The sequence below is a fragment of the Candidatus Neomarinimicrobiota bacterium genome, from assembly GCA_017656425.1.
Classification (GTDB): Bacteria; Fidelibacterota; UBA2242; order UBA2242; family B5-G15; genus JACDNV01.
On the sequence record JACDNV010000016.1, the window covers coordinates 1 to 46,568 of the forward strand.

The following is a 46,568-nucleotide window of genomic DNA, read 5'->3' on the forward strand; positions in this document are numbered from 1 at the left end:
ACAGGGGTACCTTTATCTATGTTTGCTAATTTCAACAGAATTCTATTGCATTGCCCCCATCTTATGCTATTCTTGTAATTAAATATTAATTATTTTAAATTTCCCTGCTTTTTAAAGATGGGGAGTCGTCCAACGGCAGGACACGTGACTCTGGATCACGGTATCGGGGTTCGAATCCCTGCTCCCCAGCTATCGATCTCTGATTTAAATTTTTTATAACGAAAATTACTCGGTTCTTTGACTTTAGCACTTTAAAAAATTTTTTTACCGGTAATGGCGCATTCGTCCAGCGGCCCAGGACGCCGGCCTCTCACGCCGGAAACAGGGGTTCGAGTCCCCTATGCGCTACAAATTTTATATAGAAATAAAAAATAGTGTCCTAAAGTATAAATTTCCTTCGGAAAGTTTTAATAACTTTTTTTGTCACTTTATTATCAAATTGGCCTATACCTGTGAGAGTATATTTCTGTAAGCTTGGGATTTATTTAATTACTTTCTAAAAATTCTTATAATAGCATAATCCATTTAAATGAACTTTCCAGCGCAAAGGATAAAAAATTATTGACATAATATCATCCTGCATTTATTTTTCAAAAAATGGCCGGGAATTGATTGAAAAAATTTTTAAGAAACCTATTTCCACTGGCGTAAGCGAGCTAAATGGGTTTCTTTCCAGACAACTTCTTCTCTTCTATCCCGTCGTGCACGATATCGCTAGCTCAGGAAAGAGGTTGATGGCATAAAGAGGATAATTACAAACTATTCCATCCTTTCTCAGATTGAGCAATGTTGTTCTGGAGAGGAAATTTGGCTTATATCTCTCATAGTAGGATCTCAAGCTTTTGCCTTTTGGGTTAATACCTGCTTTTACTTCTAATGGAAAAATCTGACTTTTATATTCGATTACAAAGTCTACCTCCGCCTTACCGGTTGGACTCTTCCAGTAAAACAAATCAACCTCTTTTAATGCTTTTAACTGCTGGGCAACATAGTTTTCGATGAAAGCTCCTTTAAACTCAGTGAAAAGTTTATCCCCTCTCAGGAAAAGCTCAGGTGAGAGGCGGGACATGGTGCCAAGCAATCCCACATCCAGTGTAAAAACCTTAAAGGAATTGTGCTCTTTATAACCATGAAGCGGCAACCTCGGCGCAGTTATGTTATAGGCTCTGAGAATCAATCCTGCATTCTCCAGCCACTGAAGGGCTGATTCATATTCTCTGGCTCTGGCGCTTTTTCGAATTGCTGTAAATATGAACTTTTTATTTTCTCTGGCAAGTTGTCCGGGAATTGAATTCCAGATAAGATTTAGTTTCTGTACCTCTGCGGGAGAGGCGTGTTTTGCAAAATCAAGTATATAGGAATCTATTATGTCCCTGTGAACTTTTCTTGCTTCCTGAAAGTCTCCGGTATATATGTATCGCTGGACTGCTTCCGGCATTCCCCCTATGAAAAGATAAGTTTTGAGAGTCTCTATAAGTTCGTTGTGGAATGGAAGAGGAAGAGGTGAAAAATCGACAATATTCTCAAGATAATCCCGTAATTCATGCTTCCCTACAGCGTCCAGAAACTCAAGAAATGTCATGGGGTATAGATTAAGGAAATTTACTTTACCAACGGGGAATGATTGAGGCGTTGACAGCATGATGCCTATCAGAGAGCCTGCCGCCGCGATATGGTATTCCTTTGATTCCTCGGAAAAATACTTCAATGAATTCAATGCACGATTGGATTCCTGAATCTCATCAAAAATAATCAAAGTGGTATCGGGTTTTATTTCCTTTTTGAAATAAATTGAGAGATTGCGAATTATTCTCTCGGGCTCAATCTTTCCCTGGAAGAAATCCGCAAGGTCAGGATTTTCTTCAAAATTCAGATAAACAAAATCTTTATACTCCCTGCGCCCAAATTCCTTCAGGATGAACGTTTTTCCGACCTGCCTTGCCCCCTTTAGAATCAGAGACTTGCGGTATTTCGAGCTCTTCCATTCCAGCAATTTTGGATAGATATCTCTTTTCATGATGGCAATATAATAAAATAAAAACGGTTATGCAAGCTTTTCCTTTTGATATTGTGATATTATTCACATTATAGAACCGAATAATGTGATGTTAATTGCAATTTAGAATAACCTTATAAAAAACCGTTTCCGCGAACGCAAGCGAGCTAAACGTCCCTGAAAAGAGCATGTTTCGTTGCAGGTCTATGACCTTAAAGGAAAGCTCGTCGAAACTCTTGTTGAACAAGTTCAAAGACCAGGAACCTACAAAGTTGATTTTGATGCAAACAGCTATTCCTCTGGAATTTACATTTATACAATTCGCGTCGGAAACAAAATCCGAAGCAGAAAAATGGCAATTGTGAAGTAATTTGTCTATATTAAGTTTTATACTTGCATTATTTTATAAAATTAGTAAATTTTTCTAACATTTTGATAACCTTTAATCATAAAAATGGGGATTATATGAAAAGAATAGCTGTTATTATATCAATGTTTTTAGTTGTTTTTGCTTTTCCTAAGGACAAAAAGAATATAAAAGATTGGTGGAATTCAGGGATTCCGACAATTGAAGTTTATAAAGAAAGTACTGATAAACTTCCTATTATAAAGGTTAAAGGTGCAAGATTTGTTAATTGCGATGGAGATACTATTTTGTTTAGAGGTGTTAATATAGCTGATCCTGATAAACTTGATGATCTTGGTCTCTGGAATAAGGATTTCTTTTTATCTATAAAAAAATTAGGAGCAAATATAATCAGAATACCAGTTCATCCATATGCTTGGCGACAGAGAGGAAAAGATGAATATTTAAGGCTACTTGATAAAGCTGTAAAATATTGTTCAGAATATGATATATATATCATCATAGAGTGGCATTCGATTGGGAACCTTGTGCTTGAGATTTTTCAGGATTATTATCACAAAACGACAAAGGCTGAGACGTTTGATTTCTGGCGAACAATAGCAATTAGATATAATGGGCATAGTACTATTGCTTTTTATGAATTATTTAACGAGCCAGCAGTGAAAGGTGGTCAATTCGGTCCAATGTCCTGGCATGAATGGAAAGAACTTGTTGAAAAAATGATTATTTTGATACGTGCGTATGATCCTGAAACAGTAATCTTAGTGGGTGGTTTGGACTGGGCTTATGATTTGACTCATGTAAAATATGATCCTGTAAATGCAGAAAATATTGGATATGTGACACACCCATATCCATTTAAAAGAAAAGAACCATGGGAACCAAAGTGGGAGGAAAATTTTGGTTTCCTTGCTAGAAAGTATCCCGTTCTTGCTACTGAAATTGGTTTCTGGTTAGGACCTAGTGAGGAAATCACAAAAAATCACTATGCTTATCGCATAATTAAATACTTAGAGAAAAGAGGTATCGGTTGGTTGGCTTGGATTTATGATGATAAATGGATGCCAGCATTATTGAAGTCATACGATGGATATAAATTGAATAAAGTAGGGGAGTTTTTTAAAAAAGCTTTAAAAGGAGAAATTCAAAAAGAATTTAGTGAATAAAATTTCTTGATTAATTATATTTTCATCAGTTAATTGATACTTCAGGAGGTGAAATGGGAAAAGGAGACAGGAGAACCCGTCGTGGTAAAATATTCAGGGGGACTTTTAATAAGAAAAAATTCAAAAAGAAAAAACTGAAAAAAAGACTGGCAAAGCAGAAAAACTCGGGTATGACCTCTTGATTAACAATAAAGTTATTATTATAATAACAACATCTGACAATAAAGATGAATTAATAAAGTTATCGGACTATGTGCTTGATAAAAAATTAGCAGGATGTACACAAATAGTTGGTCCTATAATAAGTAAATACTGGTGGGAAGGTAAAATAGAAAAGTCTGATGAGTATTTACTTTTAATAAAAACACTAACAGAGAGGTTTGAAGATATCAGAAAAATTATAACTGATATGCATTCCTATTCGACTCCTGAAATAATTGGAATAGAAATAGATAATATAAGCGAACAATATTATAAATGGTTAATTTCAATAGTAAAAGGATAATTGCCAAATAAAATTAATTAGTTAATAGGGGAGAAAAAATCTTGTGTGGAATTTTCGGTTTTATAGGGAGTGATAATGTAGCGGGTATTTTAATAGATGGATTGAGGAAACTGGAATATAGAGGATATGACAGTGCAGGTATTTGTGTAAAAGAAGAAAATCAACTGAAAATAGTAAAGAAAAAAGGTAAAGTTGATGATTTAGCACGTGAAGTAAAAAAAACTGATATAAACGGAGTTGTTGGAATTGCTCATACCAGATGGGCGACTCATGGAGAACCTAATTCATTAAATGCTCATCCACATTTTGACTGCAAAGGCGAAATTGCGATTGTACATAATGGTATAATAGAAAATTATGAGGCGTTAAAAGAGGTATTGATAGATGAGGGGCACATATTTCGATCAGATACAGATACAGAGATTTTAGTACACCTTATTGAAAAATTTTATAGTGGTAATCTTGAACAAGCAGTGATTGAAGCTTTAAAACTAATCGATGGTACATATGGTATTGCAGCAATATCAAAAAATGAAGATAAAATTGTCGTAGCAAGAAAAAGCTCACCTATAATACTTGGTATTTCCAGTGAGTGCAAAATTGTATCTTCAGACGCAGTGGCAATTTTAGAGCACACTAAAAACGTTATTTTTCTCCACGATAAGGAAATAGCCGTTTTAACAAAGGATAATATCAAGACTTACGATTTAAACGGACAGGCAATTGACAAAAAGGTCGAGGAAATAAAATGGAGTATAGAACAGATCGAAAAAAAGGGTTATAAGCACTTCATGCTCAAAGAAATTTTTGAGCAACCCGAATCAATTCAAAATGTAACAAGGGGAAGATTTAAAGAAGGTAAAATAAAATTTAGTTTTGAATTAGAACCCAATGATATATCCAGAATAATTATTATAGGCTGTGGCACCAGCTGGCATGCTGCTTTGATAGGAAAATATATTTTAGAAAAATATGTATCAATTCCCGTTGAAGTTGATTATGCCTCAGAGTTTAGATACAGAGATATAGTGTTAAATGGAAAGGAACTTGTAATTTTTATTTCACAATCAGGAGAAACGGCGGATACATTGGCAGCTCTTCGAGAGGTAAGAAAATATAAATCAATTACGACTTTTGGAATCGTCAATGTAGTAGGTTCATCGATTGCCCGTGAAGTGGATATGGGTATTTATCTGCATGCTGGACCTGAAATTGGTGTTGCAAGTACAAAAGCGTTTACCTCACAGATAATGGCGCTCTTTCTGCTTGGCTTATACTTAAAATCAAAAAAGGGAAATGAAATTGAAAAATTTATCATTGAAGAAATAAATAATATTCATAAAAAGATAGAACAGGCTTTAAATAACCATGAACTCGTACATTCAATTGCGTTGAAGTATAAGAATGCAAGAAATTTTTTATACCTTGGCCGTGGTATCAATTTCCCAGTAGCCCTTGAGGGAGCATTAAAATTAAAAGAAATATCTTACATTCACGCGGAAGGATATCCAGCAGCAGAAATGAAGCACGGACCTATCGCATTAATAGACAGAAACATGCCTGTTGTATTTATTGCAACACAGGGAAGACTCTTTGAAAAAGTCCTAAGCAATATGGAAGAAGTAAAAGCCAGACAGGGCAAAATAATAACAATAACAGATTATGAATGTAGACAGTTAAAAAATTTGAGTGATGAAATAATATTAATCCCAGATACAATCGAGGAGATATCACCCATTATAAATATTATACCATTACAACTTCTTGCATATCATATTGCCGATGAAAAAGGATTAAATGTTGATAAACCTCGCAATTTAGCTAAATCTGTGACTGTTGAATAAAATCCACTTTGATAAAATACCGATATATTTTACATTTCTGGCGTTTTTATAAATCATTAGCAACAATATCTGCTGGAGGGAATCAGATGGTAGAAAAAGCAAAAAAAGATGGTGTGCAATTCGTGAGTCTACAATTTTCGGACCTGCTTGGTATTCCGAAGGAAATAATAATACCAGTAGATGAGCTTGATAAAGCATTAAGCGAGGGTATATGGTTCGATGGCTCCTCAATAGAAGGATTTGCAAGAATTCAGGAAAGTGACCAGTTTTTAAGACCTGATGAATCTACTTACGCGATTATTCCATGGCTTGAAGAAGGTGGCAGGACTGCAAGATTTATTTGCGATATATTCAAACCTGACGGTACTCCTTCAAATCTCGATCCGAGAAGAATACTCAAAAGAGCTTTAAAGGAAGCAAAAGATATGGGTTTTGAATTTAATGTAGGACCTGAATTGGAATTTTATCTTGTGGTTCCCGATGAAAATGGTAATATCAAACCGTTGGATAGTTATGGATATTTTGACTTCTCACCACATCTTGGTTATAAAATTCTAAAGGAAATAAATCAGGCTCTGAAACAATTTGGAATAACAGTCGAAGCATCGCATCATGAAGTAGCCTCTGGTCAATATGAAATTGATTTTAGATATGGTGACGCATTAAGTATTGCTGATAAAGTCCTTACTCTAAAGTATACTGTTAAAAAAATTGCTCAGATGCATGGATTAAAAGCCACCTTTATGCCGAAACCCTTCTTTGGAATGAATGGCTCCGGTATGCATACCCATTTAAGCCTTTGGGACGAGAAAAATAAAAGAAACGCTTTCTATGATTATGATGAGAAAGATAAATATAAGCTATCGGATGTGGCATACCATTTCCTGAGTGGAGTGATAAAACATATAAAAGCAATGTCTGCTATACTTAGTCCAACGGTTAATTCTTATAAAAGACTTGTGGCTGGCTACGAGGCACCTGTTTACATCTCATGGGCATGTATGAATAGGTCAGCATTAATTAGGGTACCGCAGTGGTTCAAAACCAAGCCGTCTTCATCAAGGATTGAGTTAAGAAATCCTGATCCATCATGTAATCCTTATCTCGCATTTGCCACTGTATTAAAAGCCGGCCTTGATGGTATTAAAAACAAATTAACTCCACCTGAACCTGTTGAAGAAAACATCTACGAAATGGATGATATAGAAAGACATGAAAGAAAACTTGACTCATTACCATTTTCACTCTACGATGCCATATTAGAGATGAGTAAAGATGAATTAATCAGAGATACTCTTGGAGATGAAATGTTTGAAAGATATATACAGATAAAAAATAAGGAATATGACGATTTTAGAATACGAGTTACAAACTGGGAAGTTGAGAAATATGTAGACCTTTATTAATTAAATTGAAGCACACAATCGGCATAGACTCATGTAAATATGGTTGGATTGTCACTGCTTTTCCAATTAAAGGTAATGAATTACTCTGGCTGAGAATAGTAAAAAATTTATCTGAATTACACACTCTGATAAAGAATTCAGTTGCTACCTTTATAGATATACCAATAGCTTTATCTGACTCATCAGAAGATAGACAATGTGATGTAATAGCACGAAAGTTGTTAAAAAAGAGAGCTTCGTCTGTTTTTAAAGCTCCACATATAGGCAGTTTATCATGTAAAAATTATTTTGAAGCCAAAAAATGTAATCTATCAGCTACAGATAAATCAATGCCAATTCAGACGTGGAATATTATTCCTAAAATCATAGAAACCAGAAATCTAATTTTAAAGGATGCTACTTTAAAGGAAGTTATTAAAGAGTCTCATCCCGAATTGGCCTTTATGCATTTAAATAGTATGGTAAATCTAAGCTACAGTAAACATTCAAAGAAGGGAATAGCTGAAAGGATTAATATTTTGAATAAACATACAGAAAAAAGCAAATTATACAGTCTAATTGAAAATTTGAATTCGAAAAGACTTTTACCTGACTTACTGGATTCTTTATCACTTTCTATTGTAAGCTCTAAATTTTACAATAACTATATCACAATTCCTGAAGATTCGATATTTGATATAACAGGATTATTAATGCAGATTACTTTTTAGGAGAAGTATGTTATATATTGTTATAGTTATTGCTTTCGGTCTTGCGATGGATGCTGTCGCTGTAAGTATAGTCTATGGTTTTTATTCAAAAGGAAAAAATATCTTACTTGGTCTAAAAATATCAACAAGTTTTTCTATCTTTCAGATGGGAATGCCAGTAATCGGATATTTTTTAGGTTTGTCTTTTATAAATATTGTTAAAGAATATGACCACTGGATTGCATTTATTCTACTATCTATGATAGGTTTACATATGATATATGAGTCATTTAAAAAAGAAGAAGATAGAATTTTTAACATACATAGTAATAAAGCTCTATTTGTTTTAAGCATATCTACGAGTATTGATGCATTAATATTTGGTATTTCACTGATTTATCTGAAGCTCGAACCCATTAAAACTATATTAATTGTTGGAATAATTACCTTTGTTTTATCATTTATTTCCTATTTAATTGGGAAAATTTTATACAAAATTTTTGGAAGAAAGATAGAGATTCTAGGTGGTATAATTTTGATATCCATTGGAATTAAAACGCTCTTTGAGCATTTATTTTCAAAATGACATGATAATAGAAAGAAAGTATTTTTACACAGGCGAATTTAAAGAGTATCTATGTCAGAGTGTTCTATATGATTCAGAAGAAGGATTATTTATCATTAAGTATATTATGAAAAATGACTTATACTTCCATGGTATCGATTTAAAGAAAGGAGATATATCTTATGGTTTTTTCTGGATTGATAAGCCATATGTAATATACGAGTGGTTCGATAGCAATGGTAATTTGCTTTGTATCTATATCAACGTTGCAAATGATATAACTTTTCTTATAGATAAAATTTGCTGGAAAGACCTTATTATTGATATTTTATTGTATCCAGATGGAAAGTTTATAGTTCTGGATGAAGATGAATTATTAGCAACAAACAATCCGGAATTAATTGATAAAGTAATTGAAATTAAGGAAGATATATTATCAAATTTGAATGTTATTTTATCCAAAATTAAAGACTGGAATTACAAAATAAAGGAGTGGAATTATAAATAACTTGAAATCTGATAAAAAATTAATAATTGTTATTATAATTAACTTTGCAATTTCAGTTTTACAGGTAATCGGTGGTTTTATTTCTGGAAGCCTTGCTCTAATTTCAGATTCTGTACATAATTTTGGTGATACCTTAAGCTTAGCGATAAGTCTTGTTGCTGTAACCATCGGTAAAAAGAAAAGAGATCTAAGCTATACTTATGGTTATAAAAGGGCAGAGATATTGGGTGCTACAGTAAATTCTGCGATCATTATAATGGTGGCTTTTTATATAGGGAAAGAGGCAGTTATTAAACTTTTAAATCCAAAACCTGTTCAAGGTATTCTAATGCTATCCTTTGGTCTTATTGGAATCATCGCAAATGCATTTTCAGCTTTATTGCTATACCGTGATTCGAAAGATAAGCTCATTATTAAAAGTGCCTTTTTACATCTCTTAACTGATTCTCTTACATCAGTCTCAGTTGTAATAGGCTCAATCTTTATAATAGCATTTAAAATTTACATTTTTGATTCTATTATAACTTTATTTGTTTGTATATTTATTTTCAGAGAAAGCATAAAACTTTTGATTGAATCTGTTGAAATACTTATGCAAAAGGCACCGCCAATTATTAAAATCAATGATTTGAAAAATGCGCTGAATAAAGTAGAAGGAGTTGACGATATTCATCATATCCATATGTGGAAAATGAATGATAGTGATATATACTTTGAATGCCATGCAAAAATAAAGGATAATTTTGATCTAAAAAAAATAGATTTCATAAGGGAAAAAATGGAAGATATATTAATAAATAAATTCAGCATTAAACATACAACCATACAATTTGAAATATCATGCTGTAAAAGAAAATAAATTAAATTTCCCAAAACATTGTTTTATATTATATGATACATATATTAAATTCCTTTTGATTTATAAATTTTGAATTGTATATGAATTATTATATCTTTGATTTTGACAGTACATTCATAAAAGTCGAAGCTTTAGAAGAGCTATCAAAAATAGTTTTAAAAAATAATCCAAATAGAAGCAAACTAATACGAAAAGTTAAAAAGATAACCAGCGATTTGAATAATGGTGAGATCAATATTGAAACTGCCCTTATCGAGAGATTAAAAATAATTCATTCAATCTATAGAGAACATATCGAAGAGCTTATCAGCAGATTAAAATCCAAAATATCCTCTTCATTTTTGAGAAATAAACAATTTTTTAAAAGATATTCAGAATCTGTATATATAATAAGTACTGGTTTTAAGGATTATATAATACCTGTCCTAGAAGATTTTGGAATACCTGAAAATAATATTTATGCGAATGAATTTATTTATGATGAAAAGGGCATGGTTATAGGTGTAGATAAATCTAACGCATTATGCTATTCCGATGGGAAAATAAAAATATTACAAAAATTGAACTTAAAAAATAAAGGTAAGGTATATGTAATCGGAGATGGTTATTCTGATTATTTGATCAAAGAAAAAGGACTTGCAGATAGGTTTTACGTATTTACCGAAAATGTAAAGAATGAAAATGTAATTGAGAAAGCAGATCATATCATTCCTTCTCTCGATGAATTTTTATACATAAATAGGTTACCAATGAGTATTTCATATCCAAAAAATCGAATCAAAGTTCTTCTCCTGGAGAATATACATCCAAGTGCCTATGAATTATTTAGAAAAGAAGGTTATAGTGTGGAGGCTATTCCTGGAAGTCTTGATGAGGATGAATTAGGTAAAGTAATCAAAGATGTTTCCATCCTGGGTATAAGATCAAGAACGAATATAACTCCTAAAGTACTAAATTATGCCAATAAGTTAATTGCAATAGGTGCATTCTGCATTGGTACTAATCAGATAGACCTTTTAAGTTGTACAAATAAAGGTATTGTAGTTTTTAATGCTCCCTTTAGTAATACAAGAAGTGTAGTTGAGCTCGTTATTTGTGAGATTATAATGTTAATGAGGCAGCTATATAAAAAATGTAAACAAATGCATAATGGTATCTGGGAAAAGACGTCAAAGGGTTGTAAGGAAATTAGAGGTAAAAAGCTGGGTATTCTTGGTTATGGTAATATTGGATCACAGCTTTCTGTAATAGCTGAAGCTCTCGGAATGGATGTAATATTTTACGATATTGCTGACAAACTACCACTTGGAAACGCCGTCAAAGTAAAATCTATGGAAGAACTACTGAGAAAATCAGACATTTTATCAATACATGTTGATGGAAGACCAGAAAACCGTAATTTAATTTCATCAAGAGAAATAGATATGATGAAAAAAGGTGCAATATTAATCAATACTAGTAGAGGATTTGTAGTAGATTTAAACTCTCTAAAAGATGCTATAGTAAATGGTAAACTTGCAGGAGCAGCAATAGATGTATTCCCTGAGGAACCTAAAAACAATATAACTGAGGGCTTTATCAACGAATTGCAGGGTTTTGATAATGTAATCCTTACACCTCATATTGGTGGTAGCACTGAAGAAGCACAGAGAAGTATCGCAGAGTTTGTTCCAGAAAAGATAATAAGTTATGTCAACACAGGAAGCACCTACAGTAGCGTAAATTTTCCAAATATAGCTCTTCCAGAGCTCAAAGATGCTCATCGTTTTATACATATTCATAAAAATGTTCCAGGTGTTCTAGCTAAGATTAATTCAATTTTTAGTAAATACAATATAAATATCGTAGGGCAATATCTTAAAACAAACGAATATATAGGATATGTTATTACCGATGTTTCAACGAAATATGATAAAAATGCAATAAATGAGATTAAAAAAATACCAGAAACTATAAAATTTAGAGTATTATATTAACAACAATGTAAGAATACATATGAAATATTTTACAGTTGGACCGACAGAACTTTTTCCAGTAACAAAAAAATTCATTGCTGAAGCTATAGAATATGATGTCCTATCAATTTCACATAGAAGTAATATATTTAAGGATTTTTATAATACTGCAGAAGATGGTTTAAGAAAACTATTAAATATTCCTGATAGTCATTTAATTTTTTTCTATAGTTCTGCAACAGAAATCATGGAGAGAATAATTGAAAATTGTGTATTGAAAACAAGTTACCATATTATTAATGGTGCGTTTTCCGAAAGATTTTATGAAATCGCAAATGAACTGAATAAAGAAACATACTTGATCAAAATCGACTGGGGTAGAGGATTTTATGGTGAAGATATTAAAGGATTAGATAAAGCTGAGGTGATTTGCATTACACAAAACGAAACCAGCACTGGTGTTTTTATTCCGTTAGAAGAAATCTATAAGATAAAAGAAAAATACCCAGACAAAATTATAGCCATAGATATAGTTTCATCAGCTCCTTATATTGAAATTGATTTTAGTAAGATCGATATAGCATTTTTTTCGGTTCAGAAAGGATTTGGTCTACCTGCCGGGCTTGGAGTATGTATTTTGAGTAGAAATTGTATTGATAAGGCAGAATTAATTAAAAATCAAGGTGTTAGCATTGGTTCATATCATAATTTTTTAAATGTATATAATAAATCCTTAGACAAACAAACAGTAGAAACACCAAATGTCTTTTGTATATATTTACTCAGTAGGGTAGTAAATTACCTTATTCAAGAAAGGCTAGACAATATTACAAGAAGAGTAAAAAGTAATGCCAGAAAAATTTATGAATTCTTAGATCAATCAGAATATTTTAAACCCTTTGTTAAAGAGGACTACTTTAAATCATATACAACAATTGTAATTGAGTGCAAGATAAAGAGTAATGTAGTTCTTGATTATTTATACAAAAACGGTTTAGTTCTATCAAATGGATATGGAAAATTCGAAGGAAAACACATAAGAATAGGTAACTTTGGGATGCATGATAATAGCGATGTTAATAATTTATTAGACTTATTGAAGAATTTTGAGGAAAATAGCCTGAAATCTTAATAAATTTAGCAGTAAAAATTGCTATTATTGAATCCTAACCAAATTATAGTGGAAGGTGGAGATGGCGAAAAAATATCCTTTTAAAGAGATAGAGAAAAAATGGCAGAAATATTGGGAAGAAAATAAAACTTTTAAAGCTATCGATTTTTCACCAAAACCAAAATTTTATGTTTTAGATATGTTCCCATATCCATCAGGCGCCGGTTTACATGTTGGGCATTTAGAGGGATATACCGCAACTGATATTGTTGCGAGGTATAAGTGGAAAAAAGGATTTAATGTATTACACCCGATGGGTTGGGATGCATTTGGATTACCAGCGGAAAATTACGCATTACAAACAGGCATACACCCAAAAATAGTTACACAAAGAAATATTGAAAATTTCAAAAGGCAGATTAAAGCAATGGGATTTGCTTATGATTGGGATAGAGAAATAAATACAACAGATCCAAAATATTATAAGTGGACACAATGGATTTTTAAGCAGATTTATAAATCCGGGCTAGTATATCAAGCAGAAGTTCCAGTAAATTGGTGTCCAGCATTGAAGACAGTACTTGCTAATGAAGAAGTAGTAGATGGAAAATCAGTGCGAGGTGGATATCCTGTAATAAGAAAACCGATGAAGCAATGGATGATGAAAATCACTGCATATGCTAATAGATTACTTGAAGATTTGAATTTGGTAGATTTTCCAGAGCCCATAAAAGAAATGCAAAGAAATTGGATAGGGAAGTCTGAGGGAGCTTATATAATTTTTCCTTTATATGGATACGATGATGTACTGAAAGTTTTTACAACAAGACCTGATACGATTTTTGGAGCTACCTATATAGTAGTCGCTCCTGAGCATCCATTACTTGGTAAGATAGTGTCTCCAGATCATAAAAAAGAAGTAGAGGATTATAAACAACAGGCTTTAATGAAAAGTGAACTTGCCAGAGTTAATTTATCAAAAGAGAAAACAGGAGTTTTTACCGGAGCCTATGCAATTAATCCCGTTACAAAAGAAAAAATACCAATATGGGTTGCAGATTATGTATTGATGACCTATGGCACCGGTGCGATAATGGCTGTGCCTGCTCATGATCAAAGGGACTGGGAATTCGCAAAAAAGTATAATCTTGAAATAAGGGAAGTCATTTCTGGAGGTGACATATCAAAAGGCGCTCATGAGGGAGATGGCATTTTAGTTAATTCAGATTTCTTAAATGGACTAAGAGTTGATCAGGCAAAAGAAAAAATTACAGAGTGGCTTGAGAGAAATGGATTAGGGGAGAGGGCAGTGCAATATAAACTAAGAGACTGGGTCTTCTCACGACAGCGTTACTGGGGTGAACCTTTCCCGCTCATCTATATTGAAGATAAAACTATAAGACTCCTTGATGATGACGAATTGCCGCTTGAATTACCCGATATTGAAAGGTATGAACCAAGTGGAACTGGGGAATCACCACTTGCAAATGTAAAAGAATGGGTGGAATTTATTGATTCAAAGACAGGTAAAAGAGCTAAATATGAAACGCATACAATGCCTCAGTGGGCAGGGTCATGCTGGTATTATTTAAGATATATTGATCCTCACAACGATAAAGAACCATGGGATAGAGAAAAGGAAGAATATTGGATGCCGGTAGATTTATATGTTGGTGGAGCTGAACACGCTGTCCTTCACTTACTGTATGCTAGATTCTGGCACAAAGTTCTGTATGACTTAGGCTACGTAAGTACTCCAGAACCTTTCAAAAAGCTTGTAAATCAGGGTATAATTTTAGGAGAAGACGGCGAAAAAATGAGTAAATCGCGCGGAAATGTTATAAATCCGGATGAAATTGTAGATAAATATGGTGCAGATACTCTGAGGCTTTATGAAATGTTTATGGGTCCGCTGGAGAAATCAAAGCCATGGAGCACATCGGGTATTGAAGGGGTATTTAGATTTATAAATAGAGTATGGAATCTATATGTTGACAGTAATGGAAATATAAGAGCTGATATAAAAGAAATAGAACCAGATGAGGAAATTAAGAAACTTGCAAATAAAACTATTTATAAAGTAACAAACGATATAGAAAATATGAAATTTAACACAGCTATCGCACAAATGATGGTTTTTGTTAATAAAATGTACAAGAAAAAAATAAAACCCAAATGGGCATTAGAAATTTTTCTGCATCTATTAAATCCATTTGCTCCTCATATAACAGAAGAACTATGGAGCATGCTAGGGCATAATGAGATACTTGCTATGAGTGACTGGCCAGAGTATGATGAAAACTATTTGTCTGAGGATATTGTAACAATCGCAGTACAGGTAAATGGGAAGCTCAGAGACCAGTTTCAAATAGATATTGATTCAGATGAACAGGAATATATTGAAAAAGCATTATCACTTGAAAAGATCAAGAAATATATAAATGATAAACCGATTAAAAAGACAATAGTTGTAAAAGGGAAGATAGTTAATATCGTAGTATAAATAAGTTTATTTATTCTGTTGTATATGAGAGCATTAGCTTTATTTTCTGGAGGGTTAGATAGTCTTCTTGCGGTTAAAATTGTGCAGTCGACTGGCATAGAAGTTATACCCGTATTTTTCAATTCATTATTTTTTAATAAAGAAAAAGCAGAGAAAACAGCACGAGAAAACAATCTCAATTTGGTAATTGTTGAATTAGAAGATGATTATCTTGACATAATAAAAAATCCAAAATATGGATATGGTAAAAATATGAATCCATGTATCGATTGTCATGGATTTATGTTTAAAAAACTCGGAGAGTTACTAAAAGAATTTAATGCTGATTTCTTAATATCTGGTGAAGTTCTTGGTCAAAGACCCTTTTCACAAACTTTGCCGAATCTTAATGCAGTCAAAAAGTTAAGTGGATATGAAGATCTTATCGTTAGACCATTATCACAAAAATTATTGCCTGATACAAAGCCAATTAGAGAAGGGTGGATTAAAAAGCATAATCTATATGATATTCAGGGAAGAGGCAGGAAAAGGCAATTTGAATTAGCGAAAAAATTTGGTTTAAAATATCCACCTCCAGCTGGAGGTTGTTTGCTTACGGATCCATCTTTTAGCCAAAGACTCAATGATTTGATTAAATATAGTATGTACAATAAAATTAATATAGAGCTATTGAAATTGGGGAGACACTTAAGAATTGATAAAAATACTAAACTCATAATTGGGCGTAATAGAGAAGAGTGTGAAAAATTAAAATATTTTGTTTATAAATATAATTTTATTATTGTAGAACCTTCTTTATATAAAGGACCATCTGGGATGATTATATTTAATGATAGTAGCCTATCAAACAGAGTAGTAGAGGAATCAATTAATTTGTGTGGATCTATAATTTTAAGTTATACGAATAAAATAAAAACAGACAAAGGATCAGTTTACTTCTACAATGACAACTATTTTTCTACTCGTTACTTAAAAAAGTTTGAAAGAGAAAAAATAGAGAAGTTCTTAATTAATAGATAAAATAAATTATATTATATGAAAATTAGTAGATACAAAATAATAATCTCGAATTATTAGTATTTTATATGAATATTTGGCATGAACAGAAGGAAACATAATATTTCTTATGTCTAATTATTTCTATGCCTTTTATCTAAGTTCTAACGACATTAAATCACTGGATATTATTACGTTTATTCCGTACTTTTTTATTAATTCATCCTTTAATACAAATAATTCATCTGTCTTATCAATCTCAGGATAAAAATGTGTTAATATTATATTTTTTGGTTTTGATGCTTTTGCAAGTTCCCTTACTTTATAGGGAGTCATATGAGTTTCAAGTGATATACTATCTGGTAATGAACACTCTATTAGTAAGTAATCAACATTAAATGATATTTCACACAAATTTTCACATAGACCAGTATCTCCAGCATATACAAAACTCAAATTCTTACGATCCACAAACTTAAACATTAAACTGCCTTTACTATGTATAGTACTTAAGGTAAATAATTTAAATTGTTCATATTCAATTGAATCACCATTATTTAATTCTATAAATTCGTATTTATTATTATCATCATAGGTTAGATATCTATGGATTTTATCAATGTTTTTTAAAACATTGATATTTTCCTTCGAAGAATATACCATAAAAGAATTGCAAATAGAATTCTTCTGGACATAATATCTGTTTGCAAAAAATATTGTGAATAAATCAGATATATGATCAAGATGGGTATGACTTATAAAAATATTTGAAATATCTTTTGTAGTATATTGAGTATGAGCAAGTTGATGTAATGCTCCTGGACCACAATCAATAAGATTAACTACGCCGTCTATCTCAAGTAAATAAGACGAACTTTTCCTTTTTTTAGAAGGTACAGATGTCCCAGAGCCAAGTATTATTAGATTCATTTTAAATCAAATTAAATCATGCGGAGAGGGAGGGATTCGAACCCCCGGTCCCGAAAATGGGACACCTGATTTCGAGTCAGGCCCGTTAAGCCAGGCTCCGGCACCTCTCCATAAATCGTATAATCTATAATATTTAATTAAATCGTTCAATTTCTATCTCTCAAATTTTTAAAAAAAGTTCTAAGTAGTGCCTGGCATTGATTTTCTAATACACCACCTTTTACAAATGGCTTATGATTCAGATACCTTCCATCCAGTATATTGTCAGTAGAACCACATGCACCATAATTTTCATCATAAGCACCGAACACTACCCTATCGATTCTTGCATTAAGGATGGCTCCAGCGCACATTGGACAGGGTTCCAATGTTATATAAATTGATGTTCCCTCCAATTTCCAGCTTCCCAAAGTTTGAGATGCAGATGTTATAGCTATTATCTCCGCATGTGCGGTTGGATCTTTGAGGTTTTCTCTGGAGTTATAACCCCTTCCAATTATTGAATTATTTTTTACTATTACTGCTCCAATAGGTACCTCACCCCTATCCAGAGCTTTCTCTGCTTCCATTATCGCAAATCTCATCCAATATTCATCTTCAATCATATCTGAATAATAAATTATTATATTTTGAACATGAAATATACTTAAATAAATTCAATTTTGTAATATTAATTTCAAAAGTTACTTCTAAAAATTGTATATTTCCGCTGGTGCAGTTCGGTAACACCATTTCTGGAGGATAAATGGAGTTTGTTAAGGATTTTTTCAAATCTGCATCAAATTTTATCTGGGGGAAACCTGACTTTTTTCCTTTCATGGTAATGCTCTTATTAATAACTGGTTTCATAGTAACGATTAGAACACGACTAATCCAATTCTCACAATTCATTCATGCTTGGAAAGTTATGTTTGGTCTTTATGATAATCCTGAAGATCCTGGTGATATTTCACATTTTCAGGCTATTTCTGCTGCATTATCGGCTACAGTGGGAATAGGAAATATTGCTGGAGTTGCTACTGCGATACACTATGGTGGTCCTGGTGCACTATTCTGGATGTGGGTAACTGCCATTCTTGGCATGTCATTAAAATTTGCAGAAGCAACACTTTCAATGAAATTTCGAAAGATAAATCCTGACGGTTCAGCATCGGGTGGACCTATGTATTATATCGAAAAAGGCCTCGGCAGTAAATTCAGATGGATGGCTATGTTATTTGCTTTTATGTGTATAGCATCTTCTTTTGGAACTGGTAACACTATACAAGCATTCACTGTTGCTGATCAGTTTAGAGCCGATTTAAATATCCCTACTTGGGTAACAGGACTTATAACTGCTACAATTGTTGGGCTAGTTATAATTGGTGGGATAAAGAGAATTGGAAGAGTTGCAAGCTTCTTGATGCCAGGAATGTGTAGCATCTATATATTAACAGGGTTGATAATCTTAATTATTCATATTGATAAGTTACCACATGCCTTTTACGAGATATTTTCATCTGCCTTTACCTCTCGTGCAGAAGTAGGTGGATTTGTCGGAAGTACGTTTCTTTTTATGATGATGTGGGGTGTAAAAAGAGGATTGTTCTCAAATGAAGCAGGACAAGGTAGTGCTCCTATTGCCCATGCTGCGGCAAAAACTAAAGAACCTGTCAGAGAAGGCATAGTAGCTATGCTCGGTCCTTTTATAGATACGATTCTTGTATGTTCAATTACTGGCTTGGTAATTATCACAACGGGTCTGTGGCATGAGAAAAAATATGAAATAATAACTGCAAATGCACAGGCAGATATAATGATAGTATCCGGCAGTTCTGAAATTGTTAAAAATGGAAATATAAAAGGTATTATTTTAATAGACACAACATTTCACGTAGAGAATGGTTCTCCAATTGAAAATATAAAGTTTATACGAAACCACAGTTTCATAGATAGCGTCAAGATTATTGTTAATAAAGAAATATACTCTGGAAGAATATATATAGATAAGCTGGGTTTAATGAATCCTGTGGATAGCCATGGATCTGTAAGTATTGCAGGTTACATGATGCAAAACGGTTCTCCATTGACGAGCTGGTCATTTCAAAAAGGATTGGAAAAATTAGGTAACTGGGGAAACTATATCGTTACAATCGCAGTATTTCTTTTTGCAATATCTACAGCAATAAGCTGGTCATATTATGGTGATAGAGCTACTGAATATTTATTTGGAAATAGAGCAACAATATATTATAAATGGGTCTATGTAATATTGCATTTCGTTGGTGCTATTGTTTCTCTTGAAGTAGTATGGTATTTTGGTGATATTGCTATGGGGCTGATGGCTTTACCGAACTTGATTACTTTAATCTTGCTTTCAGGAACAGTAAGAAGATTAACTGTCGATTATAGAAGCAGAACACATTTGACTTATAAAGAAAAGATGGGAATAACCAGAGGTAAATAAAAATTAGGAGGGGGAGTGAAAATATGAAATACGATATTGATAAAATTAAAGATTTTGCTATTGGTGTAGCTCTCGAGGCTGGTAAGTTTATATTAAAAAATATGAAAAAAGCTCTAAAAATTGATTATAAAGGTAGAGTTAATATGGTAACAGAAGTAGATAAAGATTCTCAGGATATAATTATATCCAGAATTTCTAAGGAATTCCCCAACGCAGGTATTATTGCAGAAGAATCTGACACCAAAACTGTTAATAAAAATATTACATGGATTATTGACCCACTCGATGGCACAACCAATTTTGTGCATGGATTTCAATGTTTCGCAGTATCTATCGCTGCTGAAATTGATAGCAAAATTATCTTAGGAGTTGTCTATGATCCAGTAAGAAAAGAGATGTTTTATGCGACAAACGGTGCCGGTGCCTATTTAAATGGTAAAAAAATTCATGTATCTAGAATAAGCAGGTTAATTGATTCTCTGCTGGTTACTGGATTTCCTTATGAATTGAATCAGTATTTTTATAAAAATATGGAATTATTTAAAGCTTTGTATGAGAAGTGTCAGGGTGTTAGAAGAACTGGTGCTGCAACAATTGATTTATGTTATTTAGCCTGTGGAAGATTCGATGGATATTGGGAGTTTAATCTCAATCCATGGGATGTGGCTGCGGGTAGTATTATAGTAAAGGAAGCTGGCGGTAAAATATCAGATATGAAGGGAGGAGATTTTTCTATTTATGGTAAAGAATATCTGGCAACAAATGGGTTAATTCATGATGAAATGCTGGAGGTAATTAGAAAGTATATTTAAGAACCATTTTTGTTTGGGAGTAAAAGATACTTAAAAACCGCTTCCATTACCTTATCCCGATTCTCCTGTCCCAGTATTGTTTCAAAGGGAAATCCAAAAATAACTATGCTATAATTTCCATTATAGGCGATTCCACTGCTAAAATAATTTTCATCATATCTTAGTATTGTTCTTGCACCATTACCCACAGGTAAAATAGCATCGGGAGATTCAACTTTATATATCGAATCATTAAATGTATTGCAATATTCAAATTCAGGAATTATCGATGAAAATAAAGAATCATCTGAAAAAACCTTTCCACTCCTTGAACCATAGTTAGTTCCAAGATCCATTTTGAGTATTTCTTTTGAAAAATAAATATCAAAACTATCACTTAAGGGACCGTAAAAAAGGTCAGAGCATACATAAGCACCAGATATGAATATTTTTCCATTATTGTTACAGAATTCTATAACTTTATTTTTAATTTTTTTATTGAAGATTTGATATTTGACATTGCCTTTATCACCCGGCATAACAGTCTGTTTCTCTTCCCCATATATAAAATCAATAATATCATAATCCATTAAATTAACTTTTCCAGATGCGACAGCCTCATCACTTGTTGAAACAAAAGAGTAACCTAATTTTTTAATCGATTTTCCATGTAAATAAGGGTAGTCAAAGGAATTCCCAGATATTACTTTTGTTTCCAAGTCTGAAAAACTTGCGCCAAAGCCGGGTCTATCGTTGTTTATAAATTTTGAATATGGATTGAAATTGTACTGCTGACCAACATAGCTGACATCAAACTTATAGGGAACTCCTTCATCTATATTCAGGAAAAAACCTTTAAATTTAGGTAAATTCAGAAACTCAGGTGCTGATATTCTATCAAAACCATTTACTATCAATACATTTCCCTTTGCACTATCTAACCAGCACACAGATAGTATTTCCGATGGAAAACTCTCACCGCCATCATTTACAGCAGTTACTTTAAAGCTGTATATCCTTCCAGGAATAAGACTTACAAATGTAATAATGGTATCATTTATAAGTAAACCGCTATCAAAATCCTCGTTATCTCTCCTTATATATACAATGTATCGGTCAGGTTTAGCACTTTTTTCCAGCGTATCAATCGTCGGGCTCCAGGATAAAGTAACGCTTTTTTTACCTGAAAAATATGAAGTGAAATTATGCACAGGTAAGGGCTGTACAGTATAACCCCGTCGATATTGAAAGGAAAGGTATTTTAATATACCTTTATAAATTGCTCTTGACACATCAAACTTGAAATTTGGATCGTGCATGAATCTTACATCATAAGGATTCTGATGAGAGAGTAACTCAAGAATCATTGATGGTAAATCTGTCAAGTATGTTTCGGCATATTTAGCATTTAATAATTCTCTTCTATTCCATTTTTTGAAATATTTTTTTCTAATATCATAAACAATCTGGGTTTGTACTATATCGGCAAGATCACGGTTTGTAAATCTTGATATACTATCAGGGAATACTGTTAGTGAATCTCTGTCATATACACTATATATCGCTAATGTACCTATGGTTGTATCTATCGAATTATTTAATCCTGCATCAGTATGTATCGATAAAGATAAATCTATAGGAACTGATAAGCCTACAAATTTTTTTGCTGTATCTTGTACTCTTAAAACTCCTTTTAGATAATTCGGAAATTCTGATCTTGATATATAGTCATCTCTATAATCATTTGTGTCATCACTTATATTGTATACTAGACTATCTGGCAACCCCGCATATTGTAAGTAATACCTTGCTCCTTCTAAATACCTTGGCCTTCTGCTCAATTTTCCTCCTCTTTTAATATTACCTACTCCCCCACCAAATCTAACAGCATCTGCCGTTATAATTTTCCCTTTATATGAAGATTTATTAGTTAATACAACTTTACCAATTGTAGGATTTATTCCTTTTTTAAATTTGAATTTGCCAAGATATATCCATGTACTGCCACCAATTTTTTGATTTACAAAAAAATCTGCTTGTCCTCCATTGTAGTAAACTCTATACCTGACATCTACAGCGCTACTATCGTAAGAATGGTATGAAATATAAATAGAATAGTATCCATCCTCAGGTATATCAGGAACCAACTCAATATAAGCTGTTTCGATAGTATCTGAATAAATTTTTCTAAAAGTTCCGAGTTTAAAGGGGTTCACATTACTCTCATATGGCGTTTTAACCAAAGCGAATCCTTTTTCGTTTCCTTTAAGCCATGGATTTGTACTGTCTTTGAATACTTCATAATAATAGGATGTTTCATGACCACCATCATTATCAATTATAACTTCGTTAACTTGAATATCTCTTTCTCTTGGCATGAATACATATGCTCCTGCATTTTCCAGCATAGGGACAAGATACTGCACAGCAAGGGAAAATGTTAATTTATCCTCAACAGTTCCTAAAAGCCTTGGTCTTTGCCACTCCCATCGGTCCCTTCTGTATGAATAATACCAGCCATGACTGGGCATTATTACTATATGATTATTGTATAAACCTCTGGATGGAATATACGGACGCGAAATATTTCTAACAATTTTTGACTCTACATAATTTGGTTTTGCCATCCTCGAAATATCAATTTCGGATACATTTTGTCTATAAAAATTGGGAATAAGTTCCTCAATAGGTTTATTTAATGTATAAATAAAAACACTATAATTTTTATATCTAGGCCCGAGCTTTTTTTTAAAATAATTATATATTTCTTTTGTATTATCTTCTCTAAACGGAATATAAGAAAACTTATCATTGAAACAAATCTTAATTGTTTTATTCTTCCTATCTACTTCTATTTGTTTTACTTCACAACCAGGGAATAGTCTTACCGGTTTTTTATTTTTATAACAATCTTCCAAGAAATCGATTGCCTTTCTGTAGACAATTTTTTCGGTTTTGCTGAAACTTTTATACAAATCCCTCTGACTTCTTATATAATAGGTACTACATTTAGAAAGCACAATAAAAACAATAAAACCTATAATAGTTATAAAACATTTTACTTGATTTTTCAGCATGGTGTAAGAGCTATTTATTTTTATTTTTTTAATAAATATTCAACAAAACGAGTGAGTAATGGTAAGGAAATATCTATCACATCTTCATCAAATTCTAATATTGGTGAATGCAATTCACCTCTTTTCTTAGCTCCTATTAAAAAATACAATCCGGGGACTATCCTTGAGTAAAAACTAAAATCATCGGCCCCCATAAAGACTTTATTTTCAATCTTCCAGGTTTCTTTTAGTTCCTTATCTTGGCTTATAAATCTTACAAAATTATTATAAAGGTTATTGTTATTTATTACAGGCGGACAATAGGATGGTATTTTGAAGTCTATTTTTATTTTATATAACTTCTCATAACCTTTCACATAGTCCTTAATTAAGTCTTTTATTTTATTATAAACATTTTCATTTAGTACTCTTAGACTTCCACCGACAAAAACTTTTTCTGGAATAATATTGTGGGATTCACCTCCCTGTATTTTGCCAAAGGATAGAATGAATATCTCTTCCTGATCAATTTGCTTTCTTAAATAATCATTCAGGTGAGAAATAAATTCTGATACAATATAAACAAGGTCATTACTTTTATCAGGAGCTGATGTATGACCACCTTTTCCTTTAAATTCGAAAGCAATAAGGCTTGAAGAAGCACACATCGGACCCGATTTCACTTGAATAACCCCTTTTTCATAATATGGACTCATATGCACACCTAATACACAACATACTTTTGAAAAATCTATTTCCTTAACAGTATACATGCCACCACTGTCAGCACTTTCTTCTGCTGGCTGAAATATAACATTTAGCCCACGTTTTAGATTCTTATCCTTAAAGTATCTTAGTAATGCAAGTCCAAAGGCTGTATGATAATCATGTCCACAGGCGTGCATATAACCATGATGTGTTGATTTTAGTTTATTAGAACGGCTTTCTTGAATTGGTAAGCCATCTATATCTGTGCGATATAATACTACATTATCCTGATTGCCAATCTTGCAATATCCCCCAGTTAGCAAATTCTCAAACTTCTCAAACTGAAGCCCCATATTCCTGATCGTTATTTCTATAAACTTAGTTGTTTTGAACTCTTTAAATGCTGGCTCAGGAATCTTATGCAGCTTTCTCCTAATTTCTTTTGTGAATTCAATAAGTTCATACATTGAAATTCCTTTATTTATTCATAATGTTAGGAATTGCATTGTAGTATATTTGTGATATAGTTTTTACATCTATTTTAATCAGGTCATTTATTCTGAGTACACCATCAGCCTTTACTCTACCAATTGTTGTACACGGAACAATATTTCTAGAAGCAATCTTTTCCATCTCTAGCAAATTTTTCTCGTCAATACTAACAATAATACACGATTGACATTCGCTAAAAAGCAATTCATCATTTCTCATATCACCTGAAGCAAAAATCGATGCACCAATATTTTTTTCTGGATTTTTTATGCATGCTTCAGCAATAGCCACTGCCATTCCGCCATCTGAAATATCTATCGCTGATTTTATTATCCCTTCCTTTATCCCATCGAGCACTGCATTGTGAACTCTTTTTTCAAATTCCAGATCAATCGTTGGTGCATCCCCTTTTACAAGTCCATAAATTGTCTTGAGATATTGGCTACCACCAAGTTCGCCTTTTAAATTTCCTATCAATAAAATAAAATCACCCTCATCTTTAAACCATGGTGTTGTAACATATTTTATGTCATCAATTATACCAAGCATTCCGACAACAACAGTAGGATAAATTGCACCCTCGGGAGATTCATTGTAAAAACTAACATTACCACCTGTTACAGGGGTATTAAATACTCTACAAGCATCTCCCATTCCCAGAACAGCTTCTTTAAACTGATAATATATTTCAGGATCGTATGGATTGCCAAAATTTAAGCAGTTAGTAATAGCAATTGGTTTGGCACCAGTACAAACTACATTCCTTGCAGCTTCAGATACGGCTATTGCACCACCTCTGTAGGGATTTAAATAAGTATATCTACCGTTTCCATCAGTTTTTACAGAAAGAGCTTTATCTGTATCCTTTATTCTTAATACACCTGCTCCATCTCCTGGTTTGATCACAGTATTAGTCATAACTGAATGATCATATTGTTTATAAATCCACGACTTGTCTGCAATATTCGGTGAGCCAATAAGTTCTAGTAATACCTTGTTATAGTCACGCGGCTCTTCAATATCATCAACATTAAAATTTTTTGTCTCACTTAAATAGCTGGGTATCTTAGTCTTTCGTATATAAGATGGTGCACCTCCACCCAATACCAGATGCCAGGCAGGGACTTCTCCAACCTTTTCCCCATCCATATAAATTTCAAGCAACTGTGTATTGGTTACCTGACCTATTTCAACGCAATTTAAATCCCATTTTTTAAATATTTTCTTTGTTTCTTCTTCAAAACCTTTTTTTACAACGACAAGCATTCTTTCTTGAGATTCTGAAAGCATAATTTCATAAGGTGTCATGTCTGGTTCTCTTAAAGGTACTTTACTTAAATCAAGGATCATACCCGACTTTCCTCTTGCTGACATTTCAGATGTAGAACATGATATACCAGCTGCTCCCATATCTTGCATTCCTACAAGAAAACCTTTCCTGGCTAACTCTAAAGAAGCTTCCAATAATAACTTCTCAGTAAAAGGATCTCCCACCTGTACAGAAGGTCGTCTTTCTTCAGATTCCTCTGATAATTCTTCAGAAGCAAATGTTGCACCGTGAATACCGTCTCTTCCTGTTGAAGAACCAACAATCATTACTGTATTCCCTTCACCTTTAGCTGTTGCACTTACTATATAATCGTGTTCAACTATTCCTACCGTCATCACATTTACTAATGGGTTACCAGTGTAACAATCTTCAAAATATACCTCACCCGCAACAGTTGGAACTCCAACACAATTCCCATAATGTGCAATTCCCTGAACCACATGATCAAAGAGATATTTATTTTTAGGATTGTTCAATGGACCAAACCTCAATGAGTCAAGATTTGCTATTGGTCTTGCACCCATTGTAAATATATCTCGTAATATTCCACCTACACCTGTAGCTGCTCCCTGAAAAGGCTCTATTGCAGAAGGATGATTATGAGATTCGATCTTGAAAGATACGGCAAGCCCATCACCAATATCAACAAGCCCGGCGTTTTCTTCACCGGCTCCAACTAACAAATGTTTACCAGTTCTTGGCAAAGTCTTCAATAAAACTATTGAATTTTTATAGCTGCAATGTTCACTCCACATTACTGAAAATATTCCTAATTCAGTATAGTTTGGTTTTCTCCCGAGTATTTCTATTATCCTATTATACTCTTCCTCTGTCAACCCATGCTCCATAGCCAGTTCCAATGTTACTTCCGGCTCTTTAAACTTTTCCATCAGCTTCTCCTAAAATTTAACCTTTAAAAGTCTAGATGTATAATGTTCATATGTTTCCCGTTCTGTTATTAGATAGTCCTTGCCATTGTATATTGCTACCTCAGCGGGTCTGAATCTAAGATTGTAACTGCTTGAAAGCACACTACAATATGCACCAGCCTCGCCGAATATAATTATATCACCTATCTTAATATTATCGGGTAGCAATCTATCTTTCGCCAATATATCCGTATTTTCACAAATCTGCCCACAAATATTATAAATATTTTTATGTTTATCAAATTTCTTATATAAATAAACATTATGTTCTGCACCATATAGGGCTGGTCTTGGGAATATATTAAAGCCTGCATCCACACCGATAAAGTTTTTATAGCTCCTTTTGATCCCTGCTACCCTAGTCACTAAATATCCCGCATTACCAACAATAAATCTTCCGGGTTCAATAGATAAATATGGATCATTTAAACCATATTCTTTCACCTTATTTTCAAAAATTTTAAGTATTTCTTGCCCTACCCATTCAATATCCAACTCTTCCTGATCATCATAATATGGTATACCAAAACCACCCCCTATATTTATATTTTTAATATTTACATTAACCTTTTTAATTATCTCGCTGATTATCACAAATAATTGGTTAATAATAAATGGGAAATATTCTTTATCAAGATTGCCTGAACCTACCATCATGTGTATGCCAAAGCGTCTTATCCCATAATCATATGCTAACCTGTATGCATCAATAATTTTCTCTTGTGGTATACCAAATTTTGATTTTGTACCACCTGTTATTATCTGCTCATATTTACCTTTACCTTCGCCAGGATTAACTCTAAAACTAACAAAATCCACTTTACCTAATTTTATTAATTTTTTGAATGACGATATATCGTCAAGATTTATTATTACATTATTATCTATTGCATATTTCAGGTCATTTTCACTTTCGTAACTACTCGTAAAAAAAATTTTATCTGAACTTACTCCCTCTTCAAGAACCATACGTATTTCACCGGGACTAACACAATCAAACCCTATCTCCCTATCTTTCAAGAAGTTAACAATTACTGGATGAGAATATGCTTTCAATGAATAGTATATTTTAACCTTACCGCTTGCAAAATTAAACGCATTCTTTAATCTATTAAGATTTTTTTCTATTTTATTGAAATCGTAGACATAAAGTGGTGTCCCATATTTCTCGACTAAATTTTTAACGTATACACTTTCAATTTTTTCCATATTATAATCCCTTATCAATATGTTATCGATGCAAAAAATGCCAGATTGTTTCTGCAAGTTTTTTACCAATACCAGGAACAGTTGTGAGGTCTTCAATAGATGCTGATGCTATTTTTTCAACAGAACCAAAATGTTTAATTAGTTCTTTCTTTTTTTTCTCTCCAACTTTAGGTATTTCATCCAGGATTGATTTTATTGTTTCCTTTTTCCTCCTTTTCCTGTGATAGGTTATCGCAAATCTATGTGCCTCATCTCTAACCCTTTTTAGAAGTATCAATGAAAGACTATCCTTTGGTAGAATAATTGGGTCCCTTTGTTCAGGTATAAAAATTTCCTCAAGTCTTTTTGCTAATCCTATAACGGGAATATTTTCAAGTTCTAAACTTTTAAGAACCTCTACTGCTTTAGATAACTGCCCTTTACCCCCATCAATCAATATCAAATCTGGCAGATCTTTTTTTTCTTTTAATTGTCTTGTATATCTTCTTTTCATCACCTCAGAGATCATTGCATAATCGTCAATACCATTTACACTTTTTATCTTATATTTTCTATACTCACTTTTTTTAGGCTTCCCATCCTCAAAAACCACTACAGAACCCACAGACTGTTTTCCCTTTATGTTTGAAACATCAATAGCCTCAATCCTTCTCGGATACATTGGAAGATTCAAATCTTTTTTGAGACTTTTAAGAACCTTTGGCACAAAATCAACTTTTATATTTTCCTTATATTTAAATTCTTCGAATTGCAGCTTCGCATTTTTTTCAGCTATTTGCAAAAGCCTTGCCTTTTCCCCATGCTTAGGTACGCTAATTCGTATTTTCTTTCCTTTTTTACTTGATAACCACTCAACTAAAAGTGATTGATTTTCTGGTTCGATATTAGTTATAATTTCATCTGGCAATAAAATAGTTGAGCTATAATATTGCTCTAAAAAGCTTGAAACAATTTCACTAAACTCTGCATTTTCAGTATTTTGTAATTGGAAGGGTTCTTTACCTATTATTTTTCCACCTCTTATTCTAAAAAGAAGGGAAAGACCATAATTATTTTCTATTATAAAGTATATTAAATCAACATCATTAATCCCTTGTAATTCAATGTATTGCTTCCGTGAATATAACTGGATTGCTCTTAGCTGATCCCTATAACGAGCAGCATCTTCAAATCTTAATTCACTGGCAGCTGTCTCCATTTTATTTTTTAAATATGACATGACACTATCAGTCTTTCCATTAATAAAAGCTTCAACTTGCTCTATCATATTTGAGTACTCTTCTTTACTAACTAATCCATGGCAGGGACCTCCGCACTTTTTAATATGATAGCTTAAGCATAGCTTTATTTTTTTTAATTTTACAATATTGTCGGTCAGGTTATATTTACATGTTCTAATCTGAAATATCTTATTAATGATATCTAAAGTCTTTCTTAAAGATTTTACATCAGTGAAAGGTCCAAAGTATTTTGAGCCGTCATCAAGAAGCCTCCTTGTAATATAAAGTCTGGGATAATTTTCATTTGTTATTTTAATATATGGATATGTTTTATCATCGCGAAGGCAAACATTATACTTTGGTTTATACATTTTTATAAGAGTATTTTCAAGAATTAATGCTTCAACTTCCGAATTCGTTATAAAATATTCTACATCATGTATTTTTGAGACCATAATCATCTGTTTTGGGTTCATGTTAGTCTTACTAAGGTATGAGCGAACCCTGTTTCTAATATTTTTAGCTTTACCTATATAAATTATCTTCCCCTGCCTATCTTTAAATATATAGCAACCTGGCTGTACTGGTGCTTCTAATATCTTTTCCGTTAATTTACCTTTTGTAATAGTCATTTCATTCATCTTTAAATGCAATTTCTCAATTTTTCATACCATAATATAATTTTTTATCCTGAAATATTCATTGCATTACTTTATTATATTTATTTATTTTACAGTTCTTTGTTTATTAAGGGCATATTTTTTACTTTTAAATTGATGGAATTGAATATAGGAAGGATAACAATGGAAAGGTCAAAATTACATCTATTCAGATTTACTAATAAAGATAATATCGAACATGTAAAAAAAGGAATTCACAGACTGCTTGAAGCAATGAAGCTGGAGTCCATTCTTAAAGAGGAAGAAATAGTAGCAATAAAAATTCATATAGGTGAAAAGGGAAATAAAACTCATTTAAAACCTTACCATGTAAAACCTATTATTGATTATATAAAAAATTATGGGGCAAAACCATTTTTAACTGATACATGTGTTCTTTATAAATCACAAAGAAGTAATGCATACGATCATGTATTGCTTGCTCATGAACACGGCTTTGGTATTGAAAAAATAGGTGTTCCATTTATTGTAGCAGATGGCATTGCAGGAAGAAATGAAGCTTCTATTAGAATTGATGCCCCTATTAATAAAGAAGTATACATTGCCGCTGATTTTCTTGCCGCAAATTCCATCGTAGTAGTTTCTCATGCTACGGGACATATGCAAACTGGTATCGGTGCTACAATAAAAAATATCGGAATGGGAATGTCGAGTAGAAAGGGTAAATTAGTACAGCATAGCGTTTCTAAACCCCGAATCGTTTCTCAAGTATGTACTGCATGCGGCTTATGTTTAAGATGGTGCCCGGCTGATGCAATTGTTGTCAATAGCGAGGGAAAGTCGGTTATAGTTGAAGAGAAATGTATTGGCTGTGGTGAGTGTCTTGCAGTTTGCAGATTTAATGCTGTTAAATTTAGATGGGATAGGACAGATGAAGAGGTCCAAAAGCAGATTGCTGAACATGCATTGGGTGTTATAAAGAGTAAAAGAGGAAAAATAGCTTATATTACTTTTGCAATTACTATGACAAAAGACTGCGATTGTATGGCTCAACCAGAAAGATTTGTTGTAAAAGATATCGGAGTTATTGGCGGCTACGATCCCATTGCTATTGACAAAGCTATCATCGATTTAACAGAAAAGGAAAGCGGTATTAATCTATCAAAAGCATCATATCCAAATATTAACTACAATGTTCAACTTGAATATGGTGAAAAGATAGGGCTCGGTCGCAGGAATTATGAAATTGAAGAGATTCAAGTATAATACTTTGATAAAGCTTCCTGAGTAGTCAGAATCGGAGTTCTTAATATACCTTTTGCTTTTGTGATATCAAAACTCACATCTTTTGGCCTTACCGCTTTGTAGTGAACTTCTTTATAACTTACTTTCTCAATTCTTTCATTATAATCACGATTTAAAAAGTTACATAATCTGATAGCAAAATCATACCTGGATATTCTCTCTGGTCCACCAATATGAATTAAACCAGAAAAATCAATATCACAGAGTTCTTTTATTAGATCCGCTGCATTATTTACACAGAGTAAACTTCGATATTGATCGTAAATTATCTTAATTTTTCCCTTACCATAAGCTAGGGTATTCCACAGCCATTCCTGTCGGTATGATATATTAAAAACTCCTCTACCATACATTAATGCCATTCTGATAACAGCGTTTTTATTTGAAGCTAACACTATATTCTCTGCTTCGACTTTGGTCTTGCCATAGAAGTTTATTGGATTTGCTTTATCTGTTTCTTTATAATATGATGATAATCCATCAAAAACCTGATCCGTCGATATATAAAGTAATTTTGCTCTATTTTTATTACACCAGTCTGCTATTATCTCAGTTGATTCTACATTAACCAGCCATGCTATTTTCTTATTTACTTCTGCATCATCCGGGTCAGATACGGCAGCGTTTTGAATTACTATATCAGGTTTTACTTCATTTAATATTTTTAAGACATCACCCTTTCCGATAAGATTTAGCTTTAAGAAATTTACTGTTCTTATTCTATTGGAGTTGTATGTTCCATATGCTATATAACTATTAAACAATGCTTTATATAAATGTCCACCAAGAAAACTATTTGCCCCTGTTAGTAATATCTTTCTCATTTATTTTTTTAAATTTTTTAATTGAAACCCTAAAAAGAATGAAATCCCAATCAGAAGGAGATATAAATATCCTACTTCAATATCTTTCATCTTTATTTTAGATATGAAGATAAGTATAAGAAAGTTTAAGATACCAAACAGAATTGATGAAAATCTCAGCCTAAATACAATTTTATCAAAAAATATAACTATACTAATTCCTATTATATTTGCTAAAAGGCAATAATACATATATAATGCACTCAATAAGTCTAATAACTTTATCGGCAATACAAGAGAAAAAGAAATAAATATGCCTGCAAATAAAACAACCAAAATCCTTGTCTTGAAGTTTTTGACTTCTAATAATTTATGCAAATAACCCACAGCAGAGCCTGTTATGGCTACAATTAGTACAGATATTAATACCTCGATATTAACTCCTTCCATATCGAAAATTTAACGACCCTATAATGAGGATCGTATACTTTTATAAATCTCTCCGAATGATGAATTATCGGGTAATTTTCTCTTTTAATCTTTTGAGTAAAATTTTTAAAGTCATTTATTGAGAAATTCAACTCACCTCTTTTAATTAAATTTCCTACTTCTGACCACCTTTTATCAAATAGTGCTTGATTTCCTACATTTTTTGATGATAATAAAATGGCTTTTGCTAAAATCTCTGGATCAAAATTCTCACATTTAAACTTTTTAAGATTAATCCATATAAACTCACTATCATTTTCTATAGGCTCATATAAAGAAGCATTGCAATCTTCCTCAATCTCTGATATCTCTTTTTCAATTGAGTATTTTATATCATCAATATTTGAACCTAAATGACCAGGACCAAAAGTTGCTTGAAAAGTAATTTTATATATATCGGACAGTTGTGCCTCTTGGTACTTGGTGATAAACGTTTTGATAAATTTGCCCCACCTCATATTTTCATTATTTTCAGGACATCGTAAAAGTATCAATAAAATACAAAAATTAAGCAGTAGTATCTTCGTTCTTGTCAATCTCTTCAAAATCGGCATCTTCAATATCGTCTTTGTCTATTAATGATTCGCTTTCCTTATTTTTCTGCTTATGTTCTTTGATTTGTACCTTAGTAATGAAGTGTTTTAATAATTTCAACAATAGATAGATAATTAGCGCTATAAATATTAATTGAAATAGCCTCATTTTAACACTCTTTTTACAGGTTTATAATACTTTGTACCCTCAAAAGGGGTATTAATGACCTTTAAAATATCATTTAAATCGTTCTCGTTGTTTACAAAGTCTATTTCCTCTGTATTTATGATTAATAGAGGGCTATCGTAATACATAAAGAAGAATTCATTATATACATGAATCAATGATTCGATGTATTCCGGTTCAATATACTTCTCATAACTTCTGCCCCTTGTTTTTATATTTTGCATCAACCTATTCACACTTGCTTGCAGATATATCACAAGATCAGGCTTTAGAATATTTTTTTCAAGCAACCTGTAAAGACTATTATAAAGGGAAAATTCTTTTTCATTCAAATTTATACTAGCAAAAAGTTTATCTTTCTGGAACATATAGTCACTTACAATCAACTTTGAGAATAGATCCGCTTGCTTTAATTCCATCTGCTGTCTATATCTACTCAATAAAAAAAAGATTTGTGTCTGAAAAGCGTATCTTTCTGTATCTCTATAAAAATCGTCGAGAAAAGGATTTTCTTCAGGCTTTTCCAGTAAAAGTTTTGCAGATAATTTTTTTGAGATAATCTTAGCAAGGCTTGTCTTCCCTACCCCAATAACACCCTCAATTGCAATGTAATATATACTATTCATAATTGCTATAATAATATTTTAACAGCTTTTTCAACCTTTTTATCTTTATCCCTTAGATTATAAATCATATTATTTATTGTTAGTCCACAGTCAGGACATACAAAATCTGGTGCAATTTCCTCTAAAGGAATGAGAACAAATTTTCTTTGTTTCATTTTATCATGAGGTATGCAAAGAATGTCACCTTTAATTACAATGCTATTAAATGCTATTATATCAAGATCTATTATTCTTGGTTCATACCTTTTTTCCCTTTTTAAATTTCTTCCCATCGATTTTTCAATAGATTTCAAAGCTTCAAGTAATTCAATTGGTTCATATTCAGTACTTACTTCTATCACAGCATTATAAAATTCTGGCAAAGAATCATCTTCCTCAGGATCTGAGATATAAATTGAAGAAACCTTATTTATTATAATTTTATTGTCCGCCGAAATGATATTTATAGCCTTTTTGATATTCTGTAGTCTATTGCCAATATTTGAGCCAAGTCCTATGTAAACCTTATCGTACATTTAAACCTTTCATCTTTTCAAAAAAATCATTTTTTGAATATTCAAGTTCAACCTCTACATAATCAAGAACACCCTTCAGTGGAGCATTAGGTTTCCTCAAATTGATTTTAACAGAATCAACGTTAAAGCTTTTGAAAATGATTTCCATAATTTTACCAGCAAGCTTTTCAAGTAGATAATATTGGGAGTTTGTTACAACATCGTGAACAGTCTTATATACTTCCTCATAATTAATCGTATCTTCAAGATGACCTGTTTTTATCGCTTTTGACATATCAAATTTTAATTCAAGATCAACTTCAAATCGACCGCCAAGAATTTTTTCCTGTTCGACTGCACCATGATAACCATAGAAAACCATATTTTTTAGAATAACTTTACCCATATATCGCCTTTATAAAACTGTTTGAATTTACCTAATGACTTACCAATTGTCAAGGTAACTAAAATGGGAGATTGTAAAACTTAATAAATATTTATTATAGTTTAGGGTAGAATTCTACCTTAAATTCTATTAATTAAATATTAATATAATAAATATTGAATTCTAAGTTATAAAACAATTAAATTTTAGTGATTTTAAAAGTGCGCCCGTAGCTCAATTGGACAGAGCGTCTGGCTACGGACCAGAAGGTTGAGGGTTCGAGTCCTTCCGGGCGTACAAATTATTTTTTAAAAATATTTTAGTAAATTTTTGCAATTGTTTATAGATTTACATCTGTGAATAAAAATTATAACTTAAATTTTATTAATTTCTCATTCATAATCCCAGCGCATAATGAGGAGGCATACATTTCAAAAACTATTAATTCCATTAAAAAGCTTGACTATCCGAAGGATAATTTAGAGGTGATTGTTGTAGAAAACGGCTCTACTGACAATACACACAAAGAAATTATGGATAATGCACCAGATTGGTTCAAAGTTTTAAAGATCAATGAGTATGGAGTATCAAGGGCAAAGAACGCAGGTATTGAAAATTTAACATTTAGTAATGGTTGGGTAATTTTTCTAGATGCTGACACATATATCGAAAAAGATTTTTTAACTGAGTTAAAAAATTTTTTTCATAAGAACCATGCTAAAAATCTCACCTGCGGAATGGTTTCTCTACTTCCCTATCCTGATTCAAAGCTTGCGAGAGTCTGGTATCGATTCTATAATTTTGCGAATAAAATAACAAAGACATCCAGATCAATTCAAATAATTCGAAGAGATCTCTTAAATGAAATTAGATTTGATGAGAAATTGTCATTTGATGAAGATACATACCTGTTGAAAGAGTGCAAAAAATATGGTGAGTATTTTTTCTTTAAAACCAAAAAGGTTTTCTCATCTACACGTAGATTTGAAAGAGTAGGATGGATAAAGCAATTATTTATCTGGATTTATATGGCAACCAGATCTTATGAAAAGAAAAAACAAATAAAATACCCGGTTTTAAGATAAAGTTTTATCATTTAAAATCTTTGTTTAAAGCATTTATTTATAAGTATAGAGTCTAATCGTAGGCCTATATACCTCTATAGTAACCTTTCTTTTAAGTGTTAAAATGAAATTGTTAATTTGAACGTAAATATTTTATATAGAATCAAGTTACCATTTTAGCGGTGCCTGTTTAAAAAATTCGAACCAATTTCCCCCAAAAAACCGATAATACCCGCGGGACGTCGGAATTCCCCCCAGGTCCACCATACGCCTGCCCCGTGAAGGGCGACCTTTGGACTTCCCAATTTAAAGTTTTTCTAATCCACCAAGGGCGGATCGCTCGGCTCTGCCGAGTTTGGCAGCAAATTCTTTTTTAATTTTAATTCAGTTGGTAAAAACTGAGCAATTTCTTCGTCTGAAAATGTTAATTCTTCATCAATCTTAAGTGCTTTTCTAGCATCTTCGTAAACCCTTGAGTTTGTCTAATGGGCAATCTTGTATATAAGTTTCAATTCTTTTATTTAATTGATCTCTTTTTGATGTAACCAATTCAACCTTGCCCCATCCCTTGATTTTCTCTGTAGTAGAATATTTTTCACTAAGAATTCTCTTTATGTCTTGCAATAATTGAGATTGACTGTTTGATTCATTATCATCATATCGATCAAATTTATCATCAGGCATAATAAATAAAACATCTACATCTCTGGGCGGTCTGATATTTGTGTGTTTACCATAAGATCCAATTAATAATTTTGTACTTCCGTTATATTCATTATCAGGATAATAATGATCGTGTAGTTTTTTACACACTCCATTATATTTTCTCTTTGCATCTTCTCTTTGTGAAGATGTAAGTTTTATATTTTCATAAAATTGTTCAAATTGTTTTTGAATGCTCACAAGTTAAATAATGTTTTCGAATTAAGAATATCTTAACTTTCTCTTAAACTTTTCATCTTCTCTTCAATTTCGTCATATAATTCTAATCCAGCTTCTTCAAATACATTTAGCAAATCTTCATATGTTCTTTCTCCGCCGAGTAAATCCCAAAATTCTTTACTTAGGAGTTACATTCCTCAATTTCTTGAATTGCAGTTTTAACAATACTATCTAGACATATAGATAAAGCGCTAATAATTCCTTTTCGTATAAAAATTATTTCTTCTTCACTAAGTTTTCTTCCAAACTCCTTTTTAGCTAATTTTTGTAAATATTCTTCTTCAACTTCAAATATAATATTATTACCCATCATAGTATTTTTAAGATAAAATTATTAGTTTTTGCCTCCTCATTTAACAACTTTAAATTTCTTTTTTGAGTAGAGGTAAGTTTTCTAACATCAAAATGATTCTCCACCGTTAATTTCAAAACAGGTCTTGGATTAAAACTCCTTCCGTTAATTCTCACATCCTCTAAATTTGTAAATAAAATCATTTTAATCAACCCGTCTTTTATATCACCGACAGATGGCAGTGTTCCTTTGCTGTGCTTACCTTCTATTAAATAAACTTCCTTTCCTTTTAACTCAACTTCATCTACTGTAAAATAATAAAAACCGCCAAGATAATTTTTGATTGTAATAATACCTTTTTCTCCGGATAAATACTCTTTAGGTTGAGTTGTTATACTTTCTCGTCTTTGGGCCTTCTTTGCCAAAGCACGAGAAAGATTCATAAATTTTTCTTTTCCTCTTTGCAATTGTTTTATTCTTTTTTCTGCACTAACCCAAGAATGCATCTCAACTTTAGTCTTTTTTGAAATTAGTTTATAGCTTTTTAATGCTTTCTGAGCAATTTCACCAATTTTATCTATTTGAGAAAGATTCCAATGTAAAGCATCGGATTGATAGGAAAGGATTTCCTGTATTTTTTCTTTAATATAACCTACATCAAACCTCTGGTTGGTAATCTTATGTCTGTACCTTTTGCTTCTTTCCGCCTCAACATAATAGCCAATAATTACATAAACACCCAAGAGGCTCATTAAAGAAATAGTATCCCATTGAAGAAAATCTCTGTCTCCTTTTTTGCCTTCATCTTTTACTATGGGAATAATTGTTATTTTTCTTCCCGCAAAATTTAAAGTATCATAAACTCTTGCATAAGGATAAGAACGAGTCCGTTTAGCTGAAACCCACCAACTTATAGCTACGCTCTTTCCTTTACTAAAATTTAATATAAACGAAGCATGTTTTGATAATACTTCTTCCAATTCCCTAAATGCAAATTCTTTTAAATCTGCACAAAGATAAGGTTTATATTTTATTCCTATTATTTTAGCGGATAGGTCCATATTTTCCCGGTTTACGAATAATTATTTCCAATTTGTCATCTGTATTAAAAAAAGCTGTCTGTTCACCAAACCCTAACTTTTTCTTAATAATTGGGATTAAGGATTTCTTGATTTCTATGCCAATGCTGTTTCTGCCTAAATCTCTGGCTACTTTCATTGTTGTTCCACTTCCCACAAAGGGATCTAAAACTGTTTCTCCTTTATAGGAAAAGAGCTTTATTAATCTATAAGGCAGTTCCTCTGGAAAAGCTGCAATATCTTTTTCTAGGGGAGAACCCGGCAATACGTTATTCATTTCCCAAAGTGTCATATACCATTTGTTATCCGAAAATTCTTTTTTGTCTATTTTGGAAGCCTCTCTTACTTCTTTAGGGATAGAACGGTAATTAAATTTTTTGCCTTTCTGAAAAATTATAATACTCTCCAGTAAATTATCTGGATAAAAATACATAGGATAAGGGTTTTGCAAAATAACCCCACTCCTTCTACTAATCCTTAAATACCCATCGGGTTTTTTCCAAATAATTCTATCTCTGTATTTAAAACCTACCTCAAGAAAAATCTTTGTAGCATCAGCAGTTATTGGAAATTTTTCTCCATTGATGAGCATATCGTCAATATTTAATACAGCAATTCTCCCTACTTGAAGAACTCTATAAGTTTCCTGAGCAAATCTTTTTAACACCCCAAGATATTGTCCATAACTTTTAAACAATCCTTTGTAATCAAAAGGGGCATTGAAATATGGAGGAGAAGTTACCATCAAATGAACACTATTATCCGATATCTCATCCATGCTCATACAATTTCCAATTATAAGTTTGTGATAAGTAGCCATAATATTTCTTTATTTATTACTTGTTAAGCTACAAAAATTTAAATCATCTCCTAATTTCTTTCTCCAACAAAGCTCTCTTCTTCCGTGATATGACTCGTAATATCTCTTTAAATCATTGATATCAACCTGTGTTACACCATTTCCATTATATTTTTTTACTTTACCGTACTGAATTAAATAGGAAATATTTGACTCAGTTATAGTTCTTTTTAAGAATTTACTAGCCCACTCACTAGCCTCTTTAATCGTTAATAGTTGTTTTGTTTGCATTATAGGTGAACTCAGTTTATTAAATCATCCAATGTTGTATTTAACGCTTTCGCAATCTTCTCCGCTACATACACCAAAGGCTTTTTAATAACGCTTGTCTCGATCTTGGTCAAAGTTGTGTAAGGCACATCGACTTTACAGTCAAGTTCGCCTTGAAACAATCTAAGATCGGTTCTTAATATTCCTATTTTATTTACTAATTTATTGCCTTGATTATTTTCCATATTTTGATATCATAAAATTGTTGATATTTTCTCCTTTCATTATACTAACAAATATAATGAAAGCAAGCAAATTTTTACAAGCCAAAAATGGTAAAAAGCCCAATTTTGGCCTGCGTGGTTCGCAAACAAAGGTGAAAAGATTTGAAGGGAAAATCGGCTGGCATATCCTTTTAAATTCCCCCAGAATACCAATTGGTTGTACTTTTTGGACAAAAATCGAACTTTTTATAATCCTCACCAAAAGATAAACTTTCGGGCATGTTACAATCTTCTACTTCCACTAATTCACATTCTCTTTTCTCAACTTCTTCTTTATATTTCGTTTTTGCGTTGTCCAAAACATTTTTAAAGTGCTGGGGATTTTATCTGTCATAATTACTTTTTAAATAAATCTAAATACTTCCATAAAACAAAAAGGCGATTACGGGAATGGCCTGTTATTTCTTTAACCAGTCCTGCTTTTAAAAATTTACTAAGAAGAGAGTTAGCAGTATTAAAAGCAACATCAAATTCCGTCTTGATAGTTTTCACATCTACAATGGGTTTAGAAAACATAAAAAGTAAAGCCCGATGGCCAATCTTTGCCTGACGCCCAAACTTCATAATCTCTCTTTCATACAATTGGCGAAGCTTAATAATCTCTTCAAAAATGTTTATCCCTTCTTTAGAAATAGTAATAATCCCTGTAAGAAAAAATTTTAACCACTGCTCAATGTTATTGTTTGTTCGAACTAAATTAAGAGAATCATAATAAGATGACCTGTGTCTTTCAAAAAAACTTGAGAGATAGAGAGAAGGTTTTTTTAAAAATCCATAATTAATAAGTTGCAAAGTTATAAGAAGACGACCAATTCTTCCATTACCATCCAAAAATGGATGGATAGTTTCAAACTGGTAGTGTGTCATAGCAGTTTTAATCAATGTAGGGATACTTAACTTTTTATTATGCCAAAATTCCTCTAAATCTTTTAAAAGATTGGGGATTTCTGTATGATGCGGTGGAATAAAAATAGCATCTTGCAAACTTGAACCTCCTATCCAATTCTGGCTTTTTCTTATTTCCCCAGGTTCCCTTTCCTTCCCTCTTACTCCAGAAAGCAAAATTCTATGAGCGTTCTTTATCAACCTCATACAAAGAGGGAGATTCTCAAGCTCTGATACTGCGTAGTTAATTGCCTTAATATAATTCTGCACCTCTCTCCAATCATCTCTCTTTTCAGGGATTATTTCTTCTTCAGAAAGAATCGCCTCTTCTACACCAGTTTTTGTACCTTCAATTCTGCTTGATAAAGTTGCTTCTTTAACTACATGCATTCTTATAAAAAAATCAACATCAGGAACCAACAAAGAATAGGCATTAAATTCTCCTAACAATCGCACCGCTTCCTCTAATAGTAAAGTGATTATTTTATCTTCCCATTCAAATGGCTTGTTAATAAATTTAGGACTAAAATATTGATACTCATAGTCCTTCCCTTGGAAATATTTTTTATAAATGCCCGCTTCAAACTTTTGCATATTTATTATCCATGTTAAATTGAAATAAACACTCCTTTTATTTCAAGTTTATACAATAATCTGAAATAAATCAACTTTATATTTCAAGTTTATTGCAGTAAGCCTTTTTCTTTAAAGCTAAAATATCTATTTTTTACTACAATGATATGGTCAACTACTTCAATGCCCATAATTTTGCCAGCCTCAACTAATCTTTTAGTGATTGTTAGATCCTCTTCTGATGGCTCGATATCCCCTGATGGATGATTATGGGCTAAAATGATTTGAGCGGCTAAATTTCTTACTGCTGGCTCAAAAACTTCTCTCGGGTGAACTAAATTAGCATTAAGAGAACCAATCGAGATAATTTCTCTTTTGATTTCCTGATTTCGGGAGTCAAGATAAAAAATAACAAAATGTTCTTTTTTGTTGTCTCTGATATCTTTTAATTCTTCCCAAACCTCTTTTGGTTTTAGATAAATTCTTGCCTTTTTGCCTCTGAGAAGTCTTTTGCCTAATTCAAAACAAGCGACTATTTCGCAGGCTTTGGCTGGTCCAAGTCCGGGATAGTCTTTTAGTTCATCAAAAGTTAGATAGGGTAGTTTATCGGCTTTAAATCTTTTTAAAATTTTACCTGCCAGCTCAACCACATTTTCTCCCTTTTTACCCGAACGTAGAAGGATAGCCAAAAGCTCTGAATTAGAAAGTTTTTCTGGGCCATAATGCATCAACTTTTCTCTTGGTCTTTCGACTTTTGGCAATTCTTTGATTGTTTTCTTAACTTTGATCTGCATCTTTATTTCTTCATTAGAAGGAATCCATTCTTGTTATCGGCGTATTGAAAATATGTCAGAACATTCAAAAATACCGAGATTTAGTTTGGCGGAGAGGGAGGGATTCGAACCCTCGGTACCGGTTTTAGCCGGTACACACGATTTCCAATCGTGCTCCTTAAGCCAGCTCGGACACCTCTCCCTAACTCAAATAAAAAGAATTAAATCAAAAATAAAATTCTAAAACTTCTATTTATTCAAAAATTCACTTAACAATTTATTTACAATCTTAGGATTTGCTTTACCTTTAGTTTTTCTCATAACCTGTCCCATAAAAAATCCGATCAGATTCTTTTTCCCGGCTTTATATCTTTCAACTTCATTAGGATTTTCTGCCAGTACTTCATTCACAACTTTCATCAGCTCATCAGTATCGCTTACCTGAACTAAGCCCTTTTTCCTGACAATTTCTTCAGGTGATTCGTCTGTATCAACAATCTCGTTAAAAATATCTTTTCCAACATTACCAGTTATTGTCCCATTTTTTATCAATTTCAACAATTCTGCGAATGTTTTAGGTTTCAGTTTAATATCCCTGACTGAAATATTTTTATCCTTTAACACCCTCAGAACTTCACTCTGTATCCATTTGCTTGCTAATACAGGATCGTCCAAGTATTTCACAGTTTCTTCAAAATAGTTAGCAAGATATTTATCCGAAGTTAAAATCTCCACATCATATTCTCTCAAATTATATGAATTTAAAAATCTTGCATATTTTTCATCTGGAAGCTCAGGTAGAGCTTTATTTATTTCTTCAATCCATTCCTTTTCAATTTTCATAGGTACCAGGTCAGGTTCTGGAAAGTATCTATAATCATCTGCTTCCTCCTTTGTTCTCATCACTCTCGCTTTTCCTCTATCTTCATCCCAGAGTAATGTCTGTTGTAGAACTTTTCCTCCTTCCTTAAGAATTTCAATCTGTCTGTTAATTTCAAATTCCAGTGCTCTCTCAACACCTCTGAATGAATTCATATTTTTCATTTCAGTTTTTGTCCCTAACTCTTTTACGCCAACTTTTCTGACAGAGATATTCGCATCACACCTGAGACTGCCCTCTTCCATATTGCAATCACTAATTTCAAGATATTCCAGAATCTGCTTTATCTTGGACAAATATAAATATGCTTCTTCAGGAGACGAAATATCAGGTTCTGTAACAATTTCAATAAGTGGGACACCGCACCTATTATAATCGACAAGGGTATAATCACCTTTACCATGTATATGAATAGATTTACCTGCATCCTCTTCAAGGTGTATCCTTCTTATCCTTATCTTTTTATTTTTTCCATTTACTCTAATATTGACATAACCATCATAACATAAAGGCTCTTCATACTGTGATATTTGATAACCTTTTGGTAAATCTGGATAAAAATAGTTTTTCCTGGCAAAACGAGAAAAACCTCTTATCTTGCAATTTGTAGCAAGCCCCATTTTGATAGCAAATTCTACTGCCTTTTTATTCAATACAGGCAAAACTCCCGGCATACCAAGGCATATCGGACAGGTATTGGTATTTGGCTCCGCTCCATACTCATTTTTACATCCGCAGAATATTTTTGTCTCTGTCAAAAGTTGAGCATGAACCTCAAGTCCTATTACAGCTTCATACTGATTACTCATAACCTAATCTCCGAAGATCAATAATTAAAAACGCTTTAAAATAAGTTTTTATAAGAATAAATTCAAACAGTATTTATCAATAATTGATTATTCCCTGATTGTTCATTCTTTATCCAGGATATTACGTACTGCTCTAACAAGCTCATCAAGGTTATACGGTTTCTGAATAAAACCTGCTAATCCCTTTTTAAAGAGTTTCGTTTTTAGAGCAGGATCAATAAATCCACTTACAATGATAACTTTTATATAGGGCTTTATCTCTTTCAATTTGTAGAATACCTCATCTCCACCCATACCAGGAATTCCCATATCAGTAATTACAAGGTCTATTTTCTCTTTATTCTCTTCGAAATACTTCACTGCCTCTGTTCCGTCTGCAACTTTGACCACATTGTAACCCTTTATATTTAAAGTAGCCGCCATCATTTCAAGAATCCCCTCTTCATCTTCAATAATAAGGATCGTCTCACTTCCTCCGGGAATTTTATCAAATTCATCGGTAACTTCTTTCCGCTTTTTTATTTTCTTTTTTAAAACAGGTAAATAAATAGTGAATTTCGTTCCCTTTCCTTCTTCACTCTGTACTTCTATATAACCATTATGGTCTCTAACAATTTTATAAACTATTGAAAGTCCAATACCGGTTCCCTTACTTGGCTCTTTTGTAGTAAAAAATGGATCAAAGATATTATTTAAATGTTCCTTTTTTATTCCAATTCCAGTATCCTTAAACTCAATTTTTATATGATCAATTTTTTTCGCATCCGGGAATTGAGCGATAACTTCTTCACTCTTGATTAAACTCGTACAGATTTCCAGAGTACCACCATCAATCATTGCATCTCTTGCATTTACACATAAATTCATGAATACCCGACGTAGCTGGCTTTCATTTGACAGTGTATCTGGAATATTTTCACCTGGTATAAATTTTACCTCGATACTTTTTGGGAAAGTCTCATTAACTACATTGATAATATCATCTAATAACTGATTGATATTAACAGACTCAAGCTCAGAATCATCTTTTTTTGCAAGATCTAATAACTGTTTTACTATAAATGCTCCTCTTTGTGCGGTTTTTTCAATTATTTCGATTTTCCGTTTCCTGTCTTCGGGCGAATATTCTCTAATTTTCAATAGTGAAGCGTGTCCAAGTATTATACTTAAAATATTATTAAAATCATGAGCAATTCCACTGGCTAATTGCCCAAGTGATTCCAATCTTTGCCTCTCCTGCAGCTGTCTATTGAGTTTTTCTTTTTCAAACTCAGCTTTTTTTATCTCTGATATATCCTCAAATATACAAATACCACCAAGAAGTTCATTTTCTATGGAATAAAGAGGTTTTGCAAAAACTCTTATATATATATTATTTAAATTACCTTCTCTAATATATTCAAGTTCGGATATTGTTGTTACCCCGGATAAAACATTATCTACAATTTTTAAAACATCTTCTCTGTTAGATTTAAGAAGGTTTAATCCAATTAATTGATCTTTCCCAATTCCTAAAATTTTTAATGCTTTTTCATTACACTCGTTTATTATACCTTCTTTATTAAAGTATACTATTCCCAATGGTACATTTTCAAAGATTAGCCTGTATTTTTTTTCACTATCCCTGATTTTATTTTCAAGTTTTTTCCGTTTTGTAATATCTCTTACTATCCCAATTGCATGCCGCTCATTGTTTAAAAATACCGTTGAAATAGACAGCTCTACATCTATTTCTTTTCCATCCTTTCTTAAAGCCTTCATTTCATGTATCTTATTCAAAAAAGGAGAAATGCCTTTTTGTTTAAATTCAGTAAGCTCAGCTTCAAATCTTCCCATTAATCTATCAGGTGTGATTAGGTTGTGTAGGTGTTTGCCACATATTTCCTCCTTTGAAAATCCAAACATCTCTTCAGCTGACTTATTCCAGAATACAACTCTTCCTTCGGAATCAAGCATTATAATTGCATCCATTGCAGCACTTGTAAGGGCATATAGTTTATTTTCACTACTTTTCATTTCGCGAATTGAATCTATCAGTTGGTTTTCATGAAGGAATAATAAACCACCCAAAACCATAGCAATGGGGAAAATTGTAATAAAAGCAAACCATGTATCCTTTATTATTGCCCACCCAGTACTTATGGGAACAATAAAAATCTTGCTAAAAATTGCTATTAAAGATACAATTATTCCTAATAAAAAAAGTTCTGGTATGCCTATTCTTTTTCCTCTGTTCTTAAAAATTTTATTAAAGAGTAAGCCGACACATGTGGTAAGTATTGTTGCCACTAGACTTGCCCACATCCCCTGTCCATTAGTGATTATTCTACAAGCAACAGTAATAAACATGGTAATTGAAGCGGTTATACATCCGCAACACAGCGCAGAAAGGGCTAATATAACTATTATGGCATCATAAGTCCCTGTGACATAATTACAAGGGAACATCATACTGACACAAATAATCCCACCAAATAGAAGCCCCATAATTATTTTTCTTGACTTATCATTTAATTTCCCTATTGAGTTAATTAATGCGTAGAAAGTACATAGTGATAATATGAGCGCCGTATTAAAAATAAGGTCATTGTACATCTTCTAACCTTTACCACTCTGTTTTATTTATTTCAAATTTAAATAGTAGATAAGTTCCATTTATCATCATGCATTTTAAATATTATATATCGACAAGGGATTACTCTCTTGATAATACTTATATTCTGACATAATAAACTCTCACATCCTTACTAATCTTTATTAAAGTTTATTCTTAATAAGGATTTTTCAAGTTTTATCATCAAAAAAATATATATAAAAAAAGAATTAAATTGAAGGTTTGGTAAATTTTTTTTTTTTTTTTTTTTTTTTTTTTTTTTTTTTTTTTTTTTTTTTTTT

The 46,568-nt window shown here is 32.3% G+C and carries 43 protein-coding genes, 5 tRNA genes and 1 pseudogene; 21 read left to right on the top strand and 28 right to left on the bottom strand.

Annotation, left to right across the window (positions count from 1 at the left end; translation table 11 throughout):
* The first annotated feature begins 118 nt into the window (after positions 1-118).
* Positions 119-189, top strand: a tRNA-Gln gene (locus H0Z29_09915).
* A gap of 86 nt (positions 190-275) precedes the next feature.
* Positions 276-348: transfer RNA gene (locus H0Z29_09920), tRNA-Glu, on the top strand.
* Positions 349-691: 343 nt separating this feature from the next.
* Here the strand turns inward: H0Z29_09920 and H0Z29_09925 are convergent.
* Entirely contained in the window at positions 692-2,017 is a 1,326-nt protein-coding gene (locus tag H0Z29_09925) for an ATP-binding protein (GenBank protein ID MBO8131812.1), read from the bottom strand.
* 175 nt (positions 2,018-2,192) lie between these two features.
* On the opposite strand from H0Z29_09925, the gene H0Z29_09930 reads away from it, so the two are divergent.
* From H0Z29_09930 to H0Z29_09995, 14 genes are all read left to right on the top strand, one after another.
* A complete protein-coding gene (locus H0Z29_09930) occupies positions 2,193-2,366 on the top strand; it encodes a T9SS type A sorting domain-containing protein (GenBank protein ID MBO8131813.1) in 174 nt (57 codons plus the stop codon).
* A gap of 95 nt (positions 2,367-2,461) precedes the next feature.
* Positions 2,462-3,529, top strand: a complete 1,068-nt coding sequence (locus H0Z29_09935; GenBank protein MBO8131814.1) for a cellulase family glycosylhydrolase — start codon at positions 2,462-2,464, stop codon at positions 3,527-3,529.
* Positions 3,530-3,582: 53 nt separating this feature from the next.
* Positions 3,583-3,711 (top strand): 30S ribosomal protein THX, encoded by a 129-nt coding sequence (locus H0Z29_09940; protein MBO8131815.1) that lies wholly within the window; start codon positions 3,583-3,585, stop codon positions 3,709-3,711.
* Positions 3,708-4,034: a divalent-cation tolerance protein CutA gene (locus H0Z29_09945; protein MBO8131816.1), complete on the top strand. Its 327-nt coding sequence runs from the start codon at positions 3,708-3,710 to the stop codon at positions 4,032-4,034. Before H0Z29_09940 ends, H0Z29_09945 begins: the two co-directional genes overlap by 4 nt.
* Positions 4,035-4,075: 41 nt before the next feature.
* Complete coding sequence (gene glmS, locus H0Z29_09950) at positions 4,076-5,878, top strand: glutamine--fructose-6-phosphate transaminase (isomerizing) (protein MBO8131817.1); 1,803 nt, start codon at positions 4,076-4,078, stop codon at positions 5,876-5,878.
* 86 nt (positions 5,879-5,964) lie between these two features.
* On the top strand, positions 5,965-7,284 hold the full coding sequence (glnA, locus tag H0Z29_09955) for a type I glutamate--ammonia ligase (GenBank protein ID MBO8131818.1): 1,320 nt from the start codon (positions 5,965-5,967) through the stop codon (positions 7,282-7,284).
* 5 nt (positions 7,285-7,289) lie between these two features.
* On the top strand, positions 7,290-7,994 hold the full coding sequence (locus H0Z29_09960; GenBank protein ID MBO8131819.1) for a DUF429 domain-containing protein: 705 nt from the start codon (positions 7,290-7,292) through the stop codon (positions 7,992-7,994).
* Between the two features lie 7 nt (positions 7,995-8,001).
* Complete coding sequence (locus H0Z29_09965) at positions 8,002-8,559, top strand: manganese efflux pump (protein MBO8131820.1); 558 nt, start codon at positions 8,002-8,004, stop codon at positions 8,557-8,559.
* Positions 8,537-9,046 (top strand): DUF402 domain-containing protein, encoded by a 510-nt coding sequence (locus H0Z29_09970; GenBank protein ID MBO8131821.1) that lies wholly within the window; start codon positions 8,537-8,539, stop codon positions 9,044-9,046. Before H0Z29_09965 ends, H0Z29_09970 begins: the two co-directional genes overlap by 23 nt.
* Before the next feature lies 1 nt (position 9,047).
* Complete coding sequence (locus H0Z29_09975) at positions 9,048-9,905, top strand: cation transporter (protein ID MBO8131822.1); 858 nt, start codon at positions 9,048-9,050, stop codon at positions 9,903-9,905.
* Positions 9,906-9,985: 80 nt separating this feature from the next.
* Positions 9,986-11,881 (top strand): phosphoglycerate dehydrogenase, encoded by a 1,896-nt coding sequence (serA, locus tag H0Z29_09980; GenBank protein MBO8131823.1) that lies wholly within the window; start codon positions 9,986-9,988, stop codon positions 11,879-11,881.
* Positions 11,882-11,900: 19 nt separating this feature from the next.
* Positions 11,901-12,992 (top strand): alanine--glyoxylate aminotransferase family protein, encoded by a 1,092-nt coding sequence (locus H0Z29_09985; protein ID MBO8131824.1) that lies wholly within the window; start codon positions 11,901-11,903, stop codon positions 12,990-12,992.
* A 61-nt stretch (positions 12,993-13,053) separates the two neighbouring features.
* Complete coding sequence (locus H0Z29_09990) at positions 13,054-15,474, top strand: leucine--tRNA ligase (GenBank protein ID MBO8131825.1); 2,421 nt, start codon at positions 13,054-13,056, stop codon at positions 15,472-15,474.
* A 24-nt stretch (positions 15,475-15,498) separates the two neighbouring features.
* Positions 15,499-16,494: a hypothetical protein gene (locus H0Z29_09995; GenBank protein MBO8131826.1), complete on the top strand. Its 996-nt coding sequence runs from the start codon at positions 15,499-15,501 to the stop codon at positions 16,492-16,494.
* 129 nt (positions 16,495-16,623) lie between these two features.
* On the opposite strand, the gene H0Z29_10000 is transcribed toward H0Z29_09995, so the two are convergent.
* From H0Z29_10000 to H0Z29_10010, 3 genes are all read right to left on the bottom strand, one after another.
* Positions 16,624-17,400, bottom strand: coding sequence for an MBL fold metallo-hydrolase (locus H0Z29_10000; GenBank protein MBO8131827.1), 777 nt, complete (start codon positions 17,398-17,400; stop codon positions 16,624-16,626).
* Between the two features lie 21 nt (positions 17,401-17,421).
* Positions 17,422-17,510, bottom strand: a tRNA-Ser gene (locus H0Z29_10005).
* Positions 17,511-17,546: 36 nt separating this feature from the next.
* Positions 17,547-18,005 (bottom strand): nucleoside deaminase, encoded by a 459-nt coding sequence (locus H0Z29_10010; protein ID MBO8131828.1) that lies wholly within the window; start codon positions 18,003-18,005, stop codon positions 17,547-17,549.
* Between the two features lie 212 nt (positions 18,006-18,217).
* Here H0Z29_10010 and H0Z29_10015 point away from each other — a divergent pair, with 212 nt between their 5' ends.
* Positions 18,218-19,846, top strand: coding sequence for a sodium:alanine symporter family protein (locus H0Z29_10015; GenBank protein MBO8131829.1), 1,629 nt, complete (start codon positions 18,218-18,220; stop codon positions 19,844-19,846).
* Between the two features lie 23 nt (positions 19,847-19,869).
* Positions 19,870-20,658, top strand: coding sequence for an inositol monophosphatase (locus tag H0Z29_10020; GenBank protein MBO8131830.1), 789 nt, complete (start codon positions 19,870-19,872; stop codon positions 20,656-20,658).
* Here H0Z29_10020 and H0Z29_10025 read toward each other — a convergent pair.
* The 5 genes from H0Z29_10025 to H0Z29_10045 are packed head-to-tail and all read right to left on the bottom strand — an operon-like array spanning position 20,655 to position 30,213.
* Positions 20,655-23,714, bottom strand: a complete 3,060-nt coding sequence (locus H0Z29_10025; GenBank protein ID MBO8131831.1) for an N-acetylmuramoyl-L-alanine amidase — start codon at positions 23,712-23,714, stop codon at positions 20,655-20,657. The two genes, H0Z29_10020 and H0Z29_10025, sit on opposite strands and share 4 nt — an antisense overlap.
* Positions 23,715-23,734: 20 nt before the next feature.
* Complete coding sequence (locus H0Z29_10030; GenBank protein ID MBO8131832.1) at positions 23,735-24,868, bottom strand: amidohydrolase; 1,134 nt, start codon at positions 24,866-24,868, stop codon at positions 23,735-23,737.
* A gap of 10 nt (positions 24,869-24,878) precedes the next feature.
* Positions 24,879-27,113 carry a phosphoribosylformylglycinamidine synthase subunit PurL gene (purL, locus tag H0Z29_10035; GenBank protein MBO8131833.1) on the bottom strand — a complete coding sequence of 745 codons (2,235 nt, stop codon included), beginning with the start codon at positions 27,111-27,113 and terminating at the stop codon, positions 24,879-24,881.
* A 9-nt stretch (positions 27,114-27,122) separates the two neighbouring features.
* Positions 27,123-28,361: a diaminopimelate decarboxylase gene (gene lysA / locus H0Z29_10040; GenBank protein MBO8131834.1), complete on the bottom strand. Its 1,239-nt coding sequence runs from the start codon at positions 28,359-28,361 to the stop codon at positions 27,123-27,125.
* A gap of 22 nt (positions 28,362-28,383) precedes the next feature.
* Positions 28,384-30,213 carry an excinuclease ABC subunit C gene (locus H0Z29_10045; GenBank protein ID MBO8131835.1) on the bottom strand — a complete coding sequence of 610 codons (1,830 nt, stop codon included), beginning with the start codon at positions 30,211-30,213 and terminating at the stop codon, positions 28,384-28,386.
* Between the two features lie 171 nt (positions 30,214-30,384).
* Between H0Z29_10045 and H0Z29_10050 the strand changes: the two genes are divergently transcribed.
* Complete coding sequence (locus H0Z29_10050) at positions 30,385-31,467, top strand: DUF362 domain-containing protein (protein MBO8131836.1); 1,083 nt, start codon at positions 30,385-30,387, stop codon at positions 31,465-31,467.
* Here the strand turns inward: H0Z29_10050 and H0Z29_10055 are convergent.
* From H0Z29_10055 to folB, 7 genes are read right to left on the bottom strand one after another with little or no spacing between them, the layout of a single operon-like run.
* A complete protein-coding gene (locus tag H0Z29_10055; protein MBO8131837.1) occupies positions 31,458-32,330 on the bottom strand; it encodes an SDR family oxidoreductase in 873 nt (290 codons plus the stop codon). The two genes, H0Z29_10050 and H0Z29_10055, sit on opposite strands and share 10 nt — an antisense overlap.
* Entirely contained in the window at positions 32,331-32,759 is a 429-nt protein-coding gene (locus H0Z29_10060) for a hypothetical protein (GenBank protein ID MBO8131838.1), read from the bottom strand.
* Positions 32,732-33,343 (bottom strand): hypothetical protein, encoded by a 612-nt coding sequence (locus H0Z29_10065; GenBank protein ID MBO8131839.1) that lies wholly within the window; start codon positions 33,341-33,343, stop codon positions 32,732-32,734. The genes H0Z29_10060 and H0Z29_10065 overlap by 28 nt, the downstream gene beginning before the upstream one ends.
* Positions 33,306-33,500, bottom strand: a complete 195-nt coding sequence (locus tag H0Z29_10070) for a hypothetical protein (protein ID MBO8131840.1) — start codon at positions 33,498-33,500, stop codon at positions 33,306-33,308. Before H0Z29_10070 ends, H0Z29_10065 begins: the two co-directional genes overlap by 38 nt.
* Positions 33,497-34,144 (bottom strand): deoxynucleoside kinase, encoded by a 648-nt coding sequence (locus H0Z29_10075; GenBank protein MBO8131841.1) that lies wholly within the window; start codon positions 34,142-34,144, stop codon positions 33,497-33,499. The genes H0Z29_10070 and H0Z29_10075 overlap by 4 nt, the downstream gene beginning before the upstream one ends.
* Before the next feature lie 5 nt (positions 34,145-34,149).
* Complete coding sequence (gene folK, locus H0Z29_10080; GenBank protein MBO8131842.1) at positions 34,150-34,659, bottom strand: 2-amino-4-hydroxy-6-hydroxymethyldihydropteridine diphosphokinase; 510 nt, start codon at positions 34,657-34,659, stop codon at positions 34,150-34,152.
* Entirely contained in the window at positions 34,649-35,044 is a 396-nt protein-coding gene (gene folB / locus H0Z29_10085) for a dihydroneopterin aldolase (GenBank protein ID MBO8131843.1), read from the bottom strand. The genes folK and folB overlap by 11 nt, the downstream gene beginning before the upstream one ends.
* Before the next feature lie 202 nt (positions 35,045-35,246).
* On the opposite strand from folB, the gene H0Z29_10090 reads away from it, so the two are divergent.
* Together H0Z29_10090 and H0Z29_10095 are read left to right on the top strand one after the other, a co-directional pair.
* Positions 35,247-35,320, top strand: a tRNA-Arg gene (locus tag H0Z29_10090).
* Between the two features lie 59 nt (positions 35,321-35,379).
* On the top strand, positions 35,380-36,108 hold the full coding sequence (locus H0Z29_10095) for a glycosyltransferase family 2 protein (protein MBO8131844.1): 729 nt from the start codon (positions 35,380-35,382) through the stop codon (positions 36,106-36,108).
* A gap of 432 nt (positions 36,109-36,540) precedes the next feature.
* Here H0Z29_10095 and H0Z29_10100 read toward each other — a convergent pair whose 3' ends face one another.
* The 12 genes and pseudogenes from H0Z29_10100 to H0Z29_10155 all read right to left on the bottom strand — a co-directional run bounded on the left by H0Z29_10100 (position 36,541) and on the right by H0Z29_10155 (position 46,268).
* The gene (locus H0Z29_10100; GenBank protein MBO8131845.1) at positions 36,541-36,990 is read right to left on the bottom strand and encodes a hypothetical protein; all 450 of its coding nucleotides are present in this window, start codon (positions 36,988-36,990) and stop codon (positions 36,541-36,543) included.
* Positions 36,991-37,022: 32 nt separating this feature from the next.
* Positions 37,023-37,151: pseudogene (locus tag H0Z29_10105) on the bottom strand (TdeIII family type II restriction endonuclease).
* Positions 37,151-37,342, bottom strand: coding sequence for a hypothetical protein (locus tag H0Z29_10110; GenBank protein MBO8131846.1), 192 nt, complete (start codon positions 37,340-37,342; stop codon positions 37,151-37,153). The pseudogene H0Z29_10105 and the gene H0Z29_10110 overlap by 1 nt, the downstream one beginning before the upstream one ends.
* Positions 37,339-38,382, bottom strand: a complete 1,044-nt coding sequence (locus tag H0Z29_10115; protein ID MBO8131847.1) for a hypothetical protein — start codon at positions 38,380-38,382, stop codon at positions 37,339-37,341. The genes H0Z29_10110 and H0Z29_10115 overlap by 4 nt, the downstream gene beginning before the upstream one ends.
* A complete protein-coding gene (locus H0Z29_10120; protein ID MBO8131848.1) occupies positions 38,366-39,220 on the bottom strand; it encodes a site-specific DNA-methyltransferase in 855 nt (284 codons plus the stop codon). Before H0Z29_10120 ends, H0Z29_10115 begins: the two co-directional genes overlap by 17 nt.
* Before the next feature lie 9 nt (positions 39,221-39,229).
* Complete coding sequence (locus H0Z29_10125; protein ID MBO8131849.1) at positions 39,230-39,490, bottom strand: hypothetical protein; 261 nt, start codon at positions 39,488-39,490, stop codon at positions 39,230-39,232.
* Between the two features lie 11 nt (positions 39,491-39,501).
* Positions 39,502-39,714: a helix-turn-helix transcriptional regulator gene (locus H0Z29_10130; GenBank protein ID MBO8131850.1), complete on the bottom strand. Its 213-nt coding sequence runs from the start codon at positions 39,712-39,714 to the stop codon at positions 39,502-39,504.
* A gap of 375 nt (positions 39,715-40,089) precedes the next feature.
* Positions 40,090-41,238 (bottom strand): Fic family protein, encoded by a 1,149-nt coding sequence (locus tag H0Z29_10135; GenBank protein MBO8131851.1) that lies wholly within the window; start codon positions 41,236-41,238, stop codon positions 40,090-40,092.
* 83 nt (positions 41,239-41,321) lie between these two features.
* A complete protein-coding gene (radC, locus tag H0Z29_10140; protein MBO8131852.1) occupies positions 41,322-42,005 on the bottom strand; it encodes a DNA repair protein RadC in 684 nt (227 codons plus the stop codon).
* 86 nt (positions 42,006-42,091) lie between these two features.
* A tRNA-Ser gene (locus H0Z29_10145) sits at positions 42,092-42,186 on the bottom strand.
* Between the two features lie 47 nt (positions 42,187-42,233).
* Positions 42,234-43,673, bottom strand: a complete 1,440-nt coding sequence (gene gatB, locus H0Z29_10150) for an Asp-tRNA(Asn)/Glu-tRNA(Gln) amidotransferase subunit GatB (protein ID MBO8131853.1) — start codon at positions 43,671-43,673, stop codon at positions 42,234-42,236.
* Positions 43,674-43,775: 102 nt separating this feature from the next.
* On the bottom strand, positions 43,776-46,268 hold the full coding sequence (locus H0Z29_10155; GenBank protein MBO8131854.1) for a PAS domain S-box protein: 2,493 nt from the start codon (positions 46,266-46,268) through the stop codon (positions 43,776-43,778).
* Between the last annotated feature and the right edge of the window lie 300 nt (positions 46,269-46,568).

Coding starts and splice junctions, on each gene's coding strand:
- H0Z29_09925 (MBO8131812.1), bottom strand. CDS start 2,017: ATGAAAAGAGATATCTATCCAAAATTGCTGGAATGGAAGAGCTCGAAA.
- H0Z29_09935 (MBO8131814.1), top strand. CDS start 2,462: ATGAAAAGAATAGCTGTTATTATATCAATGTTTTTAGTTGTTTTTGCT.
- H0Z29_09940 (MBO8131815.1), top strand. CDS start 3,583: ATGGGAAAAGGAGACAGGAGAACCCGTCGTGGTAAAATATTCAGGGGG.
- glnA (MBO8131818.1), top strand. CDS start 5,965: ATGGTAGAAAAAGCAAAAAAAGATGGTGTGCAATTCGTGAGTCTACAA.
- H0Z29_09965 (MBO8131820.1), top strand. CDS start 8,002: ATGTTATATATTGTTATAGTTATTGCTTTCGGTCTTGCGATGGATGCT.
- serA (MBO8131823.1), top strand. CDS start 9,986: ATGAATTATTATATCTTTGATTTTGACAGTACATTCATAAAAGTCGAA.
- H0Z29_09985 (MBO8131824.1), top strand. CDS start 11,901: ATGAAATATTTTACAGTTGGACCGACAGAACTTTTTCCAGTAACAAAA.
- H0Z29_09990 (MBO8131825.1), top strand. CDS start 13,054: ATGGCGAAAAAATATCCTTTTAAAGAGATAGAGAAAAAATGGCAGAAA.
- H0Z29_09995 (MBO8131826.1), top strand. CDS start 15,499: ATGAGAGCATTAGCTTTATTTTCTGGAGGGTTAGATAGTCTTCTTGCG.
- H0Z29_10000 (MBO8131827.1), bottom strand. CDS start 17,400: ATGAATCTAATAATACTTGGCTCTGGGACATCTGTACCTTCTAAAAAA.
- H0Z29_10010 (MBO8131828.1), bottom strand. CDS start 18,005: ATGATTGAAGATGAATATTGGATGAGATTTGCGATAATGGAAGCAGAG.
- H0Z29_10015 (MBO8131829.1), top strand. CDS start 18,218: ATGGTAATGCTCTTATTAATAACTGGTTTCATAGTAACGATTAGAACA.
- H0Z29_10020 (MBO8131830.1), top strand. CDS start 19,870: ATGAAATACGATATTGATAAAATTAAAGATTTTGCTATTGGTGTAGCT.
- H0Z29_10025 (MBO8131831.1), bottom strand. CDS start 23,714: ATGCTGAAAAATCAAGTAAAATGTTTTATAACTATTATAGGTTTTATT.
- H0Z29_10030 (MBO8131832.1), bottom strand. CDS start 24,868: ATGTATGAACTTATTGAATTCACAAAAGAAATTAGGAGAAAGCTGCAT.
- purL (MBO8131833.1), bottom strand. CDS start 27,113: ATGGAAAAGTTTAAAGAGCCGGAAGTAACATTGGAACTGGCTATGGAG.
- lysA (MBO8131834.1), bottom strand. CDS start 28,361: ATGGAAAAAATTGAAAGTGTATACGTTAAAAATTTAGTCGAGAAATAT.
- H0Z29_10045 (MBO8131835.1), bottom strand. CDS start 30,213: ATGACTATTACAAAAGGTAAATTAACGGAAAAGATATTAGAAGCACCA.
- H0Z29_10050 (MBO8131836.1), top strand. CDS start 30,385: ATGGAAAGGTCAAAATTACATCTATTCAGATTTACTAATAAAGATAAT.
- H0Z29_10055 (MBO8131837.1), bottom strand. CDS start 32,330: ATGAGAAAGATATTACTAACAGGGGCAAATAGTTTTCTTGGTGGACAT.
- H0Z29_10060 (MBO8131838.1), bottom strand. CDS start 32,759: ATGGAAGGAGTTAATATCGAGGTATTAATATCTGTACTAATTGTAGCC.
- H0Z29_10070 (MBO8131840.1), bottom strand. CDS start 33,500: ATGAGGCTATTTCAATTAATATTTATAGCGCTAATTATCTATCTATTG.
- H0Z29_10075 (MBO8131841.1), bottom strand. CDS start 34,144: ATGAATAGTATATATTACATTGCAATTGAGGGTGTTATTGGGGTAGGG.
- folK (MBO8131842.1), bottom strand. CDS start 34,659: ATGTACGATAAGGTTTACATAGGACTTGGCTCAAATATTGGCAATAGA.
- folB (MBO8131843.1), bottom strand. CDS start 35,044: ATGGGTAAAGTTATTCTAAAAAATATGGTTTTCTATGGTTATCATGGT.
- H0Z29_10110 (MBO8131846.1), bottom strand. CDS start 37,342: ATGATGGGTAATAATATTATATTTGAAGTTGAAGAAGAATATTTACAA.
- H0Z29_10115 (MBO8131847.1), bottom strand. CDS start 38,382: ATGGACCTATCCGCTAAAATAATAGGAATAAAATATAAACCTTATCTT.
- H0Z29_10120 (MBO8131848.1), bottom strand. CDS start 39,220: ATGGCTACTTATCACAAACTTATAATTGGAAATTGTATGAGCATGGAT.
- H0Z29_10125 (MBO8131849.1), bottom strand. CDS start 39,490: ATGCAAACAAAACAACTATTAACGATTAAAGAGGCTAGTGAGTGGGCT.
- H0Z29_10130 (MBO8131850.1), bottom strand. CDS start 39,714: ATGGAAAATAATCAAGGCAATAAATTAGTAAATAAAATAGGAATATTA.
- radC (MBO8131852.1), bottom strand. CDS start 42,005: ATGCAGATCAAAGTTAAGAAAACAATCAAAGAATTGCCAAAAGTCGAA.
- gatB (MBO8131853.1), bottom strand. CDS start 43,673: ATGAGTAATCAGTATGAAGCTGTAATAGGACTTGAGGTTCATGCTCAA.
- H0Z29_10155 (MBO8131854.1), bottom strand. CDS start 46,268: ATGTACAATGACCTTATTTTTAATACGGCGCTCATATTATCACTATGT.